Here is a 55,698-nt window from a genome sequence, read left to right on the forward strand (position 1 = left end):
GACCCGCAGGTCGCTCACAGCCCGCCCTGCCCGGGGATCCAGGACGTGCCGGCCAGCGGCACGCGGGCCATCGCGGCGGCCTCGATGGTGAGCGCCACCAGGTCCTCGGGCTCCAGCGAGTGCAGGTGCGCCTTGCCGCAGGCGCGGGCGATGACCTGGGCCTCCATGGTCATCACGCGGATGAGGTTGGCCAGCCGCCGGCCGCCGACGACCGGGTCCAGGCGGGCCGCGAGCTCCTCGTCCTGGGTGGTGATGCCCGCCGGGTCGCGGCCGGCCTGCCAGTCGTCGTAGAAGCCGGCCGCCGAGCCCAGCGCCCGGTACTCCGCGTCGAGGTGCGGGGCGTTGTCACCCAGGGCGACCAGCGCCGCGGTCCCGATCGCGACGGCGTCGGCACCGAGCGCCATGCACTTGGCGAGGTCGGCGCCGTTGCGGATCCCGCCGGACACGACCAGCTGGACCTGCCGGTGCAGTCCCTCCTCCTGCAGCGCCTGCACCGCCTGCGGGAGGGCGGCCAGCGTCGGGATGCCGACGTGCTCGATGAACACCTCCTGCGTCGCCGCGGTGCCGCCCTGCATGCCGTCGAGCACGATGACGTCGGCGCCGGCCTTGGCCGCGAGCTTGACGTCGTAGTAGGTGCGGCTGGCGCCGATCTTGACGTAGATCGGCTTCTCCCAGTCGGTGATCTCCCGGAGCTCACCGATCTTGATCTCGAGGTCGTCGGGGCCGGTCCAGTCCGGGTGGCGGCAGGCGCTGCGCTGGTCGACGCCCATGGGCAGGGTGCGCATCCCGGCGACCCGCTCGGTGATCTTCTGGCCGAGCAGCATCCCGCCGCCGCCGGGCTTGGCGCCCTGGCCCAGGACGACCTCGATCGCGTCGGCGGCCCGCAGGTGGTCGGGGTTCATGCCGTAGCGGGAGGGCAGGTACTGGTAGACGAGGTGCTTGGACTGGCCGCGCTCCTCCGGGGTCATGCCGCCGTCGCCGGTGGTGGTGCTCGTGCCGACCTCGCTGGCGCCGCGGCCCAGCGCCTCCTTCGCCCGGCCCGACAGTGCGCCGAAGCTCATCCCGGCGATGGTCACCGGGGTGGACAGGTGCAGCGGGTAGGTGGCGTGGCGGTCGCCGAGGACGACGTCGGTGTCGCAGCGCTCCCGGTACCCCTCCAGCGGGTAGCGGGACATGCTCGCGCCGAGGAAGAGCAGGTCGTCGAAGTGCGGCACCCGGCGCTTGGCGCCGCCGCCGCGGATGTCGTAGATGCCGGTCTCGGCCGCACGCTGGATCTCGGCGATGGTGGCGCGGTCGAAGGTCGCGGACTCGCGGAGCACGGGGATCCCCCTCAGTACGCCGAGGCGTTGTCGACGTGGAAGTTGTAGAGACGGCGGGCCGAGCCGTAGCGCCGGAAGTCCCGGGGGTCGGCGTCGATGCCGGCCGCGGAAAGGAGGCCGGTGAGCTCGGCCAGGTGCTCGGGCCGGACCTCCTTCTCCACGCAGTCCGCGCCGAGGCTCTTCACCGATCCGGCGACGTAGATCCGGGCCTCGTAGAGGGAGTCGCCGAGCGCGTCGCCGGCGTCGCCGCACACGACCAGCCGACCGGCCTGTCCCATGAAGGCGCTCATGTGCCCGACGTCGCCGCCGACGACGATGTCCACGCCCTTCATCGAGATCCCGCAGCGGGCCGACGCGGAGCCCTCGACGACCAGCAGACCGCCGTGCGCCGTCGCCCCGGCCGACTGGGAGGCGTTGCCGCGGACCCGCACCGTGCCGCTCATCATGTTCTCGGCGACCCCGACCCCGGCGTTGCCCTCGACGGTCACCGTCGCCAGCTGGTTCATCCCGGCGCAGTAGTAGCCGACGTGTCCCTCGATGCGGACGTCGACCGCCGCGTCGAGCCCGACGGCGATGTTGTGCCGCCCGGCGGGTGAGGTGACCCGCCACGCGGACGCCTTGTCCGCGACGTCCGGGGCGTGCAGGGCCGCGTTGAGCTCGCGCACGCCGGTGAGGGACAGGTCGACGACGGCGGGCTCCACCGTGACGTCGGTCGTGCTCAGCGCTGCCATGCGTAGACCTCTTCCGGCTCGGGCTCGAAGATGCGGGCGGCCTCGACGCCGGGCAGGCCGGCCAGGGCGCGGTACTCCGACGCCATGGCGACCCACTGCGGGGTCTCGGCGACGACGGCGGGCTTGCAGGCGATGGCGTCGCGGACGACGGCGAAGCTGTCGCGGGTGCTGACCAGCAGCGTGTAGAAGCCGTCGAAGCGCTCGCACAGCAGCTTCAGCGACTTCTCCAGGTCGTAGCCGGCGGCCAGCTGGGCGGCGACGAAGCGGGCGCCGACCTCGGAGTCGTTGTCGCTGTCGAAGACCGCGCCGGCGGCCCGCAGCTCGCGGCGGATGGTGGCGTGGTTGGCGAAGGAGCCGTTGTGCACCAGGCACTGGTCGGTCCCGACGGAGAAGGGGTGGCAGTGCGCGGGGGTGACCGCCGACTCCGTGGCCATCCGGGTGTGCGCCACGCCCTGCCAGCCCTGCGCGGCCGCCAGGCCGAACTCGGCGGCCAGGGCCTGCGGGTGCCCGACGCCCTTGAGGACGGCGACCTCCTCCCCGGCACCGATGACCACCGCGCCCGGGACGGTCTCGCGGACGGCGGCGGCGAGCGCGCCGGGGTCGGTCGCCGCGTGGACGACCAGCGTCTGGCCGGCGTCCACCACCCCGGCCTCGGGGAAGGCGGCGCGCACGGCGGTGGCGACGTCGTCGGCGGTCCGGTCGCCGGTGAGCAGCGAGACCGACGCCTCGCCGACCGGGGACCAGCGCGGGTCGCCGTAGACGGCGACGCCGGCGGAGTCCGGGCCGCGCTCGGTGACCTGGCAGAGCATGCCGGTCAGCAGCTCGCCCAGCCGGGGGTACAGGGAGGGCTCCCGCAGGTGGAGCCCGACGATCCCGCACATCGCAGGACGGTTCCTCTCGTCGGTCGGTCGGGTCAGAACGCGGTCACGTAGCGGTCGACCTCCCAGGGGGTCACCTGCCCGTGCCACTCGAAGAACTCCTCGCGCTTGAGGCCGGCGAAGTACTCGCAGACCCCGGGCCCGGCCGCGTCCAGGGCCGCGGCGACCACCGGGTCGGCCTGCAGCGCCTCGACCGCGTGCAGCAGCGTCGGCGGCAGCGGGCTGCTGGTGGTGGCGCCGGGGTCGCCGGGGTCCAGGCCGCGGCGCACCCCGTCGAGGCCGGCGGCCAGCGCCGCCGCCGCGGCGAGGTAGGGGTTGGCCGAGCCGTCACCGCCGCGCAGCTCCACGCGGTTGCCGTCGGGGACGCGCAGCAGGTGGGTGCGGTCGTTGCCGCCGTAGGACGCCGTGCGCGGGGACCAGGTCGCGCCGGACCGGGTGGAGCTGGCGCCGGTGCGCTTGTAGGCGTTCACCGTCGGGGCGAGCACCGCCTGCAGGCCGCAGGCGTGCTCGATCAGACCGGCCACGAAGGAGTACGCCAGCGGGGAGAGACCCAGGCCGCGGGGGTCGGCGGGGTCCGGGAAGGCCGGCTCACCGTCCCGCCACAGCGACAGGTGCATGTGCAGCCCGCTGCCGGTCCGGTCGGTGAACGGCTTGCCCATGAAGGTCGCGGTCATGCCGCGCTGCTCGGCGAGCACCGACAGCAGGTAGCGCAGGGTGACCACCCGGTCGGCGGTGGTCAGGGCGTCGGAGTAGGCGAAGTTCTGCTCGAACTGGCCGTTGCCGTCCTCGTGGTCGTTGGCGTAGTTGCCCCAGCCCAGCGAGTTGATCGCCTTGGACACCTCGGTCAGGTGGTCGTACATGCGGGTCAGCCCGCGGGCGTCGTAGCAGGGCCGGGCCGCGGTGTCCTTCGGGTCGGCCGGCCGCAGGGCGCCGTCCGGGCCGCGCTCGACGAGGAAGTACTCGACCTCGGCACCGACCTTGAGCTCCAGGCCCAGCTCGGCGGCGCGGGCCAGCTGCGCCTTGAGCAGCACCCGGGGCGCGTACGGCCAGGGCCGGCCCTCCACGTGCGGGTCGCAGTGCACGATCGCCAGCCCCGGCCGGATGAAGGGCACCGGCATGTAGGACGACGGGTCGGGGACGGCCATCAGGTCGGGGTCCCTCGGCTCCTGCCCCATCGCGCCGACCGCGTAGCCGGCGAAACCCACGCCCTCGGTCTCCAGCTCCTCGACCGCCTCGACCGGCACCAGCTTGGCGCAGGGCTTGCCGGTGAGGTCGACGAACAGCGCCATGACGAACTCGATCCCGTCGGCGCGGGCGCGCCGCGCCAGCTCTCCTCCGGTGGGCAGCTCGACGGGCGCCGGCGGGGCCTGGGGCGGGTGGCGGTGAGCGACACGGGTCCTCCCGGGTGGTCGAGGTGTTCACTGCTGTGAACCTCTGTCGCCCCGGAGTGAACAGGCTGCGTGTTTCCGCGACGTGACCGTCCGGGGAGATCCCTGTTTCCTCCTGTCCCCGGGCAGCGGGCGCCGGGCCACACGGCGGCGGCCCGCCGTCCCCGGGGAGGACGACGGGCCGCCGGGCGTGCCCGTGCCGGTCAGCCGCCGGCCAGCCAGGCGGCCGCGGCGTGCCGGTAGCGCTCGATGCCCTTGTAGGCGGCCATGTCGTCGGGCAGCTCGGTGAGCACGGCGGCCGTCCTCCGCCGCCACTCGGGGACGGCCGCGAGCTCGCGGAGGGACAGCAGGTGGGTGCGGATGAGGAAGCAGACGGCGTTCGAGACGCCCAGGCGCAGCAGGTGCTGCACCTCAACCCGCAGGTGCAGCCGGTCGGGCAGCGCTGGGTCGTCGACCACGAGTCGCCTCTCCCGGCCCCACTCCGGGTAGGTCTCCGTGGAGGTGTCCAGGCGCCGGTCCACGGTCATCGTCCAGTTGGTCCGGCGGTAGGCGTCGCCGGGCTGCAGGCGCATGAGGAACTGCTCGGCGCGGGCGACCACGCCGGTCTCGTGGACCCGCGGCACCGGCCCGTGGACCTCCAGGAAGCGCATGCCGACGTCGAACCCCAGCGACCAGTCGGCGGCGAAGGTGACCAGCCCGGCGTCGGCCCACAGCGAGCCCTCGCGCTGGTCGAGCAGGACGACGTCCTCCTGCACCTGGCTGCCGAGGAAGGCCAGCGGACCGCCGGGCAGCGAGTCGTCGTCACCGAGGACGAAGGACGACGACGTCCCGAGCAGGTCGTTGCGCCAGTGCCACCGGTCGCCGCGCCGGTGCAGCGCCATCACGTCGGGACGGGTGGCCGCGAGCTCCGCCAGCAGCGTGGCCAGCGCGTCCCAGGCGGCGACGCGCATGTGCGGCAGCTGGGCGCAGCGGGAGGGATCGGCGGCCAGCACGTCCCGGCGGACCGCGAGCTCGAGCGCGTAGTCGTCGTCGACGTCGATCACGTGCTCGCCCCAGGTGCCCGCGGCGGTCCCCACCGGGCGGCGGGCCGGCTCGACGTTGGTGGCGTAGCGGTAGGCGTCGGCCGGGAAGGGGAACGGGAAGCGGGACACCCGTGGCGGCAGCGTCGTGGTCACAGGTCCAGCTCCAGGTCGTCGTCGAGGCTGCGCGAGACGCAGCACACGACCGCGTCGCCGGCGGCGCGCTCGGTCTCGGACAGGTACAGGTCGCGGTGCAGCGGCCGGCCGGAGACGACCGGGACACGGCACTCGCCGCACACGCCCTGGCGGCACATGCTCGGGACGGCGACGCCGGCGCCCTCCAGCGCCGCGAGCAGGCTGACGCCGGCGGGCACGGGCACCCGGACGCCGGAGCGGGCCAGGTGCGCGGTGAACGGCTCCCCCGGGTCGAGGTCGGCGGCGGAGAACCGCTCGGCGTGCACGCGCGCGGGCGGCCACCCCAGCTCGGTCGCCGTCCGCTCGACGAACTCGAGGAGCGGCGCGGGGCCGCACACGTACACGTGCGTGCCGATCGGCCGGTCGGCGAGCACCGCGGCGACGGCGTCGAGCATCGCCGGCGTGGACTCGTGCACGGCGAGGCGGTCCCCGCACAGGGCCGCCAGCTCCTCGCGGTGCGCACCCGCACCCGGCCGGTGGCCGTAGACCAGCTCGAACGAGCGCCCCCAGCGGACCGCGGCCCGGGCGTGGGACAGCATCGGGGTGATCCCGATGCCCCCGGCGACCAGCACGTGGTGCCGCGCGCTGGCGACCGGGGCGAAGGCACTGCGCGGCCGGGAGACGGCCACCCGGTCGCCGACGGCGAGACCGTGCACGAACGCGGAGCCGCCCCGGCCGTCGGGGCACAGCAGCACCGAGATCCGGTACTCCTGGCCCGGCGCGCCGTCCCCGGTGAGCGAGTAGGCGTTGCGCCGCTCCCCGCAGGTGAGCACCACGTGGCTCCCGGGCGCATACCCCGGGAGGAGGGCGTCGTCCGGGTGGCGCAGGACGAGCGTCCGGATGCCGGGTGCGGCATCGGCGACGGCGGCGACCTCGAGCTGCAGCGGCAGGGCCTCCCCCGGTGCCGCCGTCGGCGGCGCGGGCAGGACGGCGGTCACGCGACCTCCTCCGCGTCGGCCATGAAGCCCAGGTAGGCGCCGGTGCGCCGGGCGACGTGCGCGTACACGTGCAGCCGGCGGGCACAGCCCCGGCAGGGCACCTCGGCGCCGACCGGGACCTCTGCCTCGGTGGTGACCCGACAGTGCGCGCAGTGCACGCGCTTGCGGTCCGCGCCGGTGACCGCCGCGCGGATCTCCGCGTCGAGGAGCCCGAGGCCGGTGGCGACCGCGCGGGCGGCGAGGACGTCGACCTCGGGCCCGGAGAGCATGAGCCGCCAGCCGACCCGGGCTGCGCGCACCTGGCCGGCGAGGGCCGCCAGCGTCGCGTCGTCGGCCCGCTCGGCGACGAGGCTCCAGACCACCCGTCCGGCCGGCGTGGCGGCGAGCCAGTCCGCGACGATCTCCCGCCCGCGGTCCCCGAAACCCAGCACGGAGACGGTGCGGCCGGCGGGGTCCACCGGCGGCACGCTCGCCGGCCAGCGCGGGACGCTCGTGTGTTCGGCTCCCACGGCCGGTCAGGGGGCGAAGGAGCGGTGGCCGGTGTAGAAGCCGAGCGCGCGGTCCGGCGTCTCGAAGCGGATCCGCGAGCCGGCGGGGAAGAACAGGACGTCCTTCGGCCGCGCGACGACCTGCTGACCGGAGTCGAGGTCGGTGAGGTGGAACTCGCCCTCGACGACGACCTTCATCTCGTCGTAGGTGTACTCGTAGTCGAGCGGCGCGCCGGCGAAGAGCTCGAAGAAGCCGCTGCAGATCGCCGCCCCGCCGGGGTTGGCGAAGACGTCACCGATGTGGGCGCGCACCCCCTCGACCTCCATGCTGGGCAGCCCCAGCGAGCCTCCGGTGACGTGGCCGATGGTGCCGGTGACGGGCACGGGTCCTCCCCAAGAGTCGTCCACTGATGTGAAACGGAGGCTACGAGCGGTGGACCCTCCTTCGGGTTACCCGTCCGTTACGTTCTCGTCGCCGGGCGGTTCGGACGAGCGCACGCCACCTAGGCTCGCCGGGTGGAGGTCTCCCCCGGTCCCGGCGCGCACGACGACGCGCCGAGCGGTCATCTCGAGGACGTCATCGCGCTGCGCGTGCGGGAGTTCCGGCTCGCCCAGGGCATCTCGCTGGCGGAACTGGCCCGACTGACCGGCATGAGCAAGGCCATGCTGTCCAAGATCGAGAACGCGCAGACCTCCTGCAGCCTGTCCAGCCTCGCCCGCCTCGCCGAGGCGCTCGCCGTGCCGGTCACCGCACTGTTCCGGGGCATCGACGCCGAGCGGGAGGCCGTCTTCACACCCGCCGGACACGGATCGCAGATCGTCCGCCGCGGCAGCAACGTCGGCCACCTCTACCAGCTGCTGGGGTCCCTGCGGGGCGAGCACAAGCGGCTGGAGCCGCTCCTGGTCACCCTCACCGAGGCCAGCGAGGTGTTCCCCCTGTTCCAGCACCCGGGGACGGAGTTCCTGCACATGCTGGAGGGGGTCCTGGTCTACGGGCACGGCGAGGCGCGGTACGAGATGCGCGCCGGGGACTCCCTCGTCTTCGACGGCGAGGGGCCGCACGGCCCGGTCGAGCTCGTCGAGCTGCCGGTCCGCTTCCTCAGCGTCACGGCCTACGGCCACCTGACCTGATCCCTCCTCACCCCGGACACGCGGGAGGCCGGTCCCGCGGCGCGGGACCGGCCTCCGTCGTCCGTGGACGGTCAGTGCGGCGTGCCGCTCCCGGTGCGCGGGGCCGGCGCGGAGCCCGCGACCAGCCGCTCGGCCGAGGCGACGACGGCCTCGGGGGTCGGGCCGCTCCCCGGGGTGTGCACGGCGCCCTCGAGGTCGTAGGCGACCTCGGCGTGCTCGGTCAGGTCGAGACCGGCGAGCTCGCCGTCCTTCGACACCCGCAGGCCCACCGTGTGCTTGACGACCAGGGCGATCAGCAGGCTGACGACGAAGGAGTAGGCGACGACCGCCACGACGGCGACGGCCTGCGTGCCGAGGAGCCCCAGCCCCCCGCCGTAGAACAGGCCGGCCCGACCACTGGGCGCCTCGGCGGAGCCGAACAGGCCGACCAGGAGGGTGCCGACGACGCCGCCGACGAGGTGGACGCCGACCACGTCCAGGGCGTCGTCGTAGCCGAAGCGGTACTTCAGCGCGATGGCCAGCGGGCAGACCGCACCGGCGATGGCCCCGACGGCCAGGGCGCCGAGCGGCGTGACGGCGCCGCAGGCCGGGGTGATGGCCACCAGCCCGGCGATGGCGCCGGACATCCCGCCGAGGGTGGTGGCGTGACCGTCGCGCAGCCGCTCCACCAGGAGCCAGGCGAGGATCGCCGCGCAGGTGGCGTTGAACGTCGTCAGCATGACGACCGAGGCGCTGTTGCCCGCGGCCAGGGCCGACCCGCCGTTGAAGCCGAACCACCCGAACCACAGGATCCCGGCGCCGAGGGCGACGAAGGGCAGGTTGTTCGGCCGGGCCTGCCGGGGCCAGCCGGTGCGCTTGCCGACCACGAGCACCAGGGCGAGGGCGGCCACGCCCGCGTTGATGTGGACGGCCGTGCCGCCGGCGAAGTCCACGGCGCCGAGCGTGTTGGCGATCCAGCCGCCCTGGACGCTGCCGTCGGCGGAGTCGAAGGCGAACACCCAGTGCGCGACGGGGAAGTAGACCAGCGCCGCCCAGAGCCCGGTGAACAGCAGCCACGGGCCGAACCGGACGCGGTCGGACACCGCGCCGGCGATGAGGGCGGTCGTGATGACGGCGAACAGGGCCTGGAACACCGCCACCAGGGCCGGCGGCAGGGCGGCCGCCTCGTCTCCGGCCACGAGGTCACCGAGACCGAGGTACTCGGTGACGTCCCCCAGCAGGCCCAGGCTCCCGTAGCTATTCCCGAAGACCGCGGAGAAGCCGAAGAGGGTCCACAGGACGCCGACGACGGCGACGGCTCCGAACACCATCATGATCATGTTCAGGACCGAGCGGGACCCGACCATGCCGCCGTAGAAGAGCGCGAGGCCCGGGACCATGAGCGCGACCGCCATCGTGGCCGCGAGGATGAATGCAGTGCTGCCGACGTCCACGGCACACCTTTCGTCTACTGACAGTGGTCACTGTTCGGCAGCAGTAGACGGTCCGAGTGTTGCCCCCGCGCTCTCCGCAGGTGACTTCCGTGTGACATGCCCGGTCGCCTCGAGCGCTCCGGCGGCGACCGGGTGCGGACGTACCCGGTCAGACGTTGAAGCGGAACTCCACGACGTCGCCGTCCTGCATCACGTAGTCCTTGCCCTCGATGCGGACCCAGCCGCGAGAGCGGGCCTCGGTCATGGAGCCCGCCTCCATGAGCTGGTCGTAGGAGACGACCTCGGCCTTGATGAAGCCGCGCTGGAAGTCGGTGTGGATGACACCGGCGGCCTGCGGGGCGGTGGCGCCGACCGGGATGGTCCAGGCGCGTGCCTCCTTCGGGCCCGCCGTCAGGTAGGTCTGCAGGCCCAACGTCCGGAAGCCGACCTTCGCCAGCTGGTCCAGGCCCGGCTCGCTCTGCCCGATCGACTCCAGCAGCTCGGCGGCCTCCTCGGCGGGGAGCTCGGCGAGCTCGGCCTCGGTCTTGGCGTCGAGCAGGATCGCCTCGGCCGGCGCGACCAGCGCCCGCAGCTCGGAGATCAGCTCCTCGTTGGCCAGCTCGTCGGCGTCGACGTTGAAGACGTAGAGGAAGGGCTTGGTCGTCAGCAGCGTCAGCTCGCGCAGCGGCGCGGGGTCCACCCCGGCGGCGAACAGCGTCTTCCCCGTGTTCAGGACCTCGACGGCGGACTGCGCCGCCGACAGCAGCGCGGCCCGCTCCTTGTCCTTGCGCGACTCCTTCTCCAGCCGCGGGATGGCCTTCTCCAGCGTCTGCAGGTCGGCGAGGACGAGCTCGGTGTTGATCGTCTCGATGTCGTCGGCCGGGTCGACCTTGCCCTCGACGTGCACGACGTCGGGGTCGCTGAACACGCGGATCACCTGGCAGATCGCGTCGCTCTCGCGGATGTTGGCGAGGAACTTGTTGCCCAGCCCCTGCCCCTCGCTGGCGCCGCGCACGATGCCGGCGATGTCCACGAACGACACCGTCGCCGGGACGACCTTCTGCGAGTCGAACAGCTCGCCCAGCTTCCCCAGCCGCTCGTCGGGCACGCCGACGACGCCGACGTTCGGCTCGATGGTGGCGAAGGGGTAGTTGGCCGCCAGGACGTCGTTCTTGGTCAGCGCGTTGAACAGCGTCGACTTGCCGACGTTGGGCAGCCCGACGATCCCGATGGTGAGACTCACGGGAGTCCAGCCTACGGGTCCGCCCGGAGCGCGGACGACGAGCGGCGGGTCCCTGCCGGCTCGGGTGGAACACGTGCGACGCTCGTCACACCACCGAGACCAGGAGGTCCCGTGACCCTGACGACGACGTCACGCCACGCCACCGCCACCGGCCCGCTGCCCGCGCACACCCGCGTGGCGATCGTGGGCAGCGGCTTCTCCGGCATCGGCACCGCCGTCGCCCTGCAACGCGCCGGCATCGACGACTTCGTCGTCCTCGAGCGCGCCGACAGCCTGGGCGGCACCTGGCGCGACAACGAGTACCCGGGCGCCGCCTGCGACGTCCCCAGCCACCTCTACTCGTTCTCGTTCGCGCCCAAGCGGGACTGGTCGCACGTCTACTCGCGGCAGCCGGAGATCCGCGCCTACCTGGAGGACGTCGCCACCCGGCACGGCGTGCTGCCGCACCTGCACTGCGACACGGACGTCGTCTCCGGCCGGTGGGACGACGACGCGCTGGTCTGGCACCTGGAGACCTCGCGCGGCCGCCTCACCGCCGACGTCCTGGTGAGCGGCGCCGGCGGCCTGGTCGAGCCGCACCTGCCCGACGTCCCGGGCATCGGGACGTTCCAGGGCCCGTCGTTCCACTCCGCCCGCTGGGACCACTCGGTCGACCTGGCGGGCAAGCGGGTCGCCGTCGTCGGCACCGGCGCCTCGGCCGCGCAGTTCGTGCCGGAGCTGCAGAAGACGGCGGCCGAGGTGGTCGTGTTCCAGCGGACGCCGCCGTGGGTGGTGCCGCGGCAGGACCGCCCCTACACCGAGCGCGAGCACCGGCTGTGGGCACGCGTCCCGGCGCTGCTCCGGCTGGCCCGGGGCGGGCAGTACCTGGCGCGGGAGGCCCGCCTCGGCATGTGGACCGGCAGCGGCCGGCTGCGCGGCTTCGTCACCAGGCAGGCGCTCGCGTTCCTCGAGCAGCAGGTGCCCGACCCCGAGCTGCGCGCCAAGCTGACGCCCGACTACGCCATCGGCTGCAAGCGGGTGATCGTCAGCGACGACTACCTGCGGTCGCTCACGCAGCCGAACGTCGAGGTGGTCGCCTCGCCGGTGACGGAGGTCCGCCCGCACGCGGTGGTCGACGCCGACGGCACCGAGCACGAGGTCGACGTCGTCGTGTACGGCACCGGCTTCCGCGCCATGGACATCCCGCTCGGGCACCGGCTGGTCGGCCGCGAGGGTCGGACCCTGCGCGAGGAGTGGGACCGCGACGGCGTCCGCGCACACCGCGGCACCACCGTCGCCGGCTTCCCCAACCTGTTCCTGCTCCTCGGGCCGAACACCGCGCTCGGCCACACCTCCGTCGTCCTGATGATCGAGGCGCAGATCGGCTACGTCGTCGCGGCGCTGGAGCGGATGCGGGAGACCGGCGCCGGCGCGCTGGAGGTCCGCCGCTCGGCGCAGGACGCCTACGACGCCCGGATGCAGGCCGAGCTCACCGACACCGTGTGGAACGCCGGCGGCTGCCGCTCCTGGTACCGCGACGAGCAGGGCCGCAACTTCACCCTGTGGCCGACGCACACGTACACGTTCATGCGGGAGATGCAGCGGTTCGACGCCGACGCGTACGAGCTGCGCGCGGCCCCCCGCGTCCCCGTCCCCGCCTGACCTCGTCCCCGCCCGACCTCGCCGCCGCCCGACCCTGGAGCCCCCGACCCCCATGCGCACCTCCACCGCCGCCGCCGGTCTCGCCGTCCTCGCCGCCGGGGCCGTCGTCGCCCGCCGCCGCGCCGCCCGTCCCGCCGTCGCCCAGGCCCCCGCCCCCGAGCCGGCTCCCCCGCTGCGCGGCCGCGTCCGGACCGTGACCACCGAGGACGGCGTCGACCTGCACGTCGAGGAGTTCGGAGCCGAGCGGCCGACGGCGACCGTGGTCCTCGCGCACGGCTACGTGCAGTCCTCGCGGCTGTGGGCCGGCCAGGTCCGCGACCTGCTGGAGGCCCGCCCGGACCTGCGGGTGGTCACCTACGACCACCGCGGCCACGGCGCCTCCGGCCCGACGCCGCGGGAGCGCGCCACCATCGACCAGCTCGGCCGCGACCTGGCCGAGGTGCTCGACGCGGTCGCCCCGGACGGGCCGGTCCTGCTCGGCGGCCACTCGATGGGCGGCATGACGCTCATGGCGCTGGCCGAGCAGCGGCCCGAGCTGTTCGGCGACCGCGTCGCCGGCGTCGCGTTCGTGGGCACCAGCTCCGGCGGGCTGGACGCGGTCACCTGGGGGTTGCCCGGGCCGGTGGCGAAGGTCGTCAAGCGGGCCCTGCCGGTGCTCAACGAGCGGGCGGTCCGGGCCGAGCAGGCCGGCAAGCCGCGCGCGGTCGGCAGGGCCGACATGTGGTTGATCTTCAGCGGCGCGGCCGACCCGGCGGACCTGCAGGCGGCGATGGAGGTGCACCGCGCCTGCTCGGCCGAGACGGTGGCCGCCTTCCTGCCCACCTTCTCCGACCACGACCGCGCCACGGCGCTCGAGGCGCTGGCGGAGGTCCCGACGCTGGTCGTCGTCGGCGACGCCGACAGGCTGTGCCCCGTCGAGCACAGCCGGACGCTCGCCGCGGCGCTGCCCACCGCCGAGCTCGCCGTCTACCCGGGCGCCGGGCACATGGTGCAGTTGGAGTGCCGTCCCGAGGTCAGCCGCCGGCTGCTCGCGCTCCTCGACCGGGCCCTCGCCGCGGCCGCGGCGCCCGTGCTCGAGGAGCGCAGCGCCTGAGGAGGTCTCAGCGCGACCGGTCGTAGCCGAAGAAGCCGCGCTTCTTGATCAGCGCGGCCACCTCGGGCGGCACCATCGCCTCCCAGCCGGTGTCCTCGGTCGGGATCCGCCGGAGCACGTCCCGGCTGAGGATCGGCAGGTGGTCGGGCTTGTGGTCGAGCCCGACGAAGCTGCCGCGCCGGTTCAGGTAGTCGAACAGCGGCCGCAGCTGCTCGGCCACCTCGAGGGTGTCGACGGTGACCACCTGGCCGTCGCGCAGCATGGGGTAGACGAACAGCCGCAGGTCGTTCTTGAACAGCCGGCCGAAGCTCTCGAGGATGCCGCCGGGCAGCCCGGCGTGCCGGTCCTCGTCGAACAGCTCGAGGAGGCTGGGCAGCCCCATGACCATGCCGATCCGGCCGTCGGTGCGCCAGGCCAGGTAGGCGGCGAGCCGGTGGTGGGCCAGGTAGTCCGAGATCAGCACCGGCAGGCCGCAGGCGGCGAGCAGGTCGGCCCGGGCGAGGAAGTCCCGCCGGTCGACGACGTCCCCGCCGGCGCGCAGGTTGGCCATGGTGAGCTCGGCGAGGACGAGCACCTCGCGCTCGGCGACCGCCGGGTCCCGCTCGAAGGCGGTGCGGGCCGCCTCGAGCATGTCGAGGTTGACCACCGTCGGCGGGCGGAAGCTGCCGCGCTCGACCAGGATCGCCTTCTTGCGCAGCGCCTCGCTGGGCTGCAGCACCTTCCGGTCGGGCCCGAACATGGCCGCGCCGGAGAGCCCGACCTGCACGAGCTTGAGCGCCATGACCCGGTTGTCGACCATCCGGAACTCGATGCCGCTCATCTCCAGCAGGTCGATCTCGATCCGGCCGGTGGTCAGCCGGTCGAGCAGGCTCTCCACCAGGCGGTCGGGCTCGTGGTGCTGGAAGAAGGCGGCGTGCAGCAGGTTCACGCCGACGATGCCGAGCGCCTCCTGCTGCTGCGGTGCCTCGTCGTCGAGCATCCGCACGTGGACGACGACCTGGCTGGGTTCGTCGCGCGGGTGGGCCTGGAACTTCACACCCATCCAGCCGTGGCACTCGTTGCCGCCGCGGTAGCTGCGCGCGACGACGGTGTCGGCGAAGGCGAAGAACGACGTGTCGTCGCCGCGCTGGTCGCCGAGCCGGTCGACGTTGAGCTGGAACTCGCGGTCGAGCATCGCCTGCAGCCGGCCCTTGGAGACGTAGCGGTCGGCCTTGCCGTAGACGGCGTCGCTGACCGCCATGTCGTAGGCCGACATCGACTTGGCCACCGTGCCCGCCGCGCCGCCGGCGCGGAAGAACCACCGGGCGACCTCCTGCCCGGCCCCGATCTCGGCGATCGTGCCGTACCAGCGCAGGTCCAGGTTGATCTGCAGGGCCTTCTGCAGCGTGTCGACACCGGCGTCCATGGGGCACCTCCGGGTGCGGTCCGGGTGCTGCGCGAGCGTAGCCACCTGTGGCCCACATCACCTCCCGCGACATCGCCGCAGGCACCGCCGTCGTCCCCTGGGAGGCGGTCAGGCGGCGGGCGCCAGCAGGGGTGCCGGGGTGGTGATCTCGGTGCCGTCGGGCCGGCGGGTGCGCCAGGTGCCGCTCGGTTGTCGCTCGACGCGGAACCCGTGGTGGACCTTGGTGTGGTGGCGTTCGCACAGCAGGGCTGCGTTGTCGAGGCTGGTGTCGCCGCCGTCGATCCAGTGGACCAGGTGGTGGACGTCGCACCACCAGGTCGGTGCACTGCAGCCGGCGAACACGCACCCGCCGTCGCGGAGTTCGGCGGCGCGGCGGATGTGGCGGCTCATCAGCCGCTGCTCCCGGCCGAGGTCCAGTGGTGCGCCGTCGGGGCCGAGCACCACGCGGGAGACGGCACCGTCGCAGGCCAGCCAGCGGGCGCGGGCGGCGGAGATGGTGGCGCCGAAGCCCATCCGCCCGGCGTTCGGCCCGCCGGCCGGGTCGACCAGGTCCGCCACATTGATGACGACGGCGATCTGCGGCTTGTGGCCGCGCAGCACCGGCAGCGACCCGGACGCCAGGGCGTTGTCGGCCACCTGCACCAGCGCGTCCCCGAGTCGCTGGGCGCGGGTGCGCTCGTCTCCGGCGGGCCGGTCGGCCTGCACGTGCGCCTCCAGCGCGGTCTGCAGCCTCTCCCCGCCCACGGCGTCCAGGTGCCCGCGGAAGGACAGCGATCCGTCGGCATGCTTGGCCAGCGTCAACGACCGCCCCTCGGTCGGATCGGGCTCGAGCCCGTCGGGGTCGAGGGCGTTGCAGTAGTGCTGCACCACCTGGACCAGGTCGGCGTGCGACTGCTCGACCGCCACGCCGGTGAGCACCGCGTCGATCACCGCCAGGTCCACCCCGGCGGCCGCGGCGGCGGTGAGGCGTTCGGGGGTCACCGCCTTCGCCGCGACGGTGACCTGCTCGGCAGACACGAGACCGGCGTCGTGCGCCTCGGCGAGAGCCGGCAGGTGCTCCAGCGCCCGCCCGGTGCGCACCAGGCGCGACGCCTCCGCCGTCGACAGCCGGCAGTGGCCGCGCAGCCACGAGGCCATCGACGTCAGGCCGTCGCGCTCCGGCGCCTGGGTCAGCTCCGCCGCCCGGACCCGACGGGCGAGGCGGGCGTCGATCCGGTTGCGCTCGGCGACCAGCGCGGCGACGTCGTCGAGGACGTCACCACTGCACAGTCCACCCGAACACATGATCGAAGTTTACGGGGTCCGACGACCGCCTGCACCCTGAACCCCGAGGTCAAACGCCTGTCAACAGATCCGCGCCCGCCATTGACAGTCGGCCGCCCGGCCGGCCACCCGCCGGAGCCCGGGTGTCAGTGCGAGGGACACGGCCAGCGACGCCGCCGCGAACACCGCCATCGCGGCCCCCGGCTGGACGGCGTCGCCCAGCACCCCGGCCAGCACCGCGAACACCCCCTGCCCGGTCATCCGCGTCGCGGACTCGACACCGAGCACCTGGCCGCGCAGGCCGGGCGGCGTGAGCACGACGAGCCACTCCTGCTGCGCGAGCGACGCGGCGTAGCCGGCCGAGGCGAGCGCCACCAGCACGACGGCGACCGGCACGGACGGCCCGAGCGCGAAGGCGAGGAACGGCGCGGCCAGCAGCAGCCGCAGCGCGGTGTTCGACCGCCGCCGGCCGGCCGGGGTCAGGAACCGCCCGACCACCAGGTCGCCGGTCGTCATGCCGACGGCGCCGGCCGCCAGCAGCCAGCCGCCCCGCTCCCCCGCGTACGGCACGAACAGCGCCTCGCAGCCGACGACCAGCCCGTTCGGGACGCACAGCGCCGCGAGCAGCGTGCGCGTGTCCCGCCGTGCCAGCAGCAGGCGGTTGCCGCGCAGCGTCTCCGCCAGACCGGTCCCCCCGCGCCGGCGCGGCGACCGCTCGGCCAGCCCGAACCGGAGCACCGGCACGGCGGCGGCGGACACGACCGCGGCCACCACGAACACCTCCGTCGTCGTCAGGGCGGTGAGCAGCAGGCCGCCGGCCGCGAAGCCGACCACCTGGAAGGCGCCGCCCGCGACGTTCACCGTCGACCGGGCCAGCGGGAACGCCTCGGCGGGCACGAGCTCCGACAGCAGCCCCCAGCGCGCCCCCGACCCCACCGAGACCACGTACGCCGTGGCGACGACGAGCAGCAGCCGCACCGCGGGGTCCAGGCCGGGCAGCGCCTGCAGACCCAGCGCCACGGTGGACAGCGCCCCGACGAGGACCAGCGTGCGCCGCGGCGGGCCGGCGTCCGCCGCCGACATGAGCGTCGTCGCGCCGAGGGCCTGCGCCACCGACGGGCCGGACACCGCCAGCGCCGTGAGCAGCGCCGAGCCGGTCTGCCGGTGCACCAGCGTGGCCAGGGCCAGCGACGACGTCGTCGCGGCCGTCGTCGTCAGCGCGGTGCCGGTCCACAGCGCCCGGAACTCCGGGAGGGAGAACAGCGCCCGGTAGGTGAGCACGTCAGGACCGTGCGGCGCGGGACGCCCCCGGCCCACACTTTCGCCTACGGTCGAAAGGTGGGTGAGTTCATCGTCGACGCCGACGTCATGGCGCGCGCCCGCTTCGGCACCTCGCAGCTCACCGAGACCCTGGCCGGGCTGCGGCTGCTGCTCTCCGAGCAGGTCCCGCCGTGGCACCGCCCCTGGCGCGACACCCACGCCGCCGCGCTGCGCGACCGCCTCGACGCCGACCCGGTCGGCGCCGCCCTGCTCCGCGCCGCGTTCGGCGCCACCTGGACCGCCGACTTCCTCACCGTGCCGCCCGCGGCGCCCGACCTCGCGCTCGACGAGGAACTGGCCCCCCTCGAGTCGCTCGACGACGACGCCGTCCGCGCCGACCTCGAGGTGGCCACCGGACCGGTGCCGCCCGCGCTGCACGGCACCGGCCTCGCCCGCACCGCCGCGGACCTGCTGCGCTGGACGTGGGAGCACACGATCCGCGACGAGTGGCCGCGGCGGCTCCGGGTGCTGCGCGCCGACGTCGTCGCGCGGACCGCCCGGCTGAGCCGCGAGGGCTGGTCGGGTGCGCTCGACGGCATCGCGCCCGGGGTCCGCTGGCTCCGGGACGGCCGGCTGCAGGTCAACGCGCACCCCTACCCGCCGCGCGACGTCCGCGGCCGCGACCTGCTGTTCATCGCCGCGCACAGCCGCGGCAGCTGGGTGAGCTGGCGGCTGCCGGACACCTACGCCGTCGTCTACCCGGTCACCGGCACCCTGGCGTCGGGCCCCGCCCCGCTGCCCGAGCCGCTGGTCCGCCTGCTCGGCCGCAACCGCGCCCGCGTCCTCACCGCGCTCGACGCGCCGCGCAGCACCAGCGCGCTGGTCGCCGGGACCGGCCTGCCGCTGGGCAGCGTCGGCGGGCACCTGCGGGTGCTGCTCGACGCCGGCCTGCTCGAGCGCCGCCGGTCGGGACGCGAGGTCCTCTACTGGCGCAGCGACGCCGGCGAGGCCCTCCTCGAGGCCGCCGGGTGACCCGCGCTCAGCCGGAGCCGGGGCCGGGGAGCAGGCCGCGCTCGACGGCGACCATCACCGCGCGGGTGCGGTCGTCGACGCCGAGCTTGGCGAACACCCGCAGCAGGTGGGTCTTCACGGTGGCCTCGCCGATGTACAGCTCCCGGCCGATCTCGGCGTTGGTCAGCCCGCGCGCGACCCCGGCGAGCACCTCGAGCTCCCGCGGCGTCGGCTCCTCCGCCGCGGGCGCCCGCATGCGGGAGACCAGCCGGGCGGCCACCGGCGGCGCGAGCACGGTCTCCCCGCGGGCGGCCGCCCGGACGGCGTCGGCCAGCTGCGGCAGCGGCGCGTCCTTGAGCAGGTAACCGGTCGCCCCGGCGGCGACGGCGCGCACGATGTCGGCGTCGGTGTCGTAGGTGGTCAGCACCAGCACCCGGACGCCGGGGTGCGTGACGGCCAGCCGCTCGATCGCGGTGACGCCGTCCATCCGCGGCATCCGCAGGTCCATGAGGACGACGTCGGGCCGCGTCGCGGCGACCTGCGCCAGGGCCTCCTGCCCGTCACCGGCCTCCCCGACGACGTTGAGGTCGGGCTGCGCGGCCAGCCAGCCGACCAGCCCGCCGCGCACCACCGGGTGGTCGTCGACCACGAGCACGCGGATCACGGGCCGGGCACCCGCACGGTCACCCGGGTGCCCGAGCCCGGCGCCGAGGCGACGTCGACCTCGCCCCCGACCTGCGCCACCCGCCCGCGCAGGCCGTCGAGCCCGGACACCGCGACCGACGACGGGTCGAAGCCCACGCCGTCGTCCTCGACGTTCACCGACACCTGCCCGCCGACCCGCGCCAGCCGCAGCACCACAGCGGTGGCGTCCGCGTGCCGCCGGACGTTGGTCAGCGCCTCCTGCGCCCCGCGCAGCAGCACGACCTCCTCGTCGGTGCGCAGCCCGGTCCCCCCGTCCAGCGCCTGCGTGTCCACGCGCACCGGCAGCCCGGTCTCGCGGGCGAACCGGCCCGCGAGGTGCTCCAGCGCCTCCACCAGCGTCGAGCCGTCCAGCGCCACCGGCCGGAACGCCGCGACCACCGCCCGCGCCTCGGCCAGGTTGTCGCGGGCGACCTCCTCGATCACCGCCAGCCGCTCGCGGGCGGCGGCGGGGTCGGAGGAGACGAGCGCCGTCGCGGTCTGGGACAGCACGACGATCGACGTGTAGCCCTGCGCCAGGGTGTCGTGCACCTCCTGCGCCAGCCGCTCCCGCTCGGCCAGCACCCCGCGCTCGCGCTCGGCGGCCGCCAGCTCCGACCGGGTCGCCTCCAGCTGCGCGATCAGCGACGCGCGCTCGGCGCTCTCGTGCAGCACCCGGCTGATCCAGACGCCCAGCGCCAGGCTGAAGCCGATGCCGATGCCGGTCTCGAGCAGCACGTCGGCGGCGCTGCGGTCCGAGGCCGCGCCCAGCACGGGGCCGGCCGCGCTGGCCAGCCCGAGCAGCAGGGTCCAGGTGACGCCGGTGAGGGTGCCCTGGACGGCGAACCAGACCTGGGGGTAGGCGAGGAAGAGCAGGAACAGCAGCCCCGGCGCCACCCAGCCGAGCAGGGCGAACGCGGTGACCAGCACGAGCAGGTAGGCCACCGCCCGCCGCCGCGCTCCCCGGCCGATCGCGGGGACGCCGAGGACGGCGTACGCGACGGCCAGCCCACCCAGCACCGCCAGCGCCGCCGCGCGCCGGTCGTCGTCAACGGCGTCCCCGGCGGTCGCGGACACCACGGCCAGGCCCCACACGACGGTGGAGATCACGTGCACGCCGGTGACGGTGGCCCGCCAGCCGCGCTCGGGCAGCGGCTCGCCGCCGTCGTCCCGCGGGGGGACGACGGCGGCGGCCAGGCGGCGGGTCAGGCTCACGCGGCCCGGCGCCAGCGGAAGGTCCGGGCGCACACCACGGCACCGATGATCACCCACGCGGCCAGCACCAGGGCAGTGGTCCCGTGCTCCCAGCTGCCGGCCTGCTCGGCGACGGCGGCGGAGTCGGGCAGGAACACCGACCGCATCCCCTGCACCATCCACTTGAGCGGGAACAGCGCCGCGACCTGGTCCATCCAGGCCGGCAGGTCCGAGCCGATGAAGAAGACGCCGGAGATGAACTGCAGGACGACGGCGAAGGCGGGGATCCCGGCGCCGGCCGACCGCGAGCTGCCGATGAACGAGGCCACCGCGAGGCCGAGGACGGTGCCGGCCAGGATGCCCAGGACGACGACCCAGGCGAAGGTCAGCCACCGCGAGGCCTCGGTGGGCAGCGGGACGTCGTAGGCGTAGGCGGCCACCACCAGCAGCAGGGCCAGCTGGACGACGGTCGTGATCACGACCTGGCCGGCCTTGCCGATCGCGTAGGCCAGCGCGGGCGTCCCGAGCGTCTGCAGCCGGGCGAGGTCGCCGCGGTCGCGTTCCTCGGTGACCGCGGTGCCCACGGCCTGGAAGCTGGTCAGCATGACGCCGGTCGCGGCGATCCCGGCGAGGAAGTACTGCCGGAAGCCGACCCCCGGCACCACGACCTCGTCGCCGAAGACCGACCCGAAGATCACCAGCATGATCACCGGGTAGGCGAAGGAGAAGACCACCTGCCCGGGGTCGCGGGCGAACAGCCGCAGCTCCAGGCCGATGCGGGCCAGCCCGATGGCGGCGGCCGAGGGCGGGGCGGGACGGGTGGCGGGGGTGGTGCGGACGGCGGTCATCGGTCCTGCCCCTCCGGGGTGGCGACCATCCGGAGGTAGACGTCCTCCAGGCCGGGACGGGTGACGGTCAGGCCGGGGACCTCGCCGGTCGGCGAGGCCGCGACCAGGTCGCGCAGCAGGGCGGCCGGCTCCGGGGTGGTGACCTCGCGGAGCTCACCGCCCTCCAGCCAGCGGACGGTGGCCACCCGCCGCAGCTCGGCGCCGAGCTCGTCGGGCGGGGCGACGTCGACCAGCCGGCCGGCGGTGATGACGCCGACCCGGGTGGCGAGGTGCGCGGCCTCGTCGAGGTAGTGGGTGGTGAGCAGGACGGTGGTGCCGCGGTCCCGCAGACCCTCGACCAGCGTCCAGAACGAGCGGCGGGCCACCGGGTCCATCCCGGTGGTGGGCTCGTCGAGGAACAGCAGCTCCGGGCGCCCCTGCACGCCGAGCGCCACCTCCAGCCGGCGCCGCTGGCCGCCGGAGAGCCGGTCCACCCGGGTCCGGGCGGCCCCGGTCAGCCCGACGTCGTCCAGCAGCTCCCCGGTCGGCACCGGCGTCGCGTGGTAGCGGGCGAAGTGCTCGAGGGTCTCCCGCACGGTGAGCGCGTTGCCGCCGCCGGTGCTCTGGCCGACGACGCCGGTCCGGTCGCGCCAGGCCCGGCCGGCGCGGGCCGGGTCCTGCCCGAGCACGCTGACGTCGCCGCCGTCGCGGCGCCGCACGCCCTCCAGGATCTCGACGGTCGTCGTCTTGCCCGCGCCGTTGGGTCCGAGCAGGGCGAACACCTCGCCGCGCCGGACCTCGAGGTCGAGGTCGGCGACCACCGTCCGGTCGCCGTACCGCTTGACCAGTCCGCGCACGCGGACCGCCGTGTCGTCGTCGCGCGCCGCGGCCGTGCCGGCCGGGGCGGGGGAGGTCGCTGTCACGACCCGAGCCTGTCGCCGCGCACCGGCAGCCGGGACGGCCTCGCGGTGGGTCCTTGCGTCCACCGGTCGGTGGACGGCCGGGGTCCCCCGGTCAGGTCCCGGTGCCGAGCACCGGCCGCCCGGCCAGGGCGCTGACCACCTCGACGGCGTCGTCCCACCAGCGCTCGTAGTGGTACGGGTCGGCGTTGCGCTGGGTGCGGTGCGCGGCGATCGTCGGCGGCAGCGCCTGCCAGCCCGGGACCTCCTGCAGCGCCAGGAAGAAGTTGGTGGCGCTGGTGGTGGGGTCCATCCGGTCCTCGTAGGAGCCCCAGGCGCCGTTGTCGCGCTGCTGGAACAGCCCCCGGGAGTCGGGCCCGGCGGCGTCGCCGCGGTCCAGCACCAGCAGCGAGGACTCCCCCATCGCCGTCATGACCCCGATGACCTGCGCGCAGGTGTCCAGGCCCAGCACCGCGGCCGCGTTTACGATCGCCGCGGCGTTGGCCAGCTGCTCCCCGCCGTACCCGGCGACCGGCCCGCCCGGCACGGCGGCCGGGTCGACCCGCACCCCGGGCCCGGCGGCCGCGCAGTCCGCCGACCGCGGCGGCGTCGTCACCTGGCGCACCACGAGGAACGCCGCCAGCAGCACCAGGACGCCGACGACGAGGGCCGCCACCTGCCGCTGCCGGGGCGGGGCGGCCTCCGGCGTCTGCACACACCGGTCAACGGACGGCGGGCCGCGGAGGTCCCCGGAGGGTCCACGGCCGCGTCCGGAAACCGCCGGTCCCCGGCTCCGACCGGTGCCATGCTCGGGATCGTGCTCTCCCCCCTCGACGCCGAACGCTGCTACCGCGCGGTCGCCAGCCGCGACGCCCGGTTCGACGGCTGGTTCTTCACCGCGGTGCGCACCACCGGCATCTACTGCCGCCCCTCGTGCCCGGCGCGCACGCCGGCGGCCGCCAACGTCTCCTTCTTCGGCACCGCCGCCGGCGCCCAGGCCGCGGGCTACCGCGCCTGCCGCCGCTGCCGGCCCGACGCCGTCCCCGGCTCGCCCGAGTGGGACGTGCGCGCCGACGTCGTCGCCCGCGCCATGCGGCTGATCGCCGACGGCGAGGTCGAGCGCACCGGCGTGCCCGGGCTGGCCGCCCGGCTCGGCTACTCCGAGCGGCAGGTGCACCGCCTGCTGGTCGGCGAGCTCGGCGTCGGCCCGCTGGCGGTGGCCCGCGCGCAGCGAGCGCAGACCGCCCGGGTGCTGGTCGAGACCACCGACCTGCCGATGGCCGACGTCGCCTTCGCCGCCGGGTTCGCCAGCATCCGGCAGTTCAACGACACCGTCCGCGAGGTCTTCGCCTGCACCCCGACCGAGCTGCGCGGCCGCCGTCCGGGCACGGTCGGCGGGACACCGGGCTGGCTGACCCTGCGGCTAGCCGCCCGCGCCCCGTTCGACGCCGCCGAGGTGCTGCACTTCCTCGGCGCGCACGCGGTCCCGGGCCTGGAGGAGTGGGACGGGACGACTTTCTCCCGCGTCCTCGACCTGCCCGCCGGTCCCGGCGTCGTCCGGCTGTCCCCCGCCGCCGACGGCGGCGCCGCGGTGACCGCCCGGCTGCTGCTCACCGACCTGCGGGACCTGCGCGCCGCCGTCCCCCGCTGCCGGCGGCTGCTGGACCTCGACGCCGACCCCGCCGCCGTCGACGAGGTCCTCGGCGCCGACCCGGCGCTGGCCCCGCTGGTCGCCGTCGCGCCCGGCCGCCGGGTGCCCGCCTCCCCCGACGCCCCGGAGGCGGCGGCGCGGGCGGTGCTCGGCCAGCAGGTGTCGGTCGCCGGCGCCCGCACGCTCACCGCGCGGGTGCTGACGCTGGCCGGGACGCCGCTGGCCGAGCCGGTCGGCACCCTCACGCACGCCTTCCCGCGGCCGGAGGCCCTGGCCGACGCCGACCTGTCCGCCGTCGGCCTGACCGGGGCCCGCCGCCGCACGCTGGGCGGCCTGGCCGCCGCGCTCGCCGACGGGCGGGTGGTCCTCGACCCCGGCTGCGACCGCGAGGCGGCCGCCCGCGACCTGCTGGCGCTGCCCGGCATCGGGCCGTGGACGGCGGCGCTGGTGGTGATGCGCGGCCTCGGCGACCCCGACGTGTGGCTGCCCGGTGACCTCGCGCTGCGCCGCGCCCTCGCTGCCCTCGGCAGCTCCGACGCCGAGGCCGCCGGGCGCTGGCGGCCGTGGCGCTCGTACGCCGCGGTGCACCTCTGGGCGCTCGCGGCGCCCACACTGTTCACCCGCTCCCCCGCCGATCGGAGTGCGTCATGACCCCGTCCGCCCGCTACGCGACCGTGGCCACCCCGCCCGGTCCCTTCACCGTCGTCGTCGCACCCGGGCCCGACGGTGGCGACGTCGTCCTGGCCGCCGGCTGGACCGGCGACGTCGCCGAGCTGCTGCCCGTCGTGCACCGCGCGCTGCGGCCCACCTGGGTCGAGCGGGTGGAGCACCTGCCGGTCCTCGACGTCGTGGAGGCGCACGCCGCCGGCGACGTCGGCGCGATCGACGCCGTCCCCGTCCGGCAGCGCTCCGGGCCGTTCCTCGAGGACGCCTGGGAGGTGCTGCGGACCGTGCCGCCGGGGCAGCCGGACACCTACGCCGAGTTCGCCGCCCGCTGCGGCCGCCCCTCGGCGGTGCGGGCCGCGGCCAACGCGTGCGCCCGCAACGCCGCCGCGCTGTTCGTCCCGTGCCACCGGGTGCTCGGCTCCGACGGCGGGCTGGGCGGCTTCCGCTGGGGCACGCCGGTCAAGCGCTGGCTGCTCGACCACGAGGCGGCACACGCCCCGGTCCCCGTCGACGCCTGAAGGAGGACCCCCTGCCCCCGCAGGCTCGCGGCGGACCCTGCAGGGGGCCACGGGGGGTGGGACGGGGCCGCCTCCCGGGAGTTGTCGGCCGGGTGTTGCACCCTGCTGTCCGTGGACGCTGCCTCCCTCCTGCTCGGTCTGCTCCTCGGGGTGCTGCTGGGGGCGGCCGTGACCCTCGGGGTGGTCGCGCTGCTGGCCCGCCGCCGCCCTGCCGAGGCCGGGCTGGACCCGCTGCACGAGTCGCTGGACCACCTGCACCGGCTGCTCGCCGGCATGGAACAGGCCCGGGCCACCGCGCACGGCGAGCTGCGCGAGCAGATGGGCACCGTCGGGCAGACCAGTGCGATGCTGCGCCAGGAGACCGCGGCGCTGGTCACCGCGCTGCGCACGCCGCACGTCCGTGGCCGCTGGGGCGAGATCCAGCTGCGCCGGGTGGTCGAGGTGGCCGGCCTGCTCGAGCACTGCGACTTCGTCGAGCAGCCGTCGTCGACCAACGACGAGGGCGCCGGCGTCCGGCCCGACCTCGTGGTCACCCTCGCCGACGGCCGGCAGGTCGTCGTCGACGCGAAGGTCCCCTTCACCGGCTACATCGAGGCCACCCAGGCGACCGAGGAGACCGTGCGGGTGCAGCGGGTCGCCGCGCACGCCCGGCAGCTGCGCGCGCACGTCGACGCCCTCGCCCAGCGCCGCTACCCCACCGCGTTCCGCCCGGCCGCGCCGTTCACCGTGCTGTTCGTCCCCTCCGACGGGTTCCTCACCACCGCCCTGGAGGCCGAGCCCGGCCTGCTCGAGTACGGCTTCGGCCGCGACGTCGTCATCGCCACCCCGAGCACGCTGCTCGCGCTGCTGCGCACGGTGGCGCACTCCTGGCGGCAGGAGCGCCTGGCCCGCGACGCCGACCAGGTCATCGAGACCGGCCGCCGGCTGCACGCCCGGCTCACCACGCTCTCCGGCCACCTCACCCGCCTCGGCTCGGCGCTGGGCTCGACGCTGACCCGCTACAACGAGACGGTCGGCTCCTACGAGCGCTCCGTGCTCGCCGCCGCGCGCCGCTTCGACGACCTCGGCGTCGGCGAGACGCCGGTGCCCGTCCCGGCGGAGGTCGAGGCGGTGGTCCGGCAGCTGCGGCCGGCCGCGGAGGACCTGCCCCTCCCCGACGACGCCGACGACGACGCCGACGACGCCGCTCCCCCGCTGCGCTGGCGGCTGCCCGAGGGGCGCTGAGCGTCCTCCCCGCGGGTCGTCCCGCCCGGCCCGGGCGACACGCCCGTCACACCCACCCCGCGGCTCACCCAGAGTTGCCAAATCGACAGGCCGACCTGTCGCGCGTCGAGCCCGGCAACTCCCCCTGCCGGCGGCTCCCCGTCGCTACCGTGAGGACCGACAGCGGCCCGGAGGGGCCAGGACGTCCGGACCGGGAGGTACGCCATGGCCTCGGCGAGCACTGCCGACACCTGGCGGGACAGCGGGGTGGGTGCGCAGCGCCCCTACGCCGGCCCGCGCGCGGGGCGTCCCGACGCCACCGGCCCGGACCGCTCGCTGCGCATGGGCCTCCCGCCGGTGCCGCCGCCCCCGCCGCGCGGCCGCCCCGGCGACCGTGGCGCCGTCCGCGGCGCCGTCCCGGCGCGCCCGCCCGTCGAGGCCCGGCCCGTGGCCCGCCCTCCGGCCGCGCGTCCGGCGCAGCAGCGCACCCCCCACCCGGGCGTCCACCCGCTCGCCGAGCGTCCCGAGCCCGCGACGCCGCCCCGCGCCCACGGCACCCGTGCCGCCGCGCGCGCGGCCGGGCGGGCCGCCGCGGAGCCGACCCAGGGGAGCCGGATGCGCGGCCTGCTCGTCGTCCTCGGCGTCTTCGTCATCACCCTCGCCGGGGGCGCCGTCGACTCGTTCCTCGGCACGGGCCTGGGCACGCTGACCCTCGTCACGCTGGTCGCGGCCGCCGCCGTCGGCACGCTGCTGGTGCGCCGCCGCGACCTGCTCTCGGTCGTCGTCGCGCCGCCGCTGGTGTTCGTGGCGGTCGCCTTGGTCAACATCGGCCTGGCGCCGTCGGCGACGTTCAGCCTGCCGACGCTCGCGACGGTGCTCATCCGCGGCTTCCCCACGATGGCCGTCGCCACCGCCGTGGCCCTGGTCCTGGCGATCGTCCGCTGGGCCGCCCGGCGCTAGACGCCTCCCGGACGCAGCGAGCCCCCTCCCGGCCGGGAGGGGGCTCGCTGCGTCCCGGGTCCTAGCGGACGGGCCGGGCGGTCTCGCCGCGCCTGGGCCGCAGCTCGTGCGGCAGCGCGAACACCAGCCGCTCCTCGGCCGCCTTCACCGTCTCGACGTCGGGGTAGCCGCTCCCGGCCAGGAGGTCGAGCACCTCGCTGACCAGCACCTCGGGCACCGACGCGCCGCTGGTGACGCCGACGGTGCCGACGCCCTCCAGCCACGCGGGGTCGATCTCGGCGGCGTAGTCGACCAGGTGCGCGGCGCGGGCGCCGGCCTCCAGGGCCACCTCCACCAGCCGCACCGAGTTCGACGAGTTGGTCGAGCCGACGACGATCACCAGGTCGCACTCGCCGGCCATCTGCTTGACCGCCTGCTGCCGGTTCTGCGTGGCGTAGCAGATGTCGTCGCTCGGCGGGGACTGCAGGCCGGGGAACCGGGTCCTGAGCTGGTCGACGGTCGCGAGCGTCTCGTCGACCGACAGCGTGGTCTGCGACAGCCACACGACCCGCTCGGGGTCGCGGACCTCCACGTTCGCGACGTCGTCGGGGCCGTCGACGAGCTGGATGTGCTCGGGGGCCTCGCCGGAGGTGCCCTCGACCTCCTCGTGCCCGCGGTGGCCGATGAGGAGGATGTCGTAGTCCTCCTTGGCGAACCGCTTCGCCTCCTGGTGCACCTTGCTCACCAGCGGGCAGGTGGCGTCGATGGTGCGCAGCGAGCGCGCCCTCGCCTCCTCGTGCACGGCCGGCGAGACGCCGTGGGCGCTGAAGACGACGACCGCGCCCTCGGGCACCTCGTCGGTCTCGTCGACGAACACCGCGCCGCGCCGCTCGAGGGTCGCCACCACGTGCTTGTTGTGGACGATCTGCTTGCGGACGTACACCGGGGCGCCGTGGATCTCCAGGGCCCGCTCGACGGCCACCACCGCCCGGTCGACCCCGGCGCAGTAGCCCCGGGGATCGGCCAGCAGGACCCGTCCGCGCTGATCAGCCATGACCCCATCGTAGGTGGCGCCGCGCTCCCGGCCCGGCCGTCGCGAGGGAGCGTGACGAGCCGCACGCCGCCCGACCGGGTGGGCCGGGGACCGGCCGCTGTGCCGTTCGCCGCGCGCTGCGGCAGGCTGGGCGCATGTCCCGTGAGATCCCGGAGCCGATCCGCGCCACCGTCGGTCTGGCCGCCACCGTCCTCGACGACGTCCGCAGCCTCCCGCAGACGCTGCCGGGCCTGCCGGTGCGCATCGTCGGCATCGCGCTGCAGGCGGCGATGAAGCTGCAGCAGCAGTGGTCGGGGCTGGTCGCCCGCGGTGACGAGGTGCTCACCGGGCTGCGCGGCGACCGCGAGCCCGGCCTGGCCACCTTCGACGAGGACGAGGAGGCCGCCGCCGGCGGCGCTCCCCTCGTCGCCCAGCCGATCGACGTGCTGCGCGACTCCGCGTTCGACCGCGCCCCCGACGTCGACACCGTCGGTGACGCCACCGAGGTCGACGTCATGGAGGTCGACGTCATGGAGGTCGACGTCGACACCGACGCCGCCGGCCTGGTCGACGACGAGCTCGCCGGGCTGCCCCCGGAGCCGTCCCCCGCCGCGGTCGTCGCCGCCGTCGAGGACGTCAACGACGAGGTGCTGGGCGCCGAGGAGGCCGCGTCCGCGCTCGACGCCGCCGACTCCGCGCTGACCGCCGAGGACGCCCTGGAGAGCGCGCTGCTCGAGGCCGAGGGCACCGGGACCCCCGCCGGCACCGCGGCCGCCCCGGAGGACACCCCGGCCGCGAGCGACCCGGGCGGCTCCCCGGTCGGCGAGCTGGCCGGCGCCCCCGACGTGGGCACCGACGACACGGTCGTGCCCGACGCCGCGGACTCCGGCGTGCCCGACACCGGCATCGGCCTCGCCGCCGACGCCGCCGGCTCCCCCGACGCCGGTGTGCTGGGTGAGGACGCGGAGTCCGACGCGGCCGCGGCCGAGGAGGCCGCGACCGAGGTCGACGTCATCACGCCCGACGGGCAGGTCACCACGGTCGAGGGCACCGTCACCGACGAGGGCGTCGTCGCCCCCGAGGACGGCGGCGAGCAGGCCGCCGCCACGGACGAGGGTGCCGCCACCCAGGGGACGGCGGCCGGCGAGGCGAGCGACGTCGTCACCGGGGAGCACGCCCGCGTCGACGAGGAGCTCGGCGCCGAGCCCGCCCCCGGCGAGGACAGCGGTGCCGCCACCGACACGACCGGACCCGAGCCGGTCGCCGAGGCCACCGACGAGGGCGGCACGACCGTCGCCGCGGCCACCGGGGTGCGCACCGACGTCGGTGGGACCGACACCGCCGAGGAGGACGCGGCGATCGCCGAGGGCGCGGCCGTCGGCGCCGTCGGCGGGGACTCCGCCGCCCCCACCGACGACGCGCAGGGCGGCAGCGAGCTGTCCGGTTCGCAGGCCGCCGGGGCCGCCCCCGTCGAGGGCTACGACTCCTTCACCGTCGCCCAGCTGCGCGGCCGGCTCCGCGGCTACCAGCTGGCCACGGTGTCGGACCTGCTCGCCTACGAGGAGGCCACCCGCGCCCGGGCGCCGTTCCTCACGATGCTGCGCAACCGGCTGGAGAAGCTCGAGCAGCAGGCCGTCGAGACCAGCCCCCTGCAGCCCCGCGGCTAGCGGAGGGGGCCCCACCCGGGGTGCCGGGCGGAGCCGTCGGCCCCGCCTGGCACCCTCGGGGCCGTGAGTGCGCCCTCGTCCCCCGAGTCGCCCTGGCCGGTGCGGACGGTGGCCCGCAAGGTCGCCGAGTGGATCGGCCGGCTCGGCGAGGTCTGGGTCGAGGGGCAGGTCGCCCAGCTCAACCGGCGCAGCGGCGCCGCGACCGTGTTCCTCACCCTGCGCGACCCCGCCGCCGACCTCTCGGTGCCGGTCACCTGCGCCCGCGACGTCGCCGACCGGCCCGGCCTGGAGCTCACCGAGGGCGCCCGTGTCATCGTCCGCGCGCGGCCGGACTACTACGTCGCCCGCGGCTCCTTCTCCCTGCGCGCCACCGAGATCCGCGCCGTCGGCCTCGGTGAGCTGCTCGCCCGCATCGAGCGGATCCGCCGGCTGCTGACCGCCGAGGGCCTGTTCGACCCCGCCCGCAAGCGCCCGCTGCCCTTCGCCCCCGCCGTGGTCGGGCTGGTCACCGGCAAGGACTCCGCCGCCGAGCGGGACGTGCTGGTCACCGCCCGCCGCCGCTGGCCCGCGGTGCGCTTCGCCGTCCACCACAGCCTGGTGCAGGGCGTGAACGCCGCCGCCTCGGTGATCGACGGGCTGCAGCGGCTGGACCGCGACCCCGAGGTCGAGGTGATCGTCATCGCCCGCGGCGGCGGCTCGGTCGAGGACCTGCTGCCCTTCTCGGACGAGGGCCTGGTCCGCGCGATCGCCGCCTGCCGCACGCCGGTGGTCACCGCCGTCGGGCACGAGACCGACACCACGCTGGTCGACCACGTCGCCGACGTCCGCGCGGCCACCCCCACCGACGCCGCGCACCGCGTCGTCCCCGAGATCGGCGAGCAGCGGCGGCTGGTCGACGGGCTGCGCGCCCGCGCCCGGCACCTGCTCACCGTGCGCCTCGAGCAGTCCGAGCGGTGGCTGGAGAGCGTCCGCAGCCGGCCGGTGCTCGCCGACCCCCAGCGGCTGCTGCACGGCCGGGCCGACGACGTGGCGGCGCTGCGCGACCGGGCCCGCCGCACGCTCACCCACCGCGTCGAGTCCGCCGAGCGCGACCTCGACCACGCCCGCGCGCGGGTGGCCGCGCTGTCCCCGCAGGCGACGCTGCAGCGCGGCTACGCGCTGGTGCAGCGGGCCGACGGCGCCCTGGTCCGCGACCCGGCCGAGGTGGCCGACGGCGAGCGGCTGTCGGTGCGGGTCGCGGGCGGGCGGCTGGCCGTCCGGGTGGACGGGCAGGATGGGGAGCCGTGAGCGGACGGGAACGCGGGCATCGCAGCGAGGAACGAGCGAGGAGCGGAGCGTTCCGCGGGAGCGAACCGGGGACATGGTGAGCGAGCCGACGACCGAGCAGCCGACGCAGACCTACGAGCAGGCCCGCGAGGAGCTGGCCGAGGTGGTCCGCCGGCTCGAGGCCGGGGGGCTCACCCTCGAGGAGTCCCTCGGTCTGTGGGAGCGCGGCGAGCAGCTCGCGCAGCTGTGCCAGCACTGGCTCGACCGCGCCCGCGAGCGGCTGGCCGCCGCGGCGCCCGGCGAGCAGGAGGGCTGAGCCTCAGCTGGGGACGCTGACCGGCGCGACGGCGGTGGCGACGGTCTGCAGCTCGTCGTCGTCGGCCGAGCCGGTGACCACGGTGGTCACGTCCCCGGTCTCCAGCGACAGCACGGTCTCCCCGCGGCCGTTGGTCTGCCGGGTCCAGGTGCGCCCGGCCAGGTCGACGCTGCCGTCGTCCTGCGCGCCGTCGAGGACGGCGCGCAGCCGGTCGGCGTCGGGGTCGTCGGTGGTGAGGAAGCCCGCGTACTCGTCCGAGGGCGTCACGTAGCCGATCTCCAGGGTCACCGGCTCCCCCTCGCCGGCGTCCGCGGCGTCGGTGCGCGCGCTGGTCGGCCGGTAGCCGTCGGGCAGCCCGGCGGGCACCTCCACGGTGTAGGACGCCCGCTCGGCGGCGAGCCGGACGCTGCTGGTCGGGTCGATCGGGCGGACGGGGTCGATGCCGCTCTGGCGGAAGGCGACCCAGCCGGCGACGAGCAGGACGATGACCACCAGCGGCAGCAGCGACCGGAGCATGTTGGCCGCGCTCATCCGGTTCGCGCGCTCCGCCGCGGTCGGCGCCGGCGGCGGCTGCTCCTCGGGGGCCTGCTGGCCCGACGGGCCGGAACTGGTCATGCCCCTAGGATCGCAGCACCGATCCACGACCCCGCCGCCCCGCTCCCGGACTGCCCCGCGCGCCCGACCGGCCCCGGGGACGGGTCGCGGGCGGCGGGCACCGGCAACGGTGCCGGACTCAGGAGGTCCCGTGACCCTGCCCGTACCCGACGGCCCCGTGCCACCCACGCCCCGCCGGAGCACCTTCCGCACCGACCGCCCGGCGCCCGACCGCAACCTCGCCCTCGAGCTGGTGCGCGTCACCGAGGCCGCCGCGATGGCGGCGGGCCGCTGGGTCGGCCGCGGCGACAAGAACGGCGGCGACGGCGCCGCCGTCGACGCCATGCGGGCGCTGATCGGCACGGTGAGCATGCGCGGCGTCGTCGTGATCGGCGAGGGCGAGAAGGACCAGGCGCCGATGCTCTACAACGGCGAGCAGGTCGGCGACGGCTACGGCCCCGAGTGCGACGTCGCCGTCGACCCCATCGACGGCACCACCCTGATGGCCAAGGGCATGCCGAACGCCATCGCCGTCATGGCGGTGGCCGACCGCGGCGCGATGTACGACCCGTCGGCGGTCTTCTACATGGAGAAGATCGCCACCGGCCCAGCCGCCGCCGACGTCGTCGACATCACCGCGCCGGTCGCCGAGAACATCCGGAGGGTCGCCAAGGCCAAGCACGGCCGGGTGGAGGACGTCACCGTCTGCATCCTCGACCGGCCGCGGCACGACCAGCTCGTGCACGAGGTCCGCGAGGCCGGCGCGCGGATCCGGTTCATCACCGACGGCGACGTCGCCGGCGCGATCGCCGCGGCCCGGGAGGGCACCGGGGTCGACCTGCTCATGGGCATCGGCGGCACGCCGGAGGGGATCATCGCCGCCTGCGCGCTCAAGTGCATGGGCGGTGCGCTGCAGGGCCGGCTATGGCCCAAGGACGACGAGGAGCGGCAGAAGGCGGTCGACGCCGGCCACGACCTCGACCGCGTGCTCACCATCGACGACCTGGTGCGCGGCGACGTGTTCTTCGTCGCCACCGGCATCACCGACGGCGAGCTGCTGCGCGGCGTCCAGTACCGCGCCGGCGGCTGCACCACGCAGTCGCTGGTCATGCGCTCGCGCTCGGGCACCATCCGCTCGATCGACAGCCTGCACTCGCTGGAGAAGCTGCGCGCCTACTCCGCCGTGCCCTTCGACCGCTCCGACGACGAGTGAAGGACCCGCCTGCCCCCCACCGCTCGCACGCTCGCGGCGGGGCTCCGCAGGCGGGCCGTTCCAGCACCGCACCACGGCCCCGGGGCGCTCGCCCCGGGGCCGTGGTGCGTCTGCGGGACCGGCGTCAGCCGAGCCGGCCCTCGCAGTTGGCGACCTCGTAGCTCACCCGGCCGGCGCAGGTGCCGGCGTACTGCTCCCACGGCGAGTCCGACGGGGAGGAGCCCCACAGGTCGTCGCAGGCCGCCCAGTCGCCGGCGAAGCAGCTGTCGGCCAGCGGCTGGAACTCGCCGTCCGGGTCCTCCCCGAGGCCCTGCGGCGGGACCGGGTCGCTCTGCGGCTCCGGCACGCCCTCACCGAGCCGCGACACACAGCCGTTGGCCTCGTAGCTCACCCGGCCGGCGCAGGTGCCCCCGTACTGCTCGTACGCCGAGTCGATCGGCGTCGAGACCCACAGCTCGTCGCAGGCGGAGAAGTCACCGGCGAAGCAGGCCTCGGCCAGCGGCTGGAACTCGCCGTCCGGGTCCGAGCCGAGCCCCTGCGGGGGCACCGGCGCCGAGGTCGACCCCGCGCCACCGCCCCCGCCGGACGACGACGAGGACGACGAGGAGCTGCTCGACGAGGACGACGACGGGGACGGGCCCGAGGACGACGAGCTGGACGCGGACGAGGAGGTGCTGGTCCGCGTCGGGTCGGCGACGGTCGAGCCGTCGTCGTCGCGGAGGAGGAAGAACAGCCCGACGGCCGCGGCGGCGACCAGCAGCACCCCGGCGACCACCGAGGCGATGACGACGTTCTTCCTGTTGCCCTTCTGCTGCGGCTGGCCGTGGCCCGGCTGGCCGTAGGGCTGCTGGCCGTAGGGCTGCTGGCCGTAGCCGGGCTGCCCGTACTGGCCGTAGGGCTGGCCGTACTGCTGGTTCGGGTCGTAGGCCTGCTGCCCGTACTGCTGCGTCGGGTCGTAGCCGGGCTGCCCGTACGGCTGCTGGCCGTAGGGCTGCTGGCCGTAGGGCTGCTGGCCGTACTGCTGCGTCGGGTCCTGGCCCGGCTGGCCGTGGGGCTGCTGACCGGGCTGGGGGAAGGGCGAGGTCTGGTCGCGCTCGCCCGGCTGGCCGTACCGGCCCGGCTGGAACTGGGAGGTGGGGGGCGCCGGCTGGCCGAACTGCCTCGTCGGGTCGTCGGACTGCCCCCACCCCTGCCGGCCGGGCTGCTCGCCCTGGGGGTCGTTGCCGCCCGGCGGCGGATACGGCGGCTGGGACATGGTGCGGACTCCTCGGTTCAGGTAGATGCGCTGGTCAGGCTAGGTGGGCCGGGTGGCGGCGACCAGCACCGGCAGGTCACGGACGGGCCGGTCAGTCGAGGTCGGTGCACAGCGGCACCGACCACGCCTTCACGCGGCCGCCGCAGGTGAGCGCGTACTCCTCGTACTCCGACAGCGGCGGCGACTCGGCGAACAGGTCGTCGCAGGCCTGCAGGTCGCCGTCGAAGCAGCCCTGGGCGTGGGCGTCGAGGAGGGGGTCGGACCCGAGGACGCCGGGCGGCACCGGCTCGGACTGCTCGACCTCGCCCGGCCCGCCCCCGGTCCCGTAGTCGTAGAACTCCGAGGGAACGCCGCCCTAGAGGGCCTCCCCGACCGCCTCGCCCATCCCCTGGCCGGCCGCGCGGCGGGCGTCGTCCGCGGCGCCGCGGAGCACCAGCGCGCCGACGACGGCGGCGAGCACCAGCCCGAGGGCGAGGCCGCCCGCGAGCAGGGCGGCGGGGAGGACGCGGGAGGCCGGCGCGGGGGCGGTCACCGGCGCGGGCGCCGGCGGGACGGCGGGCGCCCGGCCGGCGGTGGGGTCCCAGGTGCCCCACGGCGTCCAGCCGCCCACGGGGACGGTGCCGGGCGCGTCCGGGGTGTACGGGTGGGTCACGGGGTCTCCTCGGGCCGTCGGCGTCGCCGCACCGTAGGACCCGGAGCCGCGCCGTCCCGGGTCCCACTCCGAGGCTGCGGGCAGTGGGGAGGACGGGGCCCTTCTAGGGTCACGCGTGCAGCACCGATCCCACCGACACCACACGGGAGCCAGCGTGGCCACCGAGCAGGACTACCGCGTCGAGCACGACTCCATGGGGGAGGTCCGTGTCCCCGCGTGGGCCAAGTGGCGTGCCCAGACCCAGCGCGCCGTCGAGAACTTCCCCATCTCGGGCACCCCCATCGAGCGCGAGCTCATCGCCGCCCTGGCCGCCATCAAGGGCGCCGCGGCCCGCGTCAACGCCGACCTCGGCGTCCTCGACGGCGAGGTCGCGCGGGCGATCGCCGCGGCCGCCGCCGAGGTGGCGTCCGGGAGGTGGGACGAGCACTTCCCCATCGACGTCTTCCAGACCGGCTCGGGGACGTCGAGCAACATGAACACCAACGAGGTCGTCGCGACCCTCGCCACCGAGGCCGCCGGCACGCCGGTGCACCCGAACGACCACGTCAACGCCTCGCAGTCGTCCAACGACGTCTTCCCCTCGGCCATCCACGTGGCCGCCACCCGGGCGATCGTGCGCGACCTCGTCCCGGCCCTGCGCCACCTCGAGTCCTCCCTCACCCGCAAGGAGACGGAGTTCGCCGAGGTCGTGAAGAGCGGCCGCACCCACCTCATGGACGCCACCCCGGTCACCCTCGGCCAGGAGTTCGGCGGCTACGCCGCGGCGATCCGCTACGGCGTCGAGCGGCTGGAGGCCTCGCTGCCGCGCATCGGTGAGCTGCCGCTGGGCGGCACCGCCGTCGGCACCGGGATCAACACCCCGCCCGGCTTCGCGGCCGCGATCATCGACACCCTCGCCGCGGAGCTGGACCTGCCGCTGTCCGAGGCGCGCAACCACTTCGAGGCGCAGAGCTCCCGGGACTCGCTGGTCGAGGCCTCCGGCCAGCTGAAGACGATCGCCGTCGGCCTGGTGAAGATCGCCAACGACCTGCGGTGGATGGGCTCGGGCCCCCGCACCGGGCTCGGCGAGATCCAGCTGCCCGACCTGCAGCCGGGCAGCTCGATCATGCCGGGCAAGGTGAACCCGGTGATCCCCGAGGCGGTCATCCAGGTCGCCGCCCAGGTCATCGGCAACGACGCCGCGGTCACCTACGCCGGCACCACCGGCGTCTTCGAGCTCAACGTGACGCTGCCGCTCATGGCCCGCAACGTGCTCGAGTCGATCCGCCTGCTGGCCAACGTCAGCCGGATCCTGGCCGACCGCTGCGTCGACGGGATCGTCGCCAACGTCGAGCAGTGCCGGACCTACGCGGAGTCCTCGCCGTCGATCGTGACGCCGCTCAACAAGTACATCGGCTACGAGGAGGCCGCGAAGGTCGCCAAGCAGTCGCTGGCCGAGCAGAAGACGATCCGCCAGGTGGTGCTCGAGCGCGGCTACGTCGAGCAGGGCAAGCTCACCGAGGCCCAGCTCGACGAGGCCCTCGACGTGCTCTCGATGACCCACCCCTGACCGTGCGGGGTGGGCCGGGAGCCCCGGCCCACCCCCGTGCGGGGACGGTCCCTGTCGTCCTCGGGGCCCGACGCCAGTAGCGTCGGGCCACCATGACCGAGACAGCCAGCACCCCCGAGGTATCCCTGCGACACGCGGGGGGTGACCTCCCGCTGCGCACGGTCCCGGCGTCGGAGGGACCCTCCGGGCTCGACGTCTCCAAGCTGTTGGCGACCACCGGGCAGGTGGCGCTCGACGTCGGCTTCGTCAACACCGCCTCGTGCACGTCGGAGATCACCTACATCGACGGTGACGCCGGCGTCCTGCGCTACCGCGGCTACCCCATCGACCAGCTCGCCGGGAAGGCCAGCTTCCTCGAGGTCACCTACCTGCTGATCTACGGCGAGCTGCCCACGGCCGACCAGCTGGCCGCCTTCGACGAGAAGCTGCGCCGGCACACCCTGCTGCACGAGGACCTCAAGCAGTTCTTCCAGGGCTTCCCGCGCGACGCCCACCCGATGCCGGTGCTGTCCTCGGCGGTCAGCGCCCTGTCGACCTTCTACCAGGACTCGCTGGACCCCTTCGACCCGCACCAGGTGGAGATCTCCACCGTCCGGCTGCTGGCCAAGCTGCCCACGATCGCGGCCTACGCGTACAAGAAGTCGGTCGGTCAGCCGTTCCTCTACCCGGACAACTCGCTGGGCCTGGTCGAGAACTTCCTGCGGATGACCTTCGGCTTCCCGGCCGAGCCCTACGAGGTCGACCCCGAGCTCGCCGCCGCCCTCGACATGCTCTTCGTGCTGCACGCCGACCACGAGCAGAACTGCTCGACGTCGACGGTGCGGCTGGTGGGCTCCTCGCACGCCAACCTCTTCGCCTCGGTGTCGGCCGGCATCAACGCGCTGTTCGGCCCGCTGCACGGCGGGGCCAACCAGTCGGTGCTGGAGATGCTCGAGTCCATCCAGGGCGCGGGCGGGGACATCCCGGCGTTCGTCGAGCGGGTGAAGAAGAAGGAGCCCGGCGTCAAGCTCATGGGCTTCGGGCACCGGGTGTACAAGAACTACGACCCGCGCGCGGCGATCGTGAAGCAGACCGCCGACACCGTGCTCGACAAGCTCGGCGGGGACAACCAGCTGCTCGACCTCGCCCGCCAGCTCGAGGAGATCGCGCTGTCCGACGACTACTTCGTCGAGCGCAGGCTCTACCCGAACGTCGACTTCTACACCGGGCTGATCTACCGGGCGATGGGCTTCCCGACCCGCATGTTCACCGTGCTGTTCGCGCTGGGCCGGCTGCCCGGGTGGATCGCGCAGTGGCGGGAGATGATCGCCGACCCGACGACGAAGATCGGCCGCCCGCGGCAGGTCTACACCGGTGAGACCGAGCGGGCGTTCGTCCCGCTGGCCGAGCGCTGACGACGTCGTCGATGGGCAGCGAGCCGCCCGGCGAGGACCTGCTGGTCCTCCCCCCGATCCCGCTGGCCACCGGGCGGCTGCTGCGCGACGACGACGACCGGCCGGTGCCGATCACCGCCGTCGAGCTGGTCGTGGTCACCGAGGACGGCGCCGAGCACCGCATCCCGCTGGTGGCGCGGCACGGCGCCTGGTGGCCGCCCGACCGCTGACCTCGCGGCGGAGGTGCGCCGGGCTCCTCCGCGGAGGTGCCCGGCGCGCCGGCCCGGTCCCCCGGCCGGGCGCATCCCCTCCCCCGTCGGGGTGAGGCCTCCCCTCCCGTCCCTCCTCCGGGTCCCCCGGGCGGTCGATCTGACGGCGAGCGCTCCACGCCGGAGCGCGGCCAGCCGATCGAGACCGCCCGGGGGACCCCGCCGTGCCCGCACCACGCACGCCCGCTCCCGCGCGCACGGCCACCCCCTCCCGCACGGCCTCCCCCCGCACCGCGCCCCGCCGCGAGCTCACCGCCCGCGAGGCCGAGGCGCTGCGCGCCCTCCTCGCCGCCCGCGCCGCCACCGGCGCTCCGGTCCCCCCGCGCCGCACCGGCACCTCGGCGCAGAAGACGGAGACGCGCCGGAAGCAGCCCGCCCGCCGCCGGCCCGCCGCCCGGACGCCGCGCGGGCGCGGCCCCTGGCGCACCCGGCTGCGGGTCGTCGGCCTGGCCACGCTGCTCGTGCCCGCCCTCACCGTGCTGCTCGCCCCGGCCACCTCCGCGCCCGGCTCGGCCACGGTGGCCCCCGACGCCGCGGGCCTGGCCCTGGCCGCCCGCAGCACCCTGCTGCAGGACGCCGACGCCTACCGCCGGCTGCAGGGCGAGGTCGCCACGCGGCGGGCCGAGCTGCGGGCCGCGGTCGAGGCCGAGCAGGCAGCGCGGGCCGCCGTCGCCGCCGAGCAGGTCACCGTCGGCTCCGCCGCGGCCGACCTCTACCGCGCCTCCGCGCAGACCCGCATGCCGGTCCTCGGCCTGTCCGCCGCGGCACCCGCGACCACCGGCGACGTCCTCTACCGCCAGGCGCTGGCCGACCGCGCCGCCCAGGAGAGGGAGACCGCCGTCGTCCGCGCCGAGCGCGCCGCGGCCGCGGCGGAGGCCGCCGCCGCACGGGTGGCCGCCGCGCAGGACGCCGTCGACGCCGCCGCGGCGCAGGCCCGCACCGTGCTGGCCGGCGTCCGCGCGACCGTGGACGACCTCGGCCTCGACGTCTCCGCGCAGCTGGCCGCGCTGGACACCGTCCCGGCCGCCGGCGCGCAGCAGGAGCGCAACACCGCCGCGCTGCAGCGCTGGCAGGGCCACCTCGCCGGGCTCGCGTCGGCGGGCGTCGAGCCGCCGTCCGCGGCCGAGCTGGCCGACCCGGCGACGCTGCCCGACGGCTTCTCCCCCGCGCTGGACGCCGCCGGGCAGGCCGTGCCCGGCGTGGCGTGGGCCGTCGTCGGCAACCGGCCGGTGACCGTGCTGCCGGCCGAGACCGTCGCCGCGGTGAGCAGCGCGCTGTCCCGGCTGGGCCGCCCGTACGCCGCCGGCGCCACGGGCCCGGACGCCTTCGACTGCGGCGGGCTCACCGCCTCGGCGTGGCTGCTGGCCGGCTACGACCTGCCGGCCGGCGCCGCGGAGCAGTGGGCCGCGGCGACCGTCGTGCCCGCCTCGCAGCTGCAGGTCGGCGACCTGGTCGTCTCCGACGGCGGCGCCGACGTGGCCCTGTACCTCGGCGACGGCGAGGTGCTCGGCGCCTCGGCGGCCACCTACCAGGTCGGCGTCCGCTCGATGCCCGCCGACGCCCGCGCCGTCCGGGTCACCCTGCCGGCGCCCGCGACGCCGAACGCGCCGCTGCCGGCGTCGGCGTCCGGCCGCGGGGCCTGCGGCGCTCCCCCGGCGCCGGTCGGCCCGGTGAGCCCCGCGTGGGGTGGCTGGTCCAACGGCCGGATCCCCGCCGAGGCGCTGTGCCCGATCGCCCGCGGCCACGCGCTGCGCTGCGACGCCGCGGCCGGCTACGCCGCGCTGGCCCGGGCCTACGAGGCGGCCTTCGGCAGCCCGCTGTGCGTCACCGACTCCTACCGGTCGATGGCCGCGCAGGTGGACGCGTTCCGCCGCAAGCCCGCGCTGGCCGCCGTGCCGGGGACGTCGAACCACGGCTGGGCGCTGGCGGTGGACCTGTGCGGCGGGGTGAACGTCGCCGGCACGCCGCAGTGGACGTGGATGACCGAGCACGCCGGGCGGTTCGGCTTCGTCAACCCCGACTGGGCCCGGCCCGGCGGCGAGAAGCCCGAGCCCTGGCACTGGGAGTTCGGGCACCTGGCCTGACGAAGGACCCCTCTGCCCCCCCCACCGCTCGCAGGCTCGCGGCGGGACCCTGCGGAGGGGCCGCCTCACAGCCAGCGGAGGTCGGGCAGGGCGGCCCAGGGCAGGCGCACGCACGCCTCGCCGGTCAGCCCGGCCAGGCGGTCGGTCACCCCCGCGGAGGCGCACGCCAGCGGCCGCAGCGGCGTGACGACGACGTGCGGCTCGGCCACGCGCAACCCGGCCTCGGCGATCCGCCCGAGCAGCCGCTCGGGATCGGCCAGCGCGGCCGTGGCGAGCATCGGCGCGCCGGGGTGCGACCACAGTGCCACCGGCCCCTCGACGCGGAGCACGCCCCCGGCGTCGGCGGCCCGGGCGGTGGCGGCGGTGCGGGTGCGGGCCACCACGGCGGCGTCGGCGCGGTCCGACGGCGTCCACGCGACGGTGCGGTCCCCGCGGCGGACGACGACCCGCCAGCCGACGGCGGTGCACGCCGGGCCGGTCCAGTCGAGGACGGCCACGCCGGCGCCGGCGGCCGCGGCGTCGCTGACCGGGCGGGCGGCGACGAAGGCGGTGAGCGCGGCGGCGACGCCGTCGGCGGTGGGGGTCACGCCGGCGTCGGTCATGTCCTCGGCGAGGTCGTGCAGCGGCACCCGCACGCGGCGCTCGTCCTCGGCCAGGACCAGCACCGGCCCGCGGGCGGGGTCCGCGAGCACGGCGGCGCGCAGGCCGCCGGTCGCGAGGCCCGGCAGCACCGCGTCCGCGGCGGCGCGGACGTCGTCGACGGCGACCGGCGCCGGGCGCAGCCGCTGCAGCAGGCCCGACGAGGAGCGGCCGGGGCGCCCCCGCGTCACGGGCGGCGTCCCCCGAGGGTCGCGCGCAGGTCGCCCGGCAGCTCGGCCAGGCCGAGGACGCTGTCGAGCTCGGCGGCCGACAGCCGCACCGGCAGGACGTCCTCGGCCCAGCCGGTGACCCGGCGGACGCGGGCGGCGGGGCCGGGCCAGACGGCGTCGCGGGCGGCGGCCACGTGCAGCTCGGTCAGGACGTCGGCCAGGTGGACGGCGGCGACCGGGTGGACACCGGGCCGCTCGACGGCGGCACGCACGACGCCGGCCAGCAGCTCGCGGTCGGCCCCGGAGAGCCAGTGCGGGAGCAGGACGACGGCGGGGTCGCCCGCAGGCAGCACGCTCACCGCACACCTCCCCCCGTCGGCGTCTGCGGTCCCCCGGCGTCGGTGCAGCGGGGACTCGCGGTCACGTCCTCGATATCGGCAGGTCCGCGCCCGGATGGACCCGTCGGCGACGGACTCCTGCGTTCCGTTTACCGGGACGTCACTCGGACAACTCGGCGAGCCGGTCCTTGAGCGCCCGCTCGACGCGGTCGGCGTGCACGTTCATGTTGCGCACCGAGGTCCCGAGGTCGGCCGACACCTGGGTCTTGGTCTGCCCGCCCCAGGTGGTCAGGTACCAGGTGGCCCAGCCCAGGACGTTGGGCTGCGCGGCCCGCTGGCCGCGCGCGGCGGTCGGGTCGGGGGCGCAGGCCGCGGTCAGGGCGTGCGACAGCAGCGTCTGCTCCGCCTCGTCCATGATCTGGTCGGGCGCCTCGCTGGAGTCCGGCAGCAGCACCTCGGTCGCGTCCGGGCCGCCGTCGAGGGACTGCAGGTTGCGCAGGCCGTTGAGGGTGGCGACCGTCTGCGAGTTGCGCCGCAGCGTGGCCACGCTCTGCCCCATGTAGGCCGCGAGCTCGCGCTCGGTGGGCCGCCGCTGGTGCTCGGCCTGGAAGGCGGCGATCGCCTTCTGCTGCCGGTTCTCGGTGTCGGCGGCGGTGCGGCCGTGGGCGTTGCGGCCCAGGTCGTGCACCCACTTGGACAGCTGGGTGGCGAGGAAGGCGCCGAACGGGACGCCCTTGGTCTCGTCGTACTGGCCGACCGCCTTGAGGATCCACTCGGCGACCTGCTGGCCGAGGTCGTCGGGGTCGGGCAGGTGCATCCGGATCGTGCTCATGTTGCGCTGCAGCCGCTTGAGGCTGACCGGCTGGTAGTGCCGGCACAGGTCCTCGAGGAAGGCCGGCGGCAGGTCCCGCGGGGCACGGCGGCGGACGCCGGCCTCCGCGCGCAGGCCCACGGTGGCGACGTCACGGGTCGAGCACCAGGCGCGGATCCAGTCGGCGAGCACCTGGCCCTGGCCGCAGGGGCCGTCCACGCGGTAGAGCCCCTCGCCCTCGTCGTGGCTGACCGTGACGCCGTCGGGCAGGTCGGCGCGGAACGCGGCCAGCGGCAGGTCCCGGTCGACGCGGAAGTGCACCCGGTCGCGCGCGGTGATCGGGACCCGCGCGAAGCCCTCGGCCTCGGGGATCCCGCCGAAGACGAGCGGCGCGCGGGTGCCGGCGTCGGCCGGCTGGTCGGCGGTGGGGACGGCGGGCTGGGGGGTGCTGGTCACCGGGGACTCCTGGTCGATCGCGGGGAAGGCGTCGGCGAGGGGTGGGGCGCTACGCGGAGACGCGCTCGTAAGCGGACGCGCCGGCCGGGACCTCGAGGTCGCCGTCGTCGGCGCGGAGGAGGACCTCGGCGGCGGCGCGCTCGGCGGCGGAGGGCTCGGCGGCGTACACCGGCATGTGGTCGTACAGGACCGTGAACAGGTCGCTGACGAAGGCGTAGGCGGCCTGCGCCTGCGGCGAGAAGCGGGCGATCGCCTCGCGGGGGCCGAGCTCCACGCCGACGGTGACGCGGACGACCCGCTCGTCCTTGCCGAGCCCGGTGACCGAGAAGGCGACCGACGGGTGCGCGGCGGCCAGAGCCGCCAGCTCGGCCAGGCAGCGCCGGGTGGACCCGCGGCGCGGCCGCAGCTGGACGTGGACGACGACGGTCTCGTCGGCCTGCTGGGTCCCTGCCATCACGCTGTGCTGCATCCTCATCGCCCCCTGTGTCGTGCTCGGGGGCAACTCTGGCGCATGAGCGGACGGTGACGGGCACACAACTCGCCGTGCCCTGTGCAATCTCCGGGCCGACCTTCGTCAGGTCTTGCCCGTCCGGACCTCCATCCCGGTCCGGCGGGTCCGCGCATCGGCGACTGTTGCCGAGCCGCGGACCCGCCGTCGGTGGCGTGTCGTCAGCGCGCGGGCAGCTCCGGCGGGGCGGGCCGCTTCCCGGCCCCCGCAGGGGCGTCCGGGGCGGCGGCCGCGGGGCCGACGGCCTGCGGCGCGAAGGCGGCGAGCGCGCCGAGCGTGTCCGCGGTGACCTGCGCGGCGAGCAGGTTGGCCTCGGCGATCTGCCGGTAGACCTCCTCGCGGTGGATGGTCACCTCGCGCGGGGCCTTGAAGCCCAGCCGGACGGTGCCGCCGCGGACCTCGACGACGTGCACCTCGATGTCGTCGCCGATGCGGATGGTCTCGCCGACGCTGCGGGTCAGTGTGAGCACGGGTACCCCTCCATGGGTGTGTGACGGCCTCCTGGCACCCCCGCCCGGCGGGGCGGGGTGTCGAGCGGTCGGACCGCTCTCCTCCTCTATCGGCGCAGGGGACGCCGGATCGGATGACGGCTGTCGGGGAGCACGACCTGGGTGGCCCGCCAGTTCGCCGGGTTGAGCACGACGGGGGCGCGCAGGTTCGCCGTCGCCGCCGCCGGGCCCTCGGCCGGCACGGTGACCAGGCAGAACAGCGAGGCGTCGGCCGGGTCGGCGAGGTCCAGGTCGGCCAGCACCTGGGCCGGCAGCACGGGCGCGTAGTCCGGGAAGTACCGGGCCGGGGGGATGGTCAGGAACCGCGGACCGTCGGCGTCCAGGGACTGGAGCCAGAACAGCAGCCCGTCCCCGTCGGCCGTGACGAGCACGTAGTCGCGGAAGTCGGGGAAGCCGGGCAGCGGGGACACCATGCCCAGCAGGGGCAGGGTGACGACGGGGGCGAGGGTCACCGCAGGAATTCCGCGAGCGAGGGCTGGATGACCTGGGCGGTCGCCTGCAGAGCGACCTGGTAGCCCACCTGCTGGAGGTTCAGCTCCATGATCGTCTTCGGCAGGTCGACGTCCTCGACGCCGGCCAGCTGCTGCTTGAGGCTGAGCTGGAGGTCGGTGTTGGCCTCGGCCGCCCGGTCCATGCGGGCAGCGCGGGTGCCGATGTCCGCGGTGGCGGTCAGCATCCGCTCCATGACGCCGTCGAGGTCGTCCAGCGCCGTCTGCAGGGCGGTGGCGTCCTGGGCGCCCGCTGCGGCGGCAGCCCTCTCCAGCACGGCGAACAGACCGGTGGGCCCCGTGCCGAAGGCCTCGGGCCCCGTGACGTCGATCCGGATGTCCTCACGGTCGGAGACGCGGCGGGTCAGGACGCCGTCCGTGCGGCCGACGAAGGAGCCGTCGTCGGCATAGGCGACCGTGCCTCCCGTGGGTCCGCCGAAGACCGGCCGGCCCTGCACGACCGCGTTGGCCAGGCCGAGCAGGCTCGTGCGGAGCCCCTCGAGCTCGGTGCGGATCGCGCCGGCGGACGACGTGCTCATCCCACCCGTGCTCGCCGCCTGGACGACGAGCGACCGGGCCTGCCGGGTCTGCTGCAGCATGGACTGCAACGTGGAGTCCGTCGTCTCGAGGAACGCGCTCCCGTCGGCGATGTTGCGGGCGTACTGAGCCGCGCCGGACGCGTCGGCCCGGATGATCATCGACTGGTTGGTGCCCGTGGGCGAGTCCGAGGGGCGGCTGATCGTCCTGCCCGCGGTCAACTGCTGCTGCAGCCGACCGACGGCGTCCTGGTTGCGGTAGAGGCCCTGCAGGCTGGTGAGCGCGATCGAGCGCTGGGTCACGCGCACCGGGTCACAGCCCCACTCGGCCCATGCGGTTGATGAGGACGTCCAGGGACTCGTCGATGGCCGTCACCATGCGGGCGGCCGCCGAGTAGGCGTGCTGGAAGGACATCATCCTGGTCATCTCCTCGTCGAGGTTCACTCCGCTCACCGACTCCCGGGCGCTGTCCACCTGGGCCGTGATGACGTCCTGGATGTCGCTGTTGCGCGCGACCACGGCCGCCTGGACCCCGAGGTCCACGACCAGCGCGCGGTACGTCGCGTCCACGCCGGTCTGGTCCAGGCGCAACCGGTGGGCGGCGGCCGCGTTGCCACCGTCCAGCGACGGCCCGGCGGCGTCCGGCGCGAGGAGCGCGGCGGCCACGTCCTGGGGACGGGTGAGCCGCAGCCGGATGTTCGCCGCGGTCACCGTGGCGGGGTCGACGGTGACCGCGCCCGTCCCGTCGTCGACCATCGGTCCGCCCACGTCACCGTCCAGGTCGTAGGCCGGCTCCGTACCGGTCCCCGCCTGGGCGTCGTTGAGCGTCCGGGCCACCTGCGATGCGATCGCGTCGAGCCGCCCGCGGTAGCCGGGGAGGATCGTCCCGAGGACCGACAGCTGCCCCTCCGCCGTCCCGCCGGGCCGGACGGTGGTCCCTCCCGGCCGGGTCACCAGGCGGGGGTCCCCGGGCGCGGCCGACCGGGAGTCCGTGGTGCCGGTGAGCTCCAGGGCGGTCGCGGTGTCGCCGGTGACGAGGGAGGTCCCCCCGATGCTGACGTCCACCTGCCCGTCGGCCCCCGCCCTGCCCGTCGCGCCCACCTTCTCCGCCAGTTGCAGGACGAACACGTCGCGCTTGTCCGCGAGCTCGTTCACCGGCAGGCCGGCGCGCGATGCCTTCTGGATGGCGGCGTTCAGGTCCGCGATGGACCGGGCCGCGGCGTTGACGTCCGCGACCAGGGCGTCGAGGTTGTCCCTGGTCTTCTCCCACTCCGCGCCGAGGACGCCGTCAGCTGTCCGGAGGCCGGACACCAGGGTCTCCGTACGCTGCAGCAGCTGACTGCGTGCGGCCAGGTCCTCGGGGTGGTTCGCGACGTCGCTCCACCCGTCCCACATGTCGGCGAGCATGCTCTGGATGCCCGAGCTGCCGGGCTCGCGGAGCGCGTTCTCCACGGCGGACAGTCCCGCGCTCTCCGCGGTCAACCGCGCGGAGTTGGCCCGCTCCGCCTGTGCCCGGCTCTCGAGGAACGCGTCACGGATGCGGATGACCGTGTCCGCGTCGACACCCTGACCGACCTGGTTGCTGACGGAGTGGATCGCCGGGACGGTGTTGCCGTTGACCGACTGCAGCTCGACCCGTTGCCGGGAGTAGCCGTCGGTGTTGACGTTGGCGATGTTCTGGCCGGTGACGTCGAGTCCGCGCTGGGCGGCCCAGAGCGCCGTCGTCGCGGTGTTGAGACCGGAGAACGAACTCACAGGGCACCGTCCAGGGTGACCGCGCGGGAGGACCCGTGCTCGGAGCGGCCGGTGGCGCCGTAGGTGCCGGCCGTGGGCTGGCGGACCGACAGCAGCGCGTCGCCGATCGCGGACAGGCCGCCCTCGATGAGCTCGCGGTTGGCGTCGGAGAGGCTGCGCAGGTCGGTGACGAGGACCAGCAGCGCTTCGTGGTGCCTGGCCAGCAGGTCGTTCCACGGCGCGGGCGCGGCCTCGGCCAGCTGGCGCAGCGACGGGTTGACCCCGGTGCCCAGCCGGACGGCGATCGCCTCGGTGGCGGCGGCCCGCTCGACCTCGAGGACGCGCAGCTGGTCGAGGACGACCTCGATCTCGTGGGCGATCCGGGCCAGCCAGCGGGTCTTGCCGGACAGGATCAGGTACTGCTTCTCCTCTGCCTTGAACAGCAGCAGGTCGAGCAGCTCCTGCTCGCGCCACAGCAGCGTCGACAGGTGCTGGAAGTCCACGTCCGCCACCGCCTCCCTCGTCTCCCGGCGGGTGTCCCCGCCTTCGCGGACAGACGGTCGGCAGCGGGCAAGCGCCCCTCAAGCCGAGTTCCCAGGATTGGCAGGAGTTGTGCGTCCGGGAGGGCGCGGTCCCTGCCGAGAGAGGGACCGTGCCAGCAGCCCGCTCCCCGGTGACCGACCGCGCGGTTCCCGCGCGCTCCGCTCCCCCGCAGCCGTCGGACGCCGCGCGCCCCGACGTCCTGCGCTCCGAGGTCGAGGTCGAGGCGCTCGTCACCGAGCACCTGGCCCTGTGCTCGTTCGCGGTCAACGCGGTGGCCTCGCGCATCTCGTTGCCCGGCCACGTGAGCCGGGAGGACCTCCTGTCCTGCGCGAAGGTGGCGCTGGTCGAGGTGGCCCGCCGGTTCGACCCGTCGGCCGGCGCGACGTTCGCCACCTACGCCCTCCCCCGGCTGCAGGGCGCGGTCCTGGACGAGCTGCGCTCGGGCGACTGGGCCAGCCGCTCGGTCCGGGCCGCGGCCCGCCGCACCGACGCCGCGTCCGACGCCCTGACCATCCGGCTGGGCCGGCCGCCGACGCGCGAGGAGCTCGCCGAGGCCCTCGGGGTGCGCCGCGAGGACCTCGACGCGCTGCAGGTCGACGTCCACCGCGCCGTCATGGTCAGCATCGACGCGGAGACCGGCGCCGAGGGCGGCACGCTGGACCTGCCCGACCCCGGCGAGTCCCCCGAGCGGGCGGTGCTGCGCGGTGAACGGGCCCGCTACCTGCAGGACGCCATCCGCGCGCTGCCCGACCGGCTCGACGAGGTCGTGGAGCGCAACTTCTTCGGTGGGGAGTCGCTCACCGACATCGCCGCCGACCTCGGCGTCACGCTCTCCCGCGTCTCGCAGATGCGCGCCCGCGCGCTCACCCTGCTGCACGCGGCGATGAGCGAGGTGTGGGAGGGCCGGGCGGTGCCGGCCGACGGCGGCGTCCGCGCGCGCAACCAGCAGCGGCTGTACGTGGAGAGGGTCGCCGGCCGGAGTCCGTTGCCGCCGATCCCGGCACCGCGGCCGGCGTGGCAGGCGGCCGCCCACCGGTACCGCGCGGCCCGCCCCGCCTGAGGCGACGTCCGACCGGCAGGACCCGCTCGGACCGGCACCTGCGGGCCGGGCGGGTCCCCGCGTCGCCACCCCTGCGCACGGTCCTCGCCGGCCCGCTCGGCGGCAGCAGGCGGCCGTGCCGGGAGCCGACCCGGAGCAGCTCCCACCGAGACGGACGACGGCCCCGGTCCCGCACGTGCGGGTCCGGGGCCGTCGCGTGGTCCCGGGGAGGCTCGGGGGCCCGTCACCCGACCCCGGCGAGGGACGACCGTGGGCCCAGGCCCTTCTGGGCGCGCGTCCGGTTGTCCCGCGCCTGGCGCCACGCCGCCACCCAGCGCTCGGCGGTGTGCTCCGTCAGGTGCCGCTCCAGCACGACGGCCCGGTCCTGGGCCGCCTTCTCCCGCCGGGCGTCCGGAGCGTCCACGGCGGCAGCGACACCGGCAGCCCAGTCGCGGGGACGCTTGGCGCGTCGTCCGAGACCGAGGCGCTCGTACTCCGCGCTGGGTGACCGGAGGGCGAAGACGCCGCGCGCGGCGTACTCCATCACCTTGAGCCAGCTCTTGCACTCGTTGAAGCGGTCGAGTCGCAGCGGAGCGATCCCGACGTCGAAGAGTTCCCCCATGGTCGTCAGGTACTGGTCGACGTCCTGCTTCCAGGGGACCTCGACGGGGTCCTCGGGGAGGTGGAGGCGCGTCCGGGCGTCCGCGGCCTGCCCGAGGATGACGAAACGACTCCGGCCGGCGGTGCGGTCCAGGCCCTGCTGCAGCCCGGACTCCATCACCTGCAGGTCGTAGGGGTGGGTCGGCACGGAACCGGTCCAACCGACGGTGACGACCTCCGGGTCCCGCTCGTACGCCGGCGGCAGCTCGGCGATCCGACGCGGGACCGCGTTGGGGATGTACGCACCTCGTCCGTGTCCGGCGTACTCCTCGAGGAGCGCGGCCGAGGAGACGGTGACGAGATCGGCCTCGCGAGCGCACGCCAGCACGTACTCGTTGATCGAGGAGGTCTTCAGGGTGCGGAAGGCCATGTGCCCGTACGGCACGGCCCGGAACAGGTCGTCCAGCTCGACGACCACGGCGACGCCCTGGGCCTGGAGGAGCCTCAGGATGTCCAGGCTCTCCCTGGTCTTCGGCAGCTGGAGGACCACCACGTCGGCACCCTCGGCATCGACCTCGCGGACCGACAGGACGTCCTCGCCCGGCCGCTGCGCCATGACGGTCTTCAGGCCGTAGGTGGTCGAGCACTCGACGCCGACCCCGGCCGCCTGGACGGCCTCGGCCGGCTCCGCCGTGCGGTAGTACAGCGACCCGGCGAAGCGGGTCGTCGAGAGCAGGACGCGCATGGGTGCTCCCCCTGGGAGGACGACTGGTGGGGTTCCCCGCGGCGAGAGCCGAGGCGGGGTCCCGCGACGGTATGGCCGGGCGGGCCGCTCCCCGGCCGTCCGACGCGCCGGACTGGGGCCCCAGTGCAGCGCCGAGCCTCCCGTGCCGCCTGGGACGCCGCCCGCACCGCGGGCAGCCTGCACGGACCGACCCGTCCGGAGGATCCGCGAGAAAGCTGCCCGGTTCGGTTAAAGGTCCCGGGCCCTGCCGCCGTAACCCATGGAGCAAGGCCCGCCAGCACGGATGCCAGCGGGATCAGGAAACGGCCCACGTCCAAGGAGGAACACCATGGGTCTCAGCGTCAACACCAACATCGCGGCGATCAACGCCTACCGCAACCTCACCGTCACCGACGGCCAGATGGGCAAGTCGCTGGAGAAGCTGTCCTCCGGCTACCGCATCAACCGCGCCGCCGACGACGCCGCGGGTCTGGCCATCTCGGAGGGGCTCCGGTCGCAGATCGGCGGCCTCAAGGTGGCCGTCCGCAACACGCAGGACGGCATCTCCGTCGTGCAGACCGCGGAGGGCGCGCTCACCGAGGTCCACTCCATCCTGCAGCGCATGCGTGACCTGGCCGTCCAGGCCGGCAACGACTCGAACAACGAGAAGGCCCGCGCGGCCATCGGCACCGAGGTCACCAAGCTGACCGAGGAGCTGAACCGGATCGCGGGTGCGACCAACTTCAACGGCACGAAGCTGCTCGACGGCTCCGCCTCGTCGCTGAAGTTCCAGGTCGGTGCCGACGGCGACACCAACAGCCAGATCACCATCAACCTGTCGGGTGCCGACGTCGACGCCGTCGCCACCGCGCTGAGCGCCGTCTCCCTGTCGAGCGCGTCGGGCGCCCAGTCGGCCATCACCGCGATCAACGCCCAGATCGAGAGCATCTCCACCGCCCGCGCGGAGCTGGGTGCCTACCAGAACCGGTTCGAGCACACGGTCAACAACCTGAACGCGACCATGGAGAACCTGACCGCGTCGGAGTCCCGGATCCGGGACACCGACATGGCCCAGGAGATGACCAACTTCTCCCGGACGCAGATCCTGAGCCAGGCCGGCACGGCCATGCTGGCCCAGGCCAACCAGGCGTCGCAGAACATCCTGCAGCTGCTCCGCTGACCTCGGCGCAGCGCCTGAGCACCACCTAGCACCACCCGGTGAGGGGGGAGGCCCTGGCCTCCCCCCTCACTGCGCTCGTCCTCCCCCCGCTCACGAGTCGAGGAGTCCCGATGGCCGGTCTGAGCATCAGCGGTCTGGTGTCCAACATGGACACCGCCACGATCATCGACCAGCTGATGGCGGTCGAGGCCAATCCGCAGACCCTCCTCGCGCAGCGGCTCTCGAGGACCCAGCAGCAGGTGACGGCCTACCGCGACGTGAACAGCCGCGTCGACGCACTCAGGACCGCCGCGGAGAAGCTGGCCGGCGACTCCGCCTGGCAGTCGGTCAAGGCGACCAGCTCCTCCACGGCGGTGAGCGCCTCCGCGACCACCGGAGCGGCGCCGGGCTCCCTCTCCTTCCGTGTCGACTGGGTCGCCAAGGCCCACTCGGTCATCAGCACACAGAAGTGGACCGCCACCGATCAGCAGACGGCGGCCGACCTCGACTTCGGCGCCGCCACCATCGACGTGGAGGTGGGCGGCACCACGCACACCATCACCGTCGACCGCAACGGCGACGGCCGCAGCACGCTCGCGGAAGCGGCTGCGGCGATCACGGCCCGCAGCGACCTGGGGCTCTCGGCGACCGCCGTCCGGACCTCCCCCACCCAGTACCAGCTGCAGGTGACCTCCACGAAGACCGGCGAGGCATCCCGCTTCGACGTCGGCGCACCGGACACCTTCACGACCGTGACGCAGGGCGCCAACGCACAGCTCACCGTCGGCGAGGGCACCGGCTACAAGGTCACCTCCGCGACCAACACCTTCACCGGCCTGCTCGACGGCGTCACGCTGACGGTCACCGAGCCGGCCAGTTCGGTGACCGTGCAGGTGGCCACCGACCCGGAGGCCATCGCCGACCACGTGCAGGCCCTGGTGACCTCGGCCAACGCCCTGCTGGACGCGATCTCCACGCGCACCGACAGCACGAGCAGCACGGCCGTGCTGAAGGGGGACAGCGCCCTGCGCCAGCTCACCTCGCGGGTCCTCGACGTGCTGTCGTTCGCCGTCGGCGAGGACGGCTCGTCCTCAGCGGTCGGCCTCGAGCTCACCCAGAACGGGCGCTACACCTTCGACGAGACCGCCTTCCTCGACAAGCTGGCCGCCGACCCCGCCGTCGTGCAGCGGATGTTCCGTCAGGTCACCACGCTGCCCGGGCCTGACGGGGACGCCGCCACCACCTCGGACAACCAGTCCCTGCCGACGGGCATCGCCGCCAAGCTGGCCGACATCGCACGGACGGCGTCGAACACCACGGACGGGACCCTGACCCTCCTCGTGAAGAGCACCGAGGAGAGGGCCAAGGACCTGGACGAGCGCGTGGAGGCGTGGGACCTGCGACTCGAGCTGCGCCGTACGACCCTCACCCGCCAGTTCACCGCGATGGAGACCGCCCTCGGGACGCTGAGGAACCAGGCGTCCTGGCTGTCCTCGCAGCTGTCGTCCCTGTCGTCGTCGTGACCCCCTGACCACCTGACGCCCGCGCGAGTCCGAGGAGAGACCTGATGAGCACTGCCGCCGCGCTGCGCGCCCGATACGTGGGCGACTCCGTCGCCACCGCGTCCCCCCAGCAACTCCTGGTCATGCTCTACGACCGGCTGGCCCTCGACCTCGAGCGGGCCGCGTCCGCGCTGGCCACCGGCGACCGCCGGACCGCCGGCACACAGCTGACCCACGCGCAGGACGTCGTCTTCGAGCTGCGTGCGAGCCTCCGCGTCGACGCGTGGGAGGGAGGACCCCGGCTCGCCGCGCTGTACTCGTGGCTGATCACCGAGCTCGTGCAGGCCAACGTCAAGGGCGACCGCAACCGCGTCGAGTCGTGCCTGAGGGTCGTCGAGCCGCTGCGCGACGCCTGGCGGCAGGCCGCCGCCAGCCTGGCGGGCACCGCATGACCGCGGCGCACTCCGCGGACGGGCAGCGCCGCGCGGAGTGGGTCGGCGTCCTCGAGGAGATGGAGGTCGAGGTCCTCGACGCCGAGCGGGCCATCCGCGGCAACCGCGCCGAGGAGATCGCCGCCTGGGGCCGGCGCATGGAGGACTGGACCCCGCCCAGCGTGCTGGGCCCGGTGCCGGCGGACCTGCGCGAGCGGGCCGCCCGGCTGCTGCAGCACCAGCTCGCCGTCGCCGAGGAGCTCGTCGAGCGGATCACCCAGTCCCAGCGCCAGCGCGACGTCGCCGCGCGGATGGCCTACCGGCCCCGCCCGGTGCCCGCCTTCATCGACAGGGCCCTCTGAGCCCGACTGGCGACACTCCACGACGAACCGGCCCGGCCGGGTCCGCCTCGCGGCGGGCCCGGCCGTCGTCGTCCCCGGGCCGGTACCGCCCTCCGGGCGCGGGAGGCGGCTCGGGAGGCGACACGGGCCCCGCAGTGCCCACCGGGCTCGTCCCCGCCATCCGTCACACCCGTCACCTGAGTCACGGAACGTGGTCAAGGTGTGACGGAACGCTGCCGATGTCGGCGCTGCACGGACAGCACCACTCTCGCCACGGATCGGCGGCCCCTCCCCTGCGCTCGCGCGCCGGGGCAACCCGACGTACCCGGAGGCCAGTCGTGTCCTGCCGTCCTGCCCGCCGGCGGTCCACCCGATGATCAGCGACGTCACGATGACGACGCTGCACGCGGCGCTCAGCGGCCTGGCCCAGCGCCAGCGCGTCACCGCGGACAACATCGCCAACGTCCAGACCCCGGGCTTCCTCGCCGGCCGCACGGACTTCGAGTCCTCGCTGCGCGCCGAGCTGCGCCAGGGCAGGACGCCGACGGTCTCCGGCGGCTCGATCGCGCGCTCGTTCGAGCCGACCCGCGAGGACGGCAACAACGTCAACCTCGACAGCGAGACGGTCATCGCCACCGAGACCGGCCTGCGCTACCAGTTCGCGCTCACCGCGCTCGACGGCAAGTACAGCGGTCTGCGCACGGCCCTGAGGACGTCCTGACGTGTTCGACAGCCTCGACGTCTCCGGGTCCGGGCTCTCCGTCCACCGCCGCTGGATGGACGCCGTCTCGGACAACATCTCCAACATCAACACGGTCAGCTCGACCGACGGCGAGGCGTTCAGGGAGCGCATGGTCGTCGCGCAGGCCGTGGACTACGGCTCCGGCGAGGGCGGTGTCCGCATCGCCCGGGCCGAGTTCGGCAGCGGCGAGGGCCGGCTCGTGCACGAGCCCGACCACCCGCTGGCCGACGCCGAGGGCTACGTCCGGTACCCGGACATCGACCTCGGCGACCAGATGACCCAGCTGATCATGGCCCAGCGCGGCTACCAGGCGAACCTGGCGTCCCTGGAGCGGGCGACCACCGCCTACCAGGCCGCCCTCCAGCTCGGGAAGGGCTGACCGTGAGCTCCCCCATCGACGGCATCTCGCTGCCCGGCGTCCCGACGATCGGCGCCCTCGGCGGGATCAGCGGCACGACGCCCGCGGCCCCGGCGACCTCGACGTCGGGCGAGGGCTTCGCCGCCGCGCTGACCGGCGCGCTCGACCAGCTCGGCAGCCTGCAGTCGGCCAAGGACGCCCTCGCCGTGCAGGGCGCCACCGGCGACCTGCGTGACGTGCACGACTACATGATCGCCGCCCAGGAGTCCTCCGTGGCCACCGAGGTGGTCGTGACCCTCAAGAACAAGGCGGTCGAGGCCTTCACCGAGATCATGAGGATGCCCGTCTGATGCCTGCCGCACTCGCTGGGCCGCTGGCGAAGCTGCGGAGCACGCTCGCCACCATCAGCCTCGGCCAGAAGGTCGTGATCGGCCTGCTGGTGGCCGGGCTGGCTCTGGGCGGCTTCTTCTTCTACCGCTGGATCACGACGCCGACCATGGCGCCGCTGTTCTCCAACCTGGCCTCGACCGACGCCTCGGCGATCGTCGACGAGCTCAACGCCGCCGGCGTCTCCTACGAGCTCGCCGACGGCGGCGGCACCATCCTCGTGGCCAACGAGCAGGTCTACGACCTGCGGCTGCAGATGAGCGGCAAGGGCCTGCCGGCCGGCTCGGAGACCGGGTACGCGCTGCTCGACGAGCAGGGCATCACCACCAGCGAGTTCCAGCAGCAGGTGCAGTACCAGCGCGCCATCGAGGGCGAGCTGGCCAACACCCTCGAGGCGCTCGACGGCGTGCAGACCGCCGTGGTCCACGTCGCGCTGCCCGAGGACGAGGTCTTCGCCTCCGACGAGCGCGAGCCGACCGCCTCGGTGCTCCTGGACCTGGAGCCGGGCACCGAGCTCGCCGGCGAGCAGATCCAGTCGATCACCAACCTGGTCTCCTCCAGCGTGGAGGGCATGGACCCCGAGCAGGTGACCGTCTCCGACTCGACCGGTCAGCTGCTCTCGGCCGCCGGCCAGGGCGTGAGCGCCGCCTCCGGCGACGCCCGCTCGCAGATGGAGACCGACTACGAGAGCCGCCTGGCCGCCAACGCCCAGGCCATCCTCGACACCGTCCTCGGCCCGGGCAACGCCCGCGTCGCCGTGCGCGCCGACCTGGACATGTCGCAGAGCGACAGCACCGCGACGACCTACGGCTACACCCAGGGCACGCCGCCGGTCTCCGAGCAGACCTCGACCGAGCAGTACACCGGCGACGGCACCGCCGTCGGCGGCGTGCTCGGCCCGGAGAACACCGCCGACGCCGCGAACGGCGCCGGCGGCGGCACCTCCACCTACTCGACCGAGTCGACGACGGCGAACAACTCCGTGGACCAGACGGTCACCAACACCGTCACCGCGCCCGGGGAGGTCAACCGGCTCACCGTCGCGGTGGTCCTGAACGACACGGTGGCCGGCAACCTCAACCAGACGCAGGTGCAGGACCTCATCGGCAACGCCGTCGGCCTGGACACCGCGCGCGGCGACGACATCAGCGTCGCCTCCCTCGCCTTCGACACCACCGCCGCCGACGCCGCCGCCGCGGAGATGACCGCGGCCCGCGAGGCCGAGCAGCAGGCGCAGATGTGGTCCCTGGTCAAGAACGGCGGCATCGCGCTCGGCATCGCGCTGCTGGTCCTCGTCGTGTGGCTGCGCTCGCGCCGCCGCGGCGACGACGAGGAGGAGGACGAGGACGACGAGCCCCTGGAGCTCGACGAGGGCCTGATCGCCGAGCTCGAGCGGCTGCGGGTGTCCAGCTCGCGGG

At 75.1% G+C, this 55,698-nt stretch carries 59 protein-coding genes (2 of these 59 cut by a window edge); 25 read left to right on the forward strand and 34 right to left on the reverse strand.

What is annotated here, in order from left to right; genetic code table 11:
- The 9 genes from ACI8AK_RS09270 to ACI8AK_RS09310 form a co-directional block, all read right to left on the reverse strand.
- A protein-coding gene (locus tag ACI8AK_RS09270) for an FAD-dependent oxidoreductase (RefSeq protein WP_456955968.1) crosses the window boundary here: on the reverse strand, positions 1 to 18 show its start. 1,092 nt of this gene lie to the left of the window's left edge; the window shows 18 of its 1,110 coding nt (coding positions 1-18); its start codon is at positions 16 to 18; the stop codon falls past the left edge of the window.
- Complete coding sequence (locus ACI8AK_RS09275; protein ID WP_456902258.1) at positions 15 to 1,319, reverse strand: FMN-binding glutamate synthase family protein; 1,305 nt, start codon at positions 1,317 to 1,319, stop codon at positions 15 to 17. Before ACI8AK_RS09275 ends, ACI8AK_RS09270 begins: the two co-directional genes overlap by 4 nt.
- An 11-nt stretch (positions 1,320 to 1,330) precedes the next feature.
- On the reverse strand, positions 1,331 to 2,050 hold the full coding sequence (locus ACI8AK_RS09280; RefSeq protein WP_456955970.1) for a GltB/FmdC/FwdC-like GXGXG domain-containing protein: 720 nt from the start codon (positions 2,048 to 2,050) through the stop codon (positions 1,331 to 1,333).
- On the reverse strand, positions 2,038 to 2,931 hold the full coding sequence (locus ACI8AK_RS09285) for a hypothetical protein (protein WP_456902256.1): 894 nt from the start codon (positions 2,929 to 2,931) through the stop codon (positions 2,038 to 2,040). The genes ACI8AK_RS09280 and ACI8AK_RS09285 overlap by 13 nt, the downstream gene beginning before the upstream one ends.
- A gap of 32 nt (positions 2,932 to 2,963) precedes the next feature.
- The gene (gene glnT, locus ACI8AK_RS09290; RefSeq protein WP_456956098.1) at positions 2,964 to 4,274 is read right to left on the reverse strand and encodes a type III glutamate--ammonia ligase; all 1,311 of its coding nucleotides are present in this window, start codon (positions 4,272 to 4,274) and stop codon (positions 2,964 to 2,966) included.
- A gap of 245 nt (positions 4,275 to 4,519) precedes the next feature.
- A complete protein-coding gene (locus tag ACI8AK_RS09295) occupies positions 4,520 to 5,491 on the reverse strand; it encodes a heme-dependent oxidative N-demethylase family protein (RefSeq protein WP_456955972.1) in 972 nt (323 codons plus the stop codon).
- Positions 5,488 to 6,468: a PDR/VanB family oxidoreductase gene (locus ACI8AK_RS09300; RefSeq protein ID WP_456955974.1), complete on the reverse strand. Its 981-nt coding sequence runs from the start codon at positions 6,466 to 6,468 to the stop codon at positions 5,488 to 5,490. Before ACI8AK_RS09300 ends, ACI8AK_RS09295 begins: the two co-directional genes overlap by 4 nt.
- Complete coding sequence (locus tag ACI8AK_RS09305; RefSeq protein WP_456902253.1) at positions 6,465 to 6,926, reverse strand: dimethylamine monooxygenase subunit DmmA family protein; 462 nt, start codon at positions 6,924 to 6,926, stop codon at positions 6,465 to 6,467. Before ACI8AK_RS09305 ends, ACI8AK_RS09300 begins: the two co-directional genes overlap by 4 nt.
- 57 nt (positions 6,927 to 6,983) lie before the next feature.
- A complete protein-coding gene (locus tag ACI8AK_RS09310; protein WP_456902252.1) occupies positions 6,984 to 7,340 on the reverse strand; it encodes a cupin domain-containing protein in 357 nt (118 codons plus the stop codon).
- A 132-nt stretch (positions 7,341 to 7,472) separates the two neighbouring features.
- Here ACI8AK_RS09310 and ACI8AK_RS09315 point away from each other — a divergent pair, with 132 nt between their 5' ends.
- Complete coding sequence (locus tag ACI8AK_RS09315) at positions 7,473 to 8,087, forward strand: helix-turn-helix domain-containing protein (protein WP_387986507.1); 615 nt, start codon at positions 7,473 to 7,475, stop codon at positions 8,085 to 8,087.
- A 71-nt stretch (positions 8,088 to 8,158) separates the two neighbouring features.
- Here the strand turns inward: ACI8AK_RS09315 and ACI8AK_RS09320 are convergent, their stop codons facing one another.
- On the reverse strand, positions 8,159 to 9,520 hold the full coding sequence (locus tag ACI8AK_RS09320; RefSeq protein WP_456955976.1) for an ammonium transporter: 1,362 nt from the start codon (positions 9,518 to 9,520) through the stop codon (positions 8,159 to 8,161).
- Between the two features lie 148 nt (positions 9,521 to 9,668).
- A complete protein-coding gene (gene ychF, locus ACI8AK_RS09325; RefSeq protein ID WP_387986513.1) occupies positions 9,669 to 10,742 on the reverse strand; it encodes a redox-regulated ATPase YchF in 1,074 nt (357 codons plus the stop codon).
- Between the two features lie 111 nt (positions 10,743 to 10,853).
- Between ychF and ACI8AK_RS09330 the strand changes: the two genes are divergently transcribed.
- Positions 10,854 to 12,383, forward strand: a complete 1,530-nt coding sequence (locus ACI8AK_RS09330; protein ID WP_456955978.1) for a flavin-containing monooxygenase — start codon at positions 10,854 to 10,856, stop codon at positions 12,381 to 12,383.
- A gap of 52 nt (positions 12,384 to 12,435) precedes the next feature.
- Positions 12,436 to 13,476 carry an alpha/beta fold hydrolase gene (locus ACI8AK_RS09335; RefSeq protein WP_456902249.1) on the forward strand — a complete coding sequence of 347 codons (1,041 nt, stop codon included), beginning with the start codon at positions 12,436 to 12,438 and terminating at the stop codon, positions 13,474 to 13,476.
- Between the two features lie 7 nt (positions 13,477 to 13,483).
- Here the strand turns inward: ACI8AK_RS09335 and ACI8AK_RS09340 are convergent, their stop codons facing one another.
- From ACI8AK_RS09340 to ACI8AK_RS09350, 3 genes are all read right to left on the reverse strand, one after another.
- On the reverse strand, positions 13,484 to 14,881 hold the full coding sequence (locus tag ACI8AK_RS09340; RefSeq protein ID WP_387986522.1) for a TonB-dependent receptor: 1,398 nt from the start codon (positions 14,879 to 14,881) through the stop codon (positions 13,484 to 13,486).
- 108 nt (positions 14,882 to 14,989) lie between these two features.
- Positions 14,990 to 16,165, reverse strand: a complete 1,176-nt coding sequence (locus ACI8AK_RS09345) for a DUF222 domain-containing protein (RefSeq protein WP_456955980.1) — start codon at positions 16,163 to 16,165, stop codon at positions 14,990 to 14,992.
- A gap of 60 nt (positions 16,166 to 16,225) precedes the next feature.
- Positions 16,226 to 17,425, reverse strand: coding sequence for an MFS transporter (locus tag ACI8AK_RS09350; protein ID WP_456955982.1), 1,200 nt, complete (start codon positions 17,423 to 17,425; stop codon positions 16,226 to 16,228).
- 57 nt (positions 17,426 to 17,482) lie between these two features.
- Here ACI8AK_RS09350 and ACI8AK_RS09355 point away from each other — a divergent pair, with 57 nt between their 5' ends.
- Positions 17,483 to 18,436 carry a helix-turn-helix domain-containing protein gene (locus ACI8AK_RS09355; protein WP_456955984.1) on the forward strand — a complete coding sequence of 318 codons (954 nt, stop codon included), beginning with the start codon at positions 17,483 to 17,485 and terminating at the stop codon, positions 18,434 to 18,436.
- A 7-nt stretch (positions 18,437 to 18,443) separates the two neighbouring features.
- Here ACI8AK_RS09355 and ACI8AK_RS09360 read toward each other — a convergent pair whose 3' ends face one another.
- From ACI8AK_RS09360 to ACI8AK_RS09380, 5 genes are all read right to left on the reverse strand, one after another.
- Entirely contained in the window at positions 18,444 to 19,079 is a 636-nt protein-coding gene (locus ACI8AK_RS09360) for a response regulator (protein WP_456955985.1), read from the reverse strand.
- Positions 19,076 to 20,311, reverse strand: a complete 1,236-nt coding sequence (locus tag ACI8AK_RS09365) for a sensor histidine kinase (protein WP_456955987.1) — start codon at positions 20,309 to 20,311, stop codon at positions 19,076 to 19,078. Before ACI8AK_RS09365 ends, ACI8AK_RS09360 begins: the two co-directional genes overlap by 4 nt.
- Positions 20,308 to 21,138: an ABC transporter permease gene (locus tag ACI8AK_RS09370; RefSeq protein ID WP_456955989.1), complete on the reverse strand. Its 831-nt coding sequence runs from the start codon at positions 21,136 to 21,138 to the stop codon at positions 20,308 to 20,310. Before ACI8AK_RS09370 ends, ACI8AK_RS09365 begins: the two co-directional genes overlap by 4 nt.
- The gene (locus ACI8AK_RS09375; RefSeq protein WP_456955991.1) at positions 21,135 to 22,040 is read right to left on the reverse strand and encodes an ABC transporter ATP-binding protein; all 906 of its coding nucleotides are present in this window, start codon (positions 22,038 to 22,040) and stop codon (positions 21,135 to 21,137) included. Before ACI8AK_RS09375 ends, ACI8AK_RS09370 begins: the two co-directional genes overlap by 4 nt.
- Positions 22,041 to 22,131: 91 nt before the next feature.
- Complete coding sequence (locus ACI8AK_RS09380) at positions 22,132 to 22,731, reverse strand: hypothetical protein (protein WP_387986542.1); 600 nt, start codon at positions 22,729 to 22,731, stop codon at positions 22,132 to 22,134.
- A 102-nt stretch (positions 22,732 to 22,833) separates the two neighbouring features.
- Between ACI8AK_RS09380 and ACI8AK_RS09385 the strand changes: the two genes are divergently transcribed.
- The 4 genes from ACI8AK_RS09385 to ACI8AK_RS09400 all read left to right on the forward strand — a co-directional run bounded on the left by ACI8AK_RS09385 (position 22,834) and on the right by ACI8AK_RS09400 (position 27,014).
- The gene (locus ACI8AK_RS09385; protein ID WP_387986544.1) at positions 22,834 to 24,318 is read left to right on the forward strand and encodes an AlkA N-terminal domain-containing protein; all 1,485 of its coding nucleotides are present in this window, start codon (positions 22,834 to 22,836) and stop codon (positions 24,316 to 24,318) included.
- On the forward strand, positions 24,315 to 24,851 hold the full coding sequence (locus tag ACI8AK_RS09390) for a methylated-DNA--[protein]-cysteine S-methyltransferase (protein WP_456955993.1): 537 nt from the start codon (positions 24,315 to 24,317) through the stop codon (positions 24,849 to 24,851). The genes ACI8AK_RS09385 and ACI8AK_RS09390 overlap by 4 nt, the downstream gene beginning before the upstream one ends.
- Positions 24,852 to 24,962: 111 nt before the next feature.
- The gene (locus tag ACI8AK_RS09395; RefSeq protein WP_456955995.1) at positions 24,963 to 26,075 is read left to right on the forward strand and encodes a DNA recombination protein RmuC; all 1,113 of its coding nucleotides are present in this window, start codon (positions 24,963 to 24,965) and stop codon (positions 26,073 to 26,075) included.
- A 204-nt stretch (positions 26,076 to 26,279) separates the two neighbouring features.
- Positions 26,280 to 27,014, forward strand: coding sequence for a DUF6542 domain-containing protein (locus ACI8AK_RS09400; RefSeq protein ID WP_456955997.1), 735 nt, complete (start codon positions 26,280 to 26,282; stop codon positions 27,012 to 27,014).
- Between the two features lie 61 nt (positions 27,015 to 27,075).
- Here the strand turns inward: ACI8AK_RS09400 and ACI8AK_RS09405 are convergent, their stop codons facing one another.
- The gene (locus tag ACI8AK_RS09405) at positions 27,076 to 28,047 is read right to left on the reverse strand and encodes a 4-hydroxy-3-methylbut-2-enyl diphosphate reductase (protein WP_387993941.1); all 972 of its coding nucleotides are present in this window, start codon (positions 28,045 to 28,047) and stop codon (positions 27,076 to 27,078) included.
- 134 nt (positions 28,048 to 28,181) lie between these two features.
- Here ACI8AK_RS09405 and ACI8AK_RS09410 point away from each other — a divergent pair, with 134 nt between their 5' ends.
- The 3 genes from ACI8AK_RS09410 (at position 28,182) to ACI8AK_RS09420 (ending at position 31,275) form a co-directional block, all read left to right on the forward strand.
- Complete coding sequence (locus tag ACI8AK_RS09410) at positions 28,182 to 29,693, forward strand: hypothetical protein (protein ID WP_456955999.1); 1,512 nt, start codon at positions 28,182 to 28,184, stop codon at positions 29,691 to 29,693.
- 63 nt (positions 29,694 to 29,756) lie between these two features.
- Complete coding sequence (gene xseA, locus ACI8AK_RS09415) at positions 29,757 to 30,980, forward strand: exodeoxyribonuclease VII large subunit (protein WP_387993936.1); 1,224 nt, start codon at positions 29,757 to 29,759, stop codon at positions 30,978 to 30,980.
- Between the two features lie 76 nt (positions 30,981 to 31,056).
- Positions 31,057 to 31,275, forward strand: a complete 219-nt coding sequence (locus tag ACI8AK_RS09420) for an exodeoxyribonuclease VII small subunit (protein ID WP_387993933.1) — start codon at positions 31,057 to 31,059, stop codon at positions 31,273 to 31,275.
- Between the two features lie 3 nt (positions 31,276 to 31,278).
- Here ACI8AK_RS09420 and ACI8AK_RS09425 read toward each other — a convergent pair whose 3' ends face one another.
- Positions 31,279 to 31,890 carry a DUF4245 domain-containing protein gene (locus ACI8AK_RS09425; RefSeq protein WP_387993930.1) on the reverse strand — a complete coding sequence of 204 codons (612 nt, stop codon included), beginning with the start codon at positions 31,888 to 31,890 and terminating at the stop codon, positions 31,279 to 31,281.
- A 130-nt stretch (positions 31,891 to 32,020) separates the two neighbouring features.
- Between ACI8AK_RS09425 and glpX the strand changes: the two genes are divergently transcribed.
- Positions 32,021 to 33,082, forward strand: a complete 1,062-nt coding sequence (gene glpX / locus ACI8AK_RS09430; protein WP_387993927.1) for a class II fructose-bisphosphatase — start codon at positions 32,021 to 32,023, stop codon at positions 33,080 to 33,082.
- A gap of 124 nt (positions 33,083 to 33,206) precedes the next feature.
- Here glpX and ACI8AK_RS09435 read toward each other — a convergent pair whose 3' ends face one another.
- From ACI8AK_RS09435 to ACI8AK_RS09445, 3 genes are all read right to left on the reverse strand, one after another.
- Positions 33,207 to 34,337 carry a hypothetical protein gene (locus ACI8AK_RS09435; protein ID WP_456904111.1) on the reverse strand — a complete coding sequence of 377 codons (1,131 nt, stop codon included), beginning with the start codon at positions 34,335 to 34,337 and terminating at the stop codon, positions 33,207 to 33,209.
- Between the two features lie 91 nt (positions 34,338 to 34,428).
- Positions 34,429 to 34,620 (reverse strand): hypothetical protein, encoded by a 192-nt coding sequence (locus tag ACI8AK_RS09440; RefSeq protein WP_456956001.1) that lies wholly within the window; start codon positions 34,618 to 34,620, stop codon positions 34,429 to 34,431.
- A 72-nt stretch (positions 34,621 to 34,692) separates the two neighbouring features.
- Entirely contained in the window at positions 34,693 to 34,989 is a 297-nt protein-coding gene (locus ACI8AK_RS09445) for a hypothetical protein (RefSeq protein WP_456956003.1), read from the reverse strand.
- A 154-nt stretch (positions 34,990 to 35,143) separates the two neighbouring features.
- On the opposite strand from ACI8AK_RS09445, the gene ACI8AK_RS09450 reads away from it, so the two are divergent.
- The 4 genes from ACI8AK_RS09450 (at position 35,144) to ACI8AK_RS09465 (ending at position 40,264) form a co-directional block, all read left to right on the forward strand.
- Positions 35,144 to 36,538 (forward strand): class II fumarate hydratase, encoded by a 1,395-nt coding sequence (locus tag ACI8AK_RS09450; protein ID WP_387993919.1) that lies wholly within the window; start codon positions 35,144 to 35,146, stop codon positions 36,536 to 36,538.
- Between the two features lie 92 nt (positions 36,539 to 36,630).
- On the forward strand, positions 36,631 to 37,932 hold the full coding sequence (locus ACI8AK_RS09455) for a citrate synthase (protein WP_456956005.1): 1,302 nt from the start codon (positions 36,631 to 36,633) through the stop codon (positions 37,930 to 37,932).
- 11 nt (positions 37,933 to 37,943) lie between these two features.
- Positions 37,944 to 38,141: a hypothetical protein gene (locus ACI8AK_RS09460; protein WP_387993914.1), complete on the forward strand. Its 198-nt coding sequence runs from the start codon at positions 37,944 to 37,946 to the stop codon at positions 38,139 to 38,141.
- A 203-nt stretch (positions 38,142 to 38,344) separates the two neighbouring features.
- Positions 38,345 to 40,264 (forward strand): NlpC/P60 family protein, encoded by a 1,920-nt coding sequence (locus ACI8AK_RS09465; RefSeq protein ID WP_456956007.1) that lies wholly within the window; start codon positions 38,345 to 38,347, stop codon positions 40,262 to 40,264.
- A 65-nt stretch (positions 40,265 to 40,329) separates the two neighbouring features.
- Here ACI8AK_RS09465 and ACI8AK_RS09470 read toward each other — a convergent pair whose 3' ends face one another.
- From ACI8AK_RS09470 to ACI8AK_RS09510, 9 genes are all read right to left on the reverse strand, one after another.
- Positions 40,330 to 41,094: a hypothetical protein gene (locus tag ACI8AK_RS09470; RefSeq protein WP_456956009.1), complete on the reverse strand. Its 765-nt coding sequence runs from the start codon at positions 41,092 to 41,094 to the stop codon at positions 40,330 to 40,332.
- Positions 41,091 to 41,432, reverse strand: a complete 342-nt coding sequence (locus ACI8AK_RS09475) for a hypothetical protein (protein WP_387993906.1) — start codon at positions 41,430 to 41,432, stop codon at positions 41,091 to 41,093. The genes ACI8AK_RS09470 and ACI8AK_RS09475 overlap by 4 nt, the downstream gene beginning before the upstream one ends.
- Positions 41,433 to 41,571: 139 nt before the next feature.
- Positions 41,572 to 42,678, reverse strand: a complete 1,107-nt coding sequence (locus ACI8AK_RS09480; RefSeq protein WP_456904102.1) for a flagellar biosynthesis protein FliA — start codon at positions 42,676 to 42,678, stop codon at positions 41,572 to 41,574.
- 49 nt (positions 42,679 to 42,727) lie between these two features.
- Complete coding sequence (locus ACI8AK_RS09485) at positions 42,728 to 43,132, reverse strand: hypothetical protein (protein ID WP_387993898.1); 405 nt, start codon at positions 43,130 to 43,132, stop codon at positions 42,728 to 42,730.
- A 215-nt stretch (positions 43,133 to 43,347) separates the two neighbouring features.
- On the reverse strand, positions 43,348 to 43,656 hold the full coding sequence (gene csrA / locus ACI8AK_RS09490) for a carbon storage regulator CsrA (RefSeq protein WP_456956011.1): 309 nt from the start codon (positions 43,654 to 43,656) through the stop codon (positions 43,348 to 43,350).
- An 86-nt stretch (positions 43,657 to 43,742) separates the two neighbouring features.
- Entirely contained in the window at positions 43,743 to 44,147 is a 405-nt protein-coding gene (gene fliW, locus ACI8AK_RS09495; RefSeq protein WP_456956013.1) for a flagellar assembly protein FliW, read from the reverse strand.
- A complete protein-coding gene (locus ACI8AK_RS09500; RefSeq protein ID WP_456956015.1) occupies positions 44,144 to 45,022 on the reverse strand; it encodes a flagellin N-terminal helical domain-containing protein in 879 nt (292 codons plus the stop codon). Before ACI8AK_RS09500 ends, fliW begins: the two co-directional genes overlap by 4 nt.
- A 10-nt stretch (positions 45,023 to 45,032) precedes the next feature.
- Positions 45,033 to 46,475, reverse strand: a complete 1,443-nt coding sequence (gene flgK / locus ACI8AK_RS09505) for a flagellar hook-associated protein FlgK (RefSeq protein ID WP_387993891.1) — start codon at positions 46,473 to 46,475, stop codon at positions 45,033 to 45,035.
- Entirely contained in the window at positions 46,472 to 46,966 is a 495-nt protein-coding gene (locus ACI8AK_RS09510) for a flagellar protein FlgN (protein WP_387993888.1), read from the reverse strand. The genes flgK and ACI8AK_RS09510 overlap by 4 nt, the downstream gene beginning before the upstream one ends.
- A gap of 161 nt (positions 46,967 to 47,127) precedes the next feature.
- Here ACI8AK_RS09510 and ACI8AK_RS09515 point away from each other — a divergent pair, with 161 nt between their 5' ends.
- Entirely contained in the window at positions 47,128 to 48,057 is a 930-nt protein-coding gene (locus ACI8AK_RS09515; protein ID WP_387993886.1) for a sigma-70 family RNA polymerase sigma factor, read from the forward strand.
- 223 nt (positions 48,058 to 48,280) lie between these two features.
- On the opposite strand, the gene ACI8AK_RS09520 is transcribed toward ACI8AK_RS09515, so the two are convergent.
- Positions 48,281 to 49,381 (reverse strand): glycosyltransferase family protein, encoded by a 1,101-nt coding sequence (locus ACI8AK_RS09520; RefSeq protein WP_387993883.1) that lies wholly within the window; start codon positions 49,379 to 49,381, stop codon positions 48,281 to 48,283.
- 328 nt (positions 49,382 to 49,709) lie between these two features.
- Here ACI8AK_RS09520 and ACI8AK_RS09525 point away from each other — a divergent pair, with 328 nt between their 5' ends.
- From ACI8AK_RS09525 to fliF, 8 genes are all read left to right on the forward strand, one after another.
- A complete protein-coding gene (locus ACI8AK_RS09525; protein WP_387993880.1) occupies positions 49,710 to 50,540 on the forward strand; it encodes a flagellin N-terminal helical domain-containing protein in 831 nt (276 codons plus the stop codon).
- Between the two features lie 110 nt (positions 50,541 to 50,650).
- Complete coding sequence (gene fliD / locus ACI8AK_RS09530; RefSeq protein ID WP_387993877.1) at positions 50,651 to 52,042, forward strand: flagellar filament capping protein FliD; 1,392 nt, start codon at positions 50,651 to 50,653, stop codon at positions 52,040 to 52,042.
- Positions 52,043 to 52,086: 44 nt separating this feature from the next.
- Entirely contained in the window at positions 52,087 to 52,473 is a 387-nt protein-coding gene (gene fliS / locus ACI8AK_RS09535; protein WP_387993874.1) for a flagellar export chaperone FliS, read from the forward strand.
- Complete coding sequence (locus tag ACI8AK_RS09540; RefSeq protein WP_456956017.1) at positions 52,470 to 52,814, forward strand: hypothetical protein; 345 nt, start codon at positions 52,470 to 52,472, stop codon at positions 52,812 to 52,814. The genes fliS and ACI8AK_RS09540 overlap by 4 nt, the downstream gene beginning before the upstream one ends.
- A gap of 352 nt (positions 52,815 to 53,166) precedes the next feature.
- Positions 53,167 to 53,514 carry a flagellar basal body rod protein FlgB gene (locus ACI8AK_RS09545; protein ID WP_387993869.1) on the forward strand — a complete coding sequence of 116 codons (348 nt, stop codon included), beginning with the start codon at positions 53,167 to 53,169 and terminating at the stop codon, positions 53,512 to 53,514.
- 1 nt (position 53,515) lies between these two features.
- Entirely contained in the window at positions 53,516 to 53,914 is a 399-nt protein-coding gene (locus ACI8AK_RS09550; protein WP_387993866.1) for a flagellar basal body rod protein FlgC, read from the forward strand.
- Between the two features lie 2 nt (positions 53,915 to 53,916).
- Entirely contained in the window at positions 53,917 to 54,243 is a 327-nt protein-coding gene (locus ACI8AK_RS09555) for a flagellar hook-basal body complex protein FliE (protein ID WP_387993863.1), read from the forward strand.
- Positions 54,243 to 55,698: the 5' portion of a flagellar basal-body MS-ring/collar protein FliF gene (gene fliF, locus ACI8AK_RS09560; RefSeq protein WP_387993860.1), read on the forward strand. The gene runs 146 nt beyond the window's last position; 1,456 of the gene's 1,602 nt are visible here — the first part of the coding sequence; the start codon lies at positions 54,243 to 54,245; its stop codon lies beyond the right edge, outside the window. The genes ACI8AK_RS09555 and fliF overlap by 1 nt, the downstream gene beginning before the upstream one ends.

It is taken from the genome of Geodermatophilus sp. SYSU D00867, from assembly GCF_054050315.1.

Excerpts from the sequence above, each read along its gene's own strand:
- ACI8AK_RS09435 (WP_456904111.1), bottom strand. The coding sequence starts at position 34,337 with ATGTCCCAGCCGCCGTATCCGCCGCCGGGCGGCAACGACCCCCAGGGC.
- ACI8AK_RS09410 (WP_456955999.1), top strand. The coding sequence starts at position 28,182 with ATGTCCCGTGAGATCCCGGAGCCGATCCGCGCCACCGTCGGTCTGGCC.
- ACI8AK_RS09370 (WP_456955989.1), bottom strand. The coding sequence starts at position 21,138 with ATGACCGCCGTCCGCACCACCCCCGCCACCCGTCCCGCCCCGCCCTCG.
- fliS (WP_387993874.1), top strand. The coding sequence starts at position 52,087 with ATGAGCACTGCCGCCGCGCTGCGCGCCCGATACGTGGGCGACTCCGTC.
- ACI8AK_RS09525 (WP_387993880.1), top strand. The coding sequence starts at position 49,710 with ATGGGTCTCAGCGTCAACACCAACATCGCGGCGATCAACGCCTACCGC.
- ACI8AK_RS09460 (WP_387993914.1), top strand. The coding sequence starts at position 37,944 with ATGGGCAGCGAGCCGCCCGGCGAGGACCTGCTGGTCCTCCCCCCGATC.
- fliD (WP_387993877.1), top strand. The coding sequence starts at position 50,651 with ATGGCCGGTCTGAGCATCAGCGGTCTGGTGTCCAACATGGACACCGCC.
- ACI8AK_RS09285 (WP_456902256.1), bottom strand. The coding sequence starts at position 2,931 with ATGTGCGGGATCGTCGGGCTCCACCTGCGGGAGCCCTCCCTGTACCCC.
- ACI8AK_RS09520 (WP_387993883.1), bottom strand. The coding sequence starts at position 49,381 with ATGCGCGTCCTGCTCTCGACGACCCGCTTCGCCGGGTCGCTGTACTAC.
- ACI8AK_RS09405 (WP_387993941.1), bottom strand. The coding sequence starts at position 28,047 with ATGGCTGATCAGCGCGGACGGGTCCTGCTGGCCGATCCCCGGGGCTAC.
- ACI8AK_RS09280 (WP_456955970.1), bottom strand. The coding sequence starts at position 2,050 with ATGGCAGCGCTGAGCACGACCGACGTCACGGTGGAGCCCGCCGTCGTC.
- ACI8AK_RS09335 (WP_456902249.1), top strand. The coding sequence starts at position 12,436 with ATGCGCACCTCCACCGCCGCCGCCGGTCTCGCCGTCCTCGCCGCCGGG.
- ACI8AK_RS09455 (WP_456956005.1), top strand. The coding sequence starts at position 36,631 with ATGACCGAGACAGCCAGCACCCCCGAGGTATCCCTGCGACACGCGGGG.
- ACI8AK_RS09345 (WP_456955980.1), bottom strand. The coding sequence starts at position 16,165 with ATGTGTTCGGGTGGACTGTGCAGTGGTGACGTCCTCGACGACGTCGCC.
- ACI8AK_RS09545 (WP_387993869.1), top strand. The coding sequence starts at position 53,167 with ATGATCAGCGACGTCACGATGACGACGCTGCACGCGGCGCTCAGCGGC.
- ACI8AK_RS09390 (WP_456955993.1), top strand. The coding sequence starts at position 24,315 with ATGACCCCGTCCGCCCGCTACGCGACCGTGGCCACCCCGCCCGGTCCC.
- ACI8AK_RS09425 (WP_387993930.1), bottom strand. The coding sequence starts at position 31,890 with ATGACCAGTTCCGGCCCGTCGGGCCAGCAGGCCCCCGAGGAGCAGCCG.
- ACI8AK_RS09540 (WP_456956017.1), top strand. The coding sequence starts at position 52,470 with ATGACCGCGGCGCACTCCGCGGACGGGCAGCGCCGCGCGGAGTGGGTC.
- ACI8AK_RS09340 (WP_387986522.1), bottom strand. The coding sequence starts at position 14,881 with ATGGACGCCGGTGTCGACACGCTGCAGAAGGCCCTGCAGATCAACCTG.
- ACI8AK_RS09400 (WP_456955997.1), top strand. The coding sequence starts at position 26,280 with ATGGCCTCGGCGAGCACTGCCGACACCTGGCGGGACAGCGGGGTGGGT.
- ACI8AK_RS09485 (WP_387993898.1), bottom strand. The coding sequence starts at position 43,132 with ATGGCAGGGACCCAGCAGGCCGACGAGACCGTCGTCGTCCACGTCCAG.